We start from the raw sequence: 57,671 nt of genomic DNA, 5'->3' as shown, positions 1-57,671 counted from the left end.
AGCAGACAGCCTGATGATATCCCAGCTTTCAACAGAGAATCCCTTGCATTGCTGTCCAAATAAAATGAAGCTCCTCTGTTCAATGAACAGAGGAGCTTTTATTGCCTATTTACTTTCTCAATTTGCCAATCTCTTCGACAATTGCTTGCATTTCACTAGGGCTGAAGCGGTCCTTGGACATGACCATTTCATATATCTCCAGTAAATCCTCATAGGAGCTATCATTAAAGCTGTCTGCACGCATAGCTGAACTGTTGATCATTTGTAATTTTTCTTGGATGCCATTAATCATAATTTTAATATTCTCAGTGGATTTAACCGATAAATCTGCCACTTCATTCATCCCTTCCGCACTAGATAGAAATATCATTCCATGGAATTCGCTATCTGTCAAATTCAAGTTTCAAATGTCTTTCTCTGCTTATTTTGTTTTTCACTATTAATAATTCTGATAATGATTTTTGTTTCAGCTATAATCACAGCTGAAAGGCCGAGGAGGCCAATCAAGTTAGGGATTGCCATTAAAGCATTCATAATATCAGCAAAGCTCCAAACAAGATCAAGGGAGCTTACGCAGCCAATAAAAACAGCTAAAACAAAAACGATTCGATAGCTAATTACGGTCCTATCTCCAAATAAGTAGGAATAGCATTTCTCACCATAATAAGCCCAACCAATAATTGTGGAGGCAGCAAAGAAAATTAACCCGATTGAAACGATGTAGGAACCAACAGGACCTAATAATAAATCAAAGGAGACGGATGTCAGTTCTGCTCCTTCTAACCCACTATGATATTGGTCTGCCATTACAAGTGAAATTCCTGTTATTGAGCAAATAATAATTGTATCAATAAATACTTGCGTCATTGATACAAGTGCTTGTCGGGCAGGAAAATCCGTTTTAGCCGCTGCTGCCGCAATCGGAGCTGATCCTAAACCAGCTTCATTCGAAAAGACACCTCTAGCCACACCCCAACGGATTACTGTTCCGATTGCACCGCCAGCTACTGCCTGTCCAGTGAAGGCATCTGTGAAAATCAGTTTAATTGCATTTGGAACGAGTTCAGCATTTAAGATAAGAATTAAGATTCCACAAATTAAATAAAAGGCGGCCATAACCGGTACAAAATAGGAGGTGACTTTACCGATGCTTTTAATGCCTCCGACTAACACAAGAGCGGCAAAAATAGTCAGGACAATCCCGGTTACCCAGGTTGGGATGGAGAAAGTATCATGAATCGTGTTGGCTACTGAATTAGCTTGGACCATATTACCGATTCCAAAAGCTGCAATCGCACCGAAAATCGCAAAGGCGACGCCAAGCCATTTCATTCTCAGCCCTTTTTCTAAATAATACATAGGTCCACCTGACATTTCACCATTAGCATTTACGATTCTGTATTTAACCGCAAGTACTGCTTCTCCGTATTTCGTCGCCATACCAAAAAAGGCAGCAACCCACATCCAGAAGACGGCCCCTGGTCCACCGCTGACGACTGCTGTAGCCACTCCAACAATATTCCCAGTTCCGACTGTTGCTGCAAGAGCAGTCATTAAAGCCTGGAAATGGGAAATATCTCCGTCCGATTTTTTATCCTGGCTTTTAGTGAAGGCCAATTTTAATGAATAAGGCAATAATTTAATTTGTAAAAATCCAATTCGAAATGTTAAATAAATACCTGTACCAACAATTAAAATTAAGAGGGGTGGCCCCCAAAGAAAATTACTTATTGTTTCTAAAAGTACAGTCAAATCTTTTGAAAACTTATTCAAAAAGTCAATCAAGTAAATTCACCCTATCTGTATGTTGTTAATATTAAGAATATTCTTGAAACAATTTTGCGTCAAGATAAAAAATACTTAATTGACATTTTATGTTTAGAATTCCGCTATTATAGGTAAATCAATAAATATAAGAATAAGCAAGTAAAATTAATTCGGGAGGGATAAATAATGAGTAGAAGCAGTCAAAAGAGCAATAAGCTATGGTTAGGAATTTTAGGTGGAGCAGCAGCAGGTTTTGCAATCAGCCTATTGGATAAGAACACTCGCAAAACAGTAATGACAGGTGGCCAAAAAATGATAACGAATGTTAAATCGATGGCTAAAGATCCGAATTCTATAGTGGAAAATGTGAAGGAGATGTCTGGTAAAATTCGTACAAACATAGATCAAATTGGTCAGGATGTATCTTTTATATCTGAAAAGGTAGATGAAATGAAAGAAATGCCACCGCAAGTAGCAGGGGTTATTAAGGAAACAAAAGAAGTACTGGTAGACAAAAAATCTTCTGATGGTTCGGCTTCTACGACAGAGAACAGTAATACTTCCTCTGTATCTGATGATATAAGTACCACTTCTACGCGCAAATAAAGTCAAACAAGCTGAATAGAGGTGGTACTGGAATGGAAGGTAGGAAGAAGTATGTAAATAAAAGCGTATTTAAACATTTATACGATAAAATTCAAGGTGATGAAGTAACAGGCTTGGCAGCGCAATTAGCCTATTACTTCTTACTTTCAATTTTTCCGCTCTTAATATTTGTTATCACGTTATTGCCTTTTTTGCAGGTTTCCCAAGCGGATTTGATGGAGCTTTTGCATACGTATGCTCCTGCAGAATCGGCAAATTTATTAGAATCGAGTTTAAAGGATGTCATGGCTAACCAAAACGGCGGCTTGTTATCTTTTGGTATCTTGGCAACGATGTGGTCAGCATCCAACGGGACCAATGCCATTATAAAGGCTCTTAATCATGCATATGATGTTGAGGAAACCAGATCATTTATTAAAACAAGAGGATTAGCTTTGATTTTAACCATTGGATTAATCCTGGTTGTAGTGGTTTCTTTGCTATTGCCAGTGTTTGGGAAATATATTCTCAATATTGTATTTGATTTCCTAGGATACGAGCCTTCCTTTGTTTATGATTTACTGCGCTGGGTGATTTCTATTGCTGTCATTACCTTTGTATTTTTAATTTTGTATTGGATTGGGCCCAACCTTAAAATGAAATGTAGAGACGTTTTACCAGGGGCAATCTTCGCGAGTGTCGGATGGGCGCTATCATCGTGGGCATTTTCAGTTTACGTGAGTACATTTGGTAACTATTCTTCCACATATGGCAGTCTCGGAGGCTTGATTGTTTTAATGCTTTGGTTATATATATCAGGTCTTGTCATTATTGTAGGCGGAGAAATTAATGCAGTATTGTCCAGAAATAAGAGGCACTGGACGATTAAATAAGTAGAGCGTGGATTCAAATTATAATGGTTCAGAACTAATGTGCGGACGAACGGTGATTGATTATTAAATGAACAGCCACCGTAGTTTTAGGAAGATTTGATGTGTTTCAGATTAACTTCCCATGAATAAAGAAAATAGAGGCCGTCCGGAAAGTCATTAACAGACTTACAGGATAGCCTCTATTTGTATTCTATTTAGATTTTAATAAACGGAGACTGTTTAGGATGACTAATATGGTGCTGCCTTCATGGCCGATTACACCGAATGGTAGGTCGAGAGCCTGAAAAAAGTTTGATACAACTAAAATCATAATGACGGAAATTGAAAAGATAACATTTTGGCGAATGATTCGGTTCATTCGTTTGGATAATTGAATGGCTTCTGCTATTTTTGGTAAGTCGTTTTTCATGAGAACAATATCAGCTGTATCAAGAGCCACATCAGATCCTTCACCCATGGCAATTCCGACAGAAGCAGTAGCTAACGCAGGCGCATCATTAATGCCATCCCCAACCATGGCAACGGTAGTATATTTCTCTCTAAGTTTTTTAACTTCTTCTACCTTTTGTTCAGGTAAACATCCAGCAACAAACCCAGATAAATGGCTTTCTTTGGCGATTACCTTGGCAGTGTGCTCGTTATCTCCAGTCAGCATGCATGTATATACATCCAGTTCCTTCAATGCTTCGAGAGCATCGGCAGTCTCTTTACGAATGATATCTTTTAATGCAATTATTCCTGCAATACCTTTCTCATCTTTTACATAGGACAATGTTTTCCCTTCAGACATTAATTCAAGTGCCGCTCCATTTTTAAATGACATGGCGGCTTCTTCGCCTACAAAATCCTTCTTCCCAATCTTCCAATAGTGCCCATTTGCATGTCCTTGAACACCAAATCCGGATATTTCTTCAGATTCTACGCGCGGCATGGTCTGTGAATAAAGCTGTTCAACATGCTTAACAATGGATTGTCCCAGCGGATGATTCGAATTCTGTTCAATGGAAGCTACACTTAATAAAAATTCTTTTTGATCGATGTCATCGCGGATTAAAATATCCGTCACAACGGGTTTCCCCTGAGTTAGTGTCCCTGTTTTATCGAAAGCAATGGCCTTTACATTGCCTAGGTTTTCTAGATGGATACCGCCTTTGAATAAAATCCCACTTTTAGCGCCATTCGAAATCGCGGATAAAGTAGCCGGCATGATAGAAGCAACTAATGCACATGGAGAAGCTACCACTAACAAAACCATTGCCCGGTAGAAGGTCTCTGTCCAGGACCAACCCAGAACAAAATGTGGGAGAAACAACATAATTCCAACGACAACAAGAACAACTTTTACATACGTATCCTCAAATCTTTCAATAAATAATTGAGAAGGAGATTTTTCACTTTGCGCATTTTGAACAAGTGTGATAATTTTTTGGAATAAAGTTTCACTGTTAGGTTTTGTAACCTTAACTTTTATGGTTCCATGTCCATTAACCGTCCCTGCAAATACCTCGTCTTGAATATATTTGCTGACGGGAATCGATTCTCCGGTAATTGCAGCTTCATCAACAGCAGTCTCTCCAAATAAGATTTCTCCATCTGAGGGGATGCGTTCCCCAGGCTTAATTAAAATCAAATCTCCAACTTGCAGGGAAGAAACCGGTACTATTTCTTCAGTGTTATCGACTATTCTCAAAGCCTGTTCAGGCTGCAAATCCATTAATGAAGAAATTTCTTTGTGACTTTTATTCATCGTATACGTTTCAAGTGCACCGCTCAAAGAGAAAATAAAAATCAGGATTGCTCCCTCAGTCCAATATCCGATAATGGCTGACCCAATCGCTGCCAGAATCATCAAAAGCTCTACGTTCAGTTTTCTCTCTTCAATCGTCTGAGTGATGCCTTCTTTAGCCTTGGCATAACCCCCAATTACATATGCCAGTATATAGACGAAGGCAGATGAGGCATTCAAATCCTTTGTTGATAATAGCCAGCCGCATAAAATCAGAATTCCGCTTAAACCGGCAGCCAAGAGCTCCCAATTGGACGTAAGTTTAGAGGTGAATTCTTTCCATCTATTATATTGGCTAGGTGAATTTTTCAAGCTTGATTTATTCAGTGCTGTTTCCATGTGAATAACCTCCTTGTAATTGAGAATAGATCTCGTTGTTTTTCTTTTCTAATTGAGAATGATGTTCAAAATCATTAGGCTTATAAAATAGCGGATGCTGCCACAAATACTGTGACAGCAACATTTTTCTTTCTTATTTATAATAATTATTATCTACATATTAGTATAACATGAGTCGCTAAAGAAGTTAAGTGAATTTATTTGGAAAAGAAAAAATAGCAATTTTCTACCTTGCTTATTTGTGGATAGGGGAAATTTTAACTGAAGATGCGTGAAGGTGAATATGAGATAAAATTGAGTGGATGAATAAATACAGCAACAATTACAGTAATAAAGTCGAATGAAAAAACCTCTGCTTACACAGAGGTTTGAATCTGGTCATTAATTGGATTTCTTTTAAATCTGCTAAGAGCGATGAAAATCAGTAACAGGATAACACTGATTACAAGAAGGAAATTCCCATTAGGCAGATATTGAATGGCCAAGCCGCCAAAAAATGGCCCAGAGATGCTTCCAAGGCTAAAGACTATTCCACAAATAATATTGCCGGCAGGAAGCAGTTGTGTAGGCAATAGATCGGTCATATAACTGATTCCTAAAGAGAAGGTGGAGCCGACAAGCATACCTGCAATAAAGAAACAGATAAATAAACCTGTAACGGTTTGTTCAATTAAGGCAGCTGTTAAAAAGATGGCAAAACCGCTAAAAAGAACATATTGAAGAACGCGTTTCCTCCCTAAGGAATCACTTAAAATTCCTAATGGGATCTGGGTAATAATGCTGCCTGCTGCAAAAGCAGGCAAGATGATGGAGACTTGTTGAACATCCATATTAATTCGTAAAGCATAGATAGGGAAATTTCCATTTAGGGATGCTTCCAAAAATCCATAACCAAAAGGAGGCAAGAACGCAACCCATGCATACTTGGCAACTTTTTTGAAACGATGTAAGGTACCGAAAACATTGGTTGTTTCCAAATCTTCATCTGGAAATTCATTTTTTAATAAAAAGACGGTCAACCAAGCAATAAGACTGATTGCTGATGCAACGATAAAGGGTAATGCCCGATTAACTTCAATTAAATTAGTCAGTAATGGCCCAACTGCGAAACCTATGCCGAAGGATAAGCCATAAATGGATATATTTCTGCCTCTCTTGTTTACTGGCGTAAAAGCGGTTATCCAGGTTTGGGTTGTGAAATGTAAGGTATGATCTCCAATTCCGATAATCATACGGAGAATGAACCAAAACCAGAAAGAATCTAGGATCGGAAATAACAGAAACGCAATAATCACCGACAGTCCGCCGAAAAAAATCAGGGGTTTATAACCAAATTTTCGCAGAGGAATTTCCATGAAAGGTGAGATTAATAGTATTCCCAGATATAGTCCTGTAGCATTTAATCCGTTTAGACCGGAGCTTACTCCATCCTGTTCAAAAATAATGGCAATTAAGGGTAACAGCATTCCCTGTGAGAAACCTGACACAGCAACTAGAATAATAAGTGCAGAAAATCTAATTTTTTGATAGTTCATAATTATCTCTCCTATATCTATCTGAATCAATATTAGAGTTGTTCACAAACTTTAGCAAGGAGATTTTGAAGACTAATCTAAAGGTAATTCGGGAATAAATGAATATATTTTAGATTAGAAAGAAGGAATTCAAGGGATGGGACAAAAAATATTTTCTGCAATGCTAATGATTGGCCTACCGGTATCCATAGCCGGCTCCATTTTACATTGGCCAAGTCTGCTCATGTTTGCTGTTTATTGTTTAACGATTATTGCTCTGGCAAGTTTTATGGGAAGGGCGACAGAAAGCTTAGCAATCATATCCGGACCGAGGATTGGAGGATTGCTAAATGCAACATTTGGAAATGCTGTTGAGCTGATCATCTCCATTTTTTCTCTTAAAGCGGGACTAGTGGGAATTGTATTGGCTTCTTTAACAGGAAGTGTCATCGGTAACTTATTATTAGTTAGTGGGGCTTCATTTTTCTTGGGTGGAATTAAGTATAAAAGACAAAAATTTAATGTATTTGATGCCAGGCACAATGCAGGGCTATTAACATTCGGTGTATTAGTTGCATTTATCATTCCTGAAGTATTTGCCGGAGAGATGGAAAGAAGTAACCAAATGGTCATGAGTACAGGCATATCCATTATCCTGATCTGTTTATATTTGGCTGCTTTATTCTTTAAATTGGTCACCCATCGCGGTGTCTATCAACGTAAGGAAGACTTGTCTTTTGCAGAGGAAGAAACTGAAGAAGCAGAGTGGAGCAAAAAATGGTCGATTATGGTCCTAGCTTTGGCAACAGTGGCAGTAGCCTATGTATCTGAGAATTTGGTACATACATTCGAAGACGTAGGGAATCAATTGGGCTGGTCTGAATTATTTATCGGGGTTATCATTGTAGCAATTGTCGGAAATGCAGCTGAGCATGCATCTGCCATTATTTTCGCTTACAAAAATAAAATGGACATTGCTGTTGAAATTGCTGTTGGTTCTACTTTACAGGTGGCCATGTTTGTAGCACCGGTACTTGTTCTGGTATCTTTATTATTTGAAACGCAAATGCCACTTGTCTTTACATTGCCTGAACTTGTGGCGATGGTGCTATCTGTCTTTTTAATGATTGTAATAACGAACGATGGGGAAACAAACTGGTTTGAAGGACTCACCTTACTTGCTGCTTATTTAGTGATGGGGATAGGTTTCTTTCTGTTATAATAATAAATTAAAAAAGACTCTGATCTACTATGGATTCAGAGTCTTTTTTATGTTTTTCCAATTTGCTTCATCATAAGTCATGTCTAACTAAATTCTAATCCTTCCAAAAATAAATGTATCTTTTCAAAGGTAGATATTTCTGTTTTAAACAGTCATGTTAGTTAGCCCTATAGGTCACATCCTTTATCTTTATTGTCCTGATTTGTGACGAAATCTACATTAAGTTTTCCGTGTGAGGATGGTTTCGATAAGCATTCCTCCCTGCAGTTATTCCGGCTGTTGATTTCGCCTCCTTTACGATATGGTGGTTTTAGTATAGCACCTTCCTGTAGTTTTGTAAATATTCTGAATTTTACAAAACTGTGACAAAAAATACTGGTTTGTAATGTGCTAAATAAACAGTTAATATAGCTTAACAATCTGTTAATTCTAGTAACTGCAAGGTGTAATAAAACAATCCTGATTTTTGAATAGTTTTTTTGCTTAAGAGGGAAAATAACGGAACAATCATTCTTTTTTGTATGTAAGAAAGGAGCTTCAAGCATGAGAAGAAATTTTTTTATCATGATCGTTATAGCCATGCTCGTTATTATTCCAACCCAGCATAACTGGGCTGCCCCAAAAGAAGGAGCAGACCCTACGGTTGAGGAAGCTAAGTATAAAATTCCGGAGTCCGTTTTATCGATCAATAAAGAAAACACATATCCCAATTCCAGTCAGGACACGCCAATGCTTGAGCCAAGTGAGTTATCCAAACAATTGCTTAAGTCCAGCAACGTTAAAATAGAAAATCCTGAATTAGTTCACATGCTTAATGAAACCAATATCGGAACCAATCCGGTTGCCTTTTGGTATAGAGCCACTGTTTACTTAGGTAAGTGGGCTTTAAATTATGAATCGATGGAAACCTCTCCAAACTGGGAGTATCAAAAAATCAATACGAATTTTTATGATAACCGTGGCGGGGATACGAATTTCCAAATTCATTATGTCCAAGAGACACAAAAAGTGGTGCGCGGAGGATTGACAGCAAAAGTACCTTCCAGTCAGGATATTCAAAAAATGATGCTGGCGAGAGCATCAGAAAAATCTAAACTGCCACTGGCATTTGAGACCATCATAGGTAGCGGTACAAAAAAAGACAGAGTATACAATATACCGCCAATGAGACTTGGCTACCTCTATGGGTATGCGCCGGCAATAAACGAGAAGGGTAAAGTCACATATGGTGAGGTCTATTTAGTATTGAAAGGAAGCAAACGTGAGATTGTAGTAAGGAATGTAACCTCACAAGGGATTGGAGCCTGGATTCCTATTCAAGATCATGTTTCATTCCAGTTCAGAGCGGTCAACCGACCATATTGATTGCCGTTTAAGTCTGCAAGCTTCAGCCGGTTTTGGTTGAAGCTTCTTGCTTTTGGGTAAAATAGAAAATGGTCAGTTGCGAAATAGGCTACTATCGTTTAGGATAATATTTATGATGAAAGGAGCCGGATTAGTTTGACAACACCGATTTATAATAAAGATGAACAAGTAAAATACTTAAAAGACCGACTTGAGTTATTTATGGAGGTTTTAGACCGGATTGAGCCTGAAACAGCGGATATTGAAGATATTGACCGCCTAATTGAAATCGTGGATTCAATTGAGGAGAAGTTTCAAAGCTTTCAAAATCGACCGGAAACAGAACCTAATAAAGAGGTATAAATGAATAAGATTATATGGCAAATCCGTTATAAGCGGATTTGTCTTTTTTATATTATATCGTTAATGCAATCATTCGCTGTGCTGCATAAATTCCCTTACTCTGATTAAAACTATCTTTATCAAAAGTATATTCAGGAGGGAAAATAGTGAAAAAATGGCTTATCACCGGATTATCTGCCATCATGCTTTCGGGGACATTATTCCTGGGCGTTGCTGAGGCGATTTCAAACGTACAGTATGGTTGGGGCTTTAATAAGGGAAAGAATGAACAGCCTGCTGATGCAGGGCCTAAATATAATGCAATCGTTGAAAAATACGGTGCTGTTTATAAAGTAAACACGACAAAGAAAGAGATTTACTTAACGTTTGATAATGGCTATGAAAATGGATATACGGAGAAGGTACTGGATGTACTGAAAGAACATAAAGTTCCGGCTACCTTTTTTGTTACAGGTCATTATTTGAATACAGCTGAACCGTTAGTGAAAAGAATGGTGAAGGAAGGGCATATAGTTGGCAATCATTCATGGAGCCATCCCAATTTCACACAGGTATCGGATGATAAAATAGCTGATGAACTGGAACGGGTTAAGAAGAAGACAGAGGAATTAACAGGGCAAAAGGATATGTCCTATATCAGACCGCCACGAGGAATATTTAGTGAACGAACTTTACAGGTGGCAAATGATCTGGGCTATAAACATATTTTATGGTCGGTTGCTTTTCTTGATTGGGATGTGAATCGTCAGCAGGGGTGGAAGCATTCCTATGATCAAATTATGGCTCAAATTCATCCCGGTGCCATTTTGCTCTTACATTCTGTGTCTAAGGACAATGCAGAAGCACTTGGCCAGGTGATTACAGATTTAAAAAAGAGAGGGTATACCTTTAAAAGCTTGGATGATATGAATTGTGAAAAACCACAGAAGACACCACAAAAACAGAAAATAGACATAAAGATATAATGTGCCTAAACAAAAAAACCGCTTACAAATAATAAGCGGTTTTTAGTATTAATATTGAAAAAACAACGGGCATCATATTTATCTTGAGAAAATGGTAAGATAAGGGCATTCCTGTGTGGGGTTCCCTTTTTGATGGTTGGATTCCTGTCAATCGATTTGGGAGCCTTTCACTTTCATTTTCATTGACAGTATGGAATCGAAAAACATTTAAGATTGAGGAGTGTAAACAATACAGCCAATTTTACTGGAGTGGTCCTGAACAAGGACATCTACTGAATACTTGCGCAATATCCAAAGAATGATAAGGTCCCCTAATGATCCGATAGTCATAAACAATCCAATAAAAAACCAATAATCATTTCCGTTTAAAAATGCATAAATTAATGGCACGATTCCGAGGACAATCGGTAATAAAACACTGATCCGATAAGCTTTGATCCTGATTGGTATTTTGCAATGGGCATAAGGAGTAAGATACTTCCATAAAACACCCAGTTTAACCTCACTTATTTTGGCTTTCCCGAAAAATATGTAGCCTACTAGATGCAGTACTTCATGCATGAAAATTAGGAGGATGTATCCAACAGCCAGTTCAATTAAAAAGAATAGGTCAATCTCACCGATTTTCCAAATGAACCAATAGGGGATAAGCAATCCGACCATAAGAGTGAAAGTACTGATCAAAATTGGTTTATTTAAATCTTCCATTTCACGAGTTTCATCTATTATTTGATATGATTTCAAGGAATCAGCCAGCATCGGAAAACCTCCAGTTATAGATTACTATCAGTTTATCATATAAGAAGGATATATTTGGTGATTTTTAAGATACTAGTATAGATCAATCTCTATAAGCTATAATGGATGGTAGAATGATCAATGAATGGAGGAGGGAATTCATGCTTACAGAAGCAAGCTCTCTTTTAAAGAAGTATTTTGGTTATGATTCTTTTCGCAATGGACAAGCCAAAATTATTGAGCAGGTGCTACAAGGAATCGATACACTAGGAATTATGCCGACAGGCGGAGGTAAATCAATTTGTTATCAAATCCCGGCGATGATAATACCGGGCGTTACCCTCGTTATTTCTCCATTAATCTCTCTCATGAAGGACCAGGTAGATTCACTGGATCAGGCCGGAATACCCGCCACCTTTATCAATAGTTCCCTAACCGCGAGTGAAGTGAATGATCGTTTGTATGACATCCAGCAGGGGGCCTATAAGCTCTTATATTTGGCGCCTGAAAGACTGGAATCCCATGGCTTTATTGAGGATATCCGTAAATTGCCGGTTGGATTAATTGCTGTAGATGAAGCTCACTGTATATCACAATGGGGTCATGATTTCCGCCCAAGTTATTTACGCATCCAATCATTAGCCGAACAATTGAATTCCAATCCGGTTGTCCTTGCCCTGACAGCAACAGCAACTCCGCGAGTGCAGGCAGATATTCGCCGATCCTTGAATATTGAAGAGTCACATACGGTTATAACTGGCTTCGAACGGGAAAATTTAAGCTTCCAGGTCGTGAAAGGGCAAAATAAACAAAAATATATTGATGCGTATGTAGGAAAAAATAAACAGGAATCCGGGATTATTTATTGTGCCACACGAAAAACAGTGGACCATCTATATGAACGTCTCCAACAAAAAGGTATAACAGTTGGGAGATATCATGCGGGTTTATCAAGTACAGAACGTGAAACAGAGCAAAACAAATTTTTAAGTGATGAAATTACTGTCATGGTCGCAACGAATGCGTTTGGGATGGGGATAGATAAATCGAATGTACGATATGTGATTCATGCTCAAATGCCTAAAAATATGGAAAGTTATTATCAGGAGGCAGGCCGTGCCGGACGTGATGGCTTGCCGAGTGAATGTATATTGCTTCAATCTGAACAGGACGTTCAGGTCCAGCGCTTTTTGATTGATCAATCGTTTGGTGATGAAAACCATAAAAATCAAGAGTTGCAAAAGCTGTATCAAATGCGTGACTATTGCCATACACAAGGCTGCCTGCAAGCTTATATTCTGCACTATTTTGGTGAGCAGGAGGCAGATGATTGCGGGCGGTGCTCTAACTGTCTAGATGAACGAAGTGCGAAGGATGTGACAAAAGATGCCCAAATGGTCTTATCCTGTATAATCCGAACTGGCGAACGTTTTGGAAAAACAATGATTGCCCAAGTGTTAACGGGCTCATCCAATAAGAAATTGCTTGAACAAAACTTTCAATCCTTATCAACGTATGGGTTAATGAAAAATCAATCAACCAAAGAGGTCGCTGAACTGATTGATTTTCTAACATCTGAGCAATTAATTGGGATTACGGGTGGGCAATATCCGCTCTTATATGTCACAGCTGCCGGCAAAGAAGTGTTGCTCGGGAAACGTGCGGTAATGAGAAAAGAAGCTGTGCGGATCACCGCTATTTCAACAGATGATCCTTTATTCGAAGTGCTGCGTAATTTGCGAAAACAAATTGCAGGAGAGGAAAATGTGCCTCCATATTTGATATTCTCCGACCAAGCTTTGCGCGATATGTGCGTTAAACAACCGCAAACCACAGATGAGTTCCTTGAGGTGAAGGGAGTCGGAGCTCAAAAGACAGATAAGTATGGTGAGCGATTTGTGGAAGTGATCACAGCGTTTATAAAGGAAAATGATTATGAAGCACCAATTGTAGAACAAGAGGAAAAAATGCCTGCGGTGAAAAAATCCAAGGCAGGTACTGCCAACTCACATATGGATACGTATGAATTATATAAACAAGGGCTTACGCTGAAGGAGATTGCAAAAGAAAGAGATTTATCCTCCCAAACAGTAGAAAGGCATCTATTCCGATGTGCAGAAGAAGGATTGCCTCTGAATTGGGAGTATTTCTTCTCACCTGAGGAGGAAATCCAGGTTCTACAGGCGATTGAGGAAGTGGGGAATGATTTTTTAAAGTCAATTAAAGAGCATCTTCCTAATGAAATCAGCTACAGTGCGATTAAAGCGGTAATAACGAAGAAGAACATGGATACGGCTCCAATTTAATGGGCCGTTTTCCTATGTACCCATATAGCTGCAAAACCTGTTATAATAACTGGACTAGTCCATAAAGGAGTGATAATGATGTGGAAAGAAACCATTCATGTAGAAGCTCCCTATGATTTTGACCTGGTATTGGAAAGGATCGGTCTTGATCCTCTGTATGAAATAGATTACCGCAATCGCTTGATTCAGGTCCCTTTACTGATTCATGGTAAGCCCAATGTTTATACCGTCCAAGCGATCGGTACGGTAGATAAGCCGGCCTTTACAATTAGCGGCAAAAAGGAACAAGTATTGGCAACGGATCGTTTAAAGGAGATTTTTCAGTGGCATTTGCCACTTTCTGATATACATGCTCACTTTGGCGAGACGAAGCTCAATAATATTTTTACTCGCCATCGCGGTACCCCGCTTATTTTAGAATTCGACCTATATGGCTGTCTCGTGAAAAGTATTATCCATCAACAGCTGAATATGGCGTTTGCTCAAAAACTAACGAAGGATTTTGTCACAGCCTATGGGTATCAGAAGGACGGAGTATGGTTTTATCCATCTCCAGAGACAACCGCTGCTCTCACAGTAGATGAGTTAAAAGGAATGAAATTCAGCGGCAGAAAAGCAGAGTATGTCATTGGCCTTTCAGAAAAGATTGCAAGCGGTGAACTCAGGTTGGAAGAGTTGCGCACAAAGACAGATGAAGAAATTATAGAAGAATTAACAAGAATTCGAGGTGTAGGCAGATGGACGGCTGAAAACTTCCTGTTATTTGGTCTTGGCCGCCCGAATTTATTTCCAAAAGCAGACATCGGCATTCAGAATGCTATTAAGCTGCTATATAACCTAGAACGAAAGCCAACAATGGAAGAGATGGAGCAATTCAGTAAGGAGTGGCATCCTTATTTAAGCTACGCTTCACTTTACTTATGGAGAAGCATTGAAAAACGGAGGAATATTGATGAACCAACAGGCAACATTAGTCCGTGAAGGACAAGAGATTTTACTAACTATTAAACGCCTTGGCATAAATGGTGAGGGAGTCGGCTACTATAAACGTCAGGTTGTATTTGTACCGGGTGCTCTGCCGGATGAAATTGTAGAAGTAAAGATTACGAAGGTCCATCCGAAGTATTCGGAAGGTCTTGTCAAAAAGATTAAAAAGGCATCGCCACATCGAGTCGAAGCACCATGTCCGGTTTATGACGTATGTGGTGGATGCCAATTGCAGCATTTGGAATACAGCCAACAATTGAAGGAAAAACGTGATATCGTTATTCAATCATTGGAGCGCCATAGCCAATACGATGCCAGCAATGTAGATATCCGTCCAACAATTGGGATGGAGAATCCATGGAATTACCGTAATAAAAACCAATTCCAGGTTGGCACCAATGAGACTGGAGAGTTGATTGCCGGCCTTTATGCGGCAAATACTCATAACTTGATTGATATTCCAAATTGTATCGTTCAGCATGAAGCAACGAACAAGGTTACTCGTACAGTATTGGATATTTTGCAGGAATTTGGATTGCCATCCTATGATGAGAAAAAGAAAAGCGGGATTGTTAAAACGGTCGTAACCCGTGTCGGCTTCTCATCGGATCAGGTCCAAGTGGTGATCATCACCATTTCTGAAAAGCTTCCTAAGAAGCGCCAAATCATAGAAGAAATCAACAAACGTTTACCGGAAGTCGTTTCCATTGTTCAAAACGTGAATAAAGAACAGACTCCGCTTATATTCGGCGAAAAGACGATTCATCTGTGGGGAGAAGAAGCAATTGAAGAAGAACTTGGCGATTTATCCTATGAGCTATCAGCGCGTACCTTCTTCCAATTGAATCCAGTACAAACCGTGAAGCTCTATGATGAAGTGAAAAAAGCAGCTCGCCTTCACGGTCATGAACGAGTAGTAGATGCTTATTGCGGAGTAGGAACGATAGGATTGTGGCTTGCGGATTTTTGTAAAGAAGTTAGAGGCATGGATGTCATTCCGGAATCAATTGAAGATGCCATTCAGAATGCTAAAAAGCATCATATGGATAATGTCAGCTTCGAAGTAGGCAAAGCAGAAGTTCTCATGCCTAAATGGCTGCGCGAAGGCTGGAAGCCAGATGTCGTTGTCGTCGATCCGCCAAGAAGCGGCTTGGATCATAAATTAATGGATGCCATCCTGCGCACACGTCCAAGAAAAATCGTCTATGTATCCTGTAACCCATCCACACTGGCCAAGGATTTGGACTACCTAAGCAAAAAATACAGACCAAAATATATCCAACCAGTGGACATGTTCCCACAAACTTCTCATATTGAGTGCGTTGTGGAGATTATGTTGAAGGTGTAACCAATAAAAATACTCTTGGCTAACTAAATAAACATTTGTTAATCGACCCAGTTTTCGTATAAATAATCTTTTATGAAAACTGGGTCTTTTTTTATTGAATCCGATTAGCAGATAGGTTTGTCTATTTAATATAATTTTTTGAACATGTCCTGCTACCTAAACCATTTACAAATTCCCCTTTAGCAAAAGCGGGTTTGAAATTTGGACAGGAATGTGTTTGATGAAATCTTTTAATCTTATATCAAAATAATCCTCTATATCCCGTTTTAGTATCTCTTCTAGTAGAATGAATTCCATTACAATATAGTCTAGATCGAAAACATTATATAGATCTTGTTCTGCCCAGATTGATTTCACTCTGGCCTTATTGGAAAAGGGGATTAATGACAGGATAGCTCCATTCTCATAGTCAGCATATTCAATCGTGTAATAATGGAATTCCGGTGTAGGATTCTTCTTCGTAATCTCTTCTTTCCATCTATACAATGCTTTATAGAATTCGAGTATAGCTAGTTCTGTTTCAAAGTATAATTCGTTGTTGATTTTTATTGTAAATGTGGCATCCACGGCTAATATGGCAGGCACATCCCTTTTATGCTTTTTTGAGATCATTTCTTTATCTACTACAAAATTGTATTCAAACTTTATTTTGTTTGAAATACTGTCCATGTCTTCGTCACCCTATCTCTATTCTAATTTTGTCTCTTCCTAAAATGCTGGAGGCTATTTTAGTTAAGCTATATATAATAGAATTCGACAAAAAAATGATAAATCTTTCTTTTAGGTTCCATATTTAATCCAGTATTCTTTCTCGGTTTTCTAAATGAACGCTTAGATAACGAAGCAGAGACCTGGAATTGTCCAAGAATTAATCAAGTTATATAAAGAATATTGTTTTGTTAATCGAGGAAAGTAAATATAAGTTAATTAGTTGATTCATCCAAGTCTAAAAAGGAATTATAGTATCGATATTACTTTTGTAATGAGGTAGTATACTTGAAGACTCCGAAAAATACATTTGCCAGATCGATCCTTGTTTCGTGAATTATACGAATTCGGGTCTTTTTTTTTTATCATCCATCCCCCCTGGTGGTTATATACATTTATTGTGCACGAAAGAAGGCATCTATTGATGTCTTTTTGATGTTTATATAAACGTCAAACCAATCAAAAATAAACTTTATTCCGCTTCTTTTGGTATGCTCATAATGATTGGTGGTTTGGAAAATATTTTATTTTCTGTAACCTTTTTTATATTTATACGTGGTATTAGTGAGAGGGGGTAATGAGGCTGATTCAATAGATAGTCTCTATAGCACTTATTTTTCTGATATATATCGTTTCCTTTTCTCTCTTTGTCATAATCATCATACAGCGGAGGACCTTGTTCAAGAGACCTTCTTTCGTGCCTATTTATTGAGAATTATCAAAGTGGAAGTGTAAAGGCATGGCTTTTTACGGTAGCATATCATGCATATATTGATCATCATAGAAAGCATAAAAGAGTAACAATTCAGGATGAAGGCTATTTTTCTAGATTTTTAGATAAGAACAGAGCGATTGATGAAACGATTGTGATTCATGAGGAAATAGAAGAGCTATTACGTGAAGTGAATGCATTACCTGAAAAACATAAGATGGCAGTACTGCTTTGTGACTTTAATAGTCTATCATATGAGGAAGCTGCTGAAGTAATGAAGGTTAGTAAGGCATATGTAAAAGTTCTTTTATTTCGCGGGAGAAAAGCAATAAGGAAAAGAAGGAGTAAAGAATATGAGTGATGAATTTAAAAAGCGCCTGGAATCATATGAAAAAGGTGAACTTTCTGCAGAAGAGGCAAAAGAGATTGAGAAAGAACTGGAGAGCATGGAGAGATATTTGGAAGAAACTGATGAAGAAAATAGGGGAAAGTTAACTGATTCTGATATTGGCATAAAAAAACAACAACGAATTATGAAATTTGCAAAATGGAAGGCAAGATTTCAAACAGCACTTATGGCTATAGGTTTATTTCTTCTATTTTCATTCTTTTCTTCCATCCTAACTCTGATGTATTACTCGTTCGGAGCTCCTGACCGAGTAGAGAAATTACGTAATATCGTTGATTACAGTCTGACTGTAATGAATCCTTATGGTCATATGGATGGTACAAGTACGAGCACTTCTGCCTATTTTGGAATGACAGCCTCAAAAGATATAAATAAAGTTATTGGAGATGATACGATCAAGGTAGGTGAAATGGAAACTGATTTTTTCTTCTCAAGGATGTCATATCCTGAAGTTACCTATTTCAGCCCTATATCTAATAACAGTCCTGCTTTTATTTATCCGGGCTCAAGCCCACGAGGTTTTTCAGGGTGGGAACGATTAAAAAAGGTTCCAGAAGGGACGGTTGTTTCAGCCTATGTTTCATTTACTGATTTACTAGAGACAGAAGAGGTATTTTCATTATTCGAGGCTAAGGATATGAGATTAATATGGCTTGCAGTAGATACTGGTTTTGAAAAGAAAGAGGAAGCTATATTTAAACCAATTGGTTTTCCTAGTGAACCAATTTGGCATGAAGATGACATGATCGTAGATTTTCAACAAGAGGAAAAAGGTTTTTTTGGAACAGAAATAGTTTCTGAAGGGTCTTCTTCACCGGAATACGAGGTAGGCGAAGGAAAACCACTGCATAAGCAATTCCGAAAAACACTGCAATTCCTGGAAGAATATGAAGAAAAAGCAGAAAATTTTTATATAGGAGATTTAAATCTTTCAAAACGTATTCAATACATGGAAAAACATGGTTATAAGCATTATGGGGCTGTTATTACAGGACCAACTAAAGAAGTATTAAAATTACAGGATGAAGGAAAAGTAAGTGAATTAGAAGTAGACGAAATAGAATTTTGGAATTGGGAAAGTGAACTCTGATAATTGTTTGAGTAAAACTTTTGTTATGTGATATTCAGGTAGTTAAATAGAGATAGCTTAATGAACTAATTGGGTGCTCTTATTCTTTTCTGGACTGTCATAAAAGAGCACGGATTAACCGGATTTACTAAACCGATGTTGGTAGACTGAGTTTAGAAAGGAGAGTGCTTACATGGAGGGACTTCAAAGGATGCTCGACAGTATCGAGTATATAGAAGGTAATTTGGAACAGTATCTTTGTATGGAAGATATTGCTGAAATTGCTTGTATGTCAAAATTTCATTTCCAGCGGATGTTCAGTATGCTGACGGGATATACCGTGAGTGAATATATTCGGAATCGCCGTCTCACAGTTGCTGCGCAGGAACTGGTATATTCCAAGTCGAAGGTAATCGATGTTGCACTGAAATATGGCTATGAAACTCCGGAATCCTTTACAAAAGCATTCCGGAAAATTCATGGAATCAATCCGTCATCTGCAAAGAAAAATACTCAATCCTTGAAGGCTTATCCGAGGCTCTCTTTTCAAATTCAGTTAAAGGGTGATGTGGGAATGGATTATAAGATTGTCGTAAAGGAAGCATTTAAGGTTGTTGGGAAAAGCATACGCACGAGTACTAGTGGGGGAGAGAACAATCGGAAAATAGCCTCTTTCTGGGATGAATCTAATCAGAATGGATTCGCCGCTGTACTTGCTAAAAATAGTGGATCTCTTGGATTAATTGGAGTTTGTATGGACTTTGATAAACTACAAGAAAATCTAACTTACTTGATCGGGGCAGAGAAACATATAGAACATGTCCCAAATGATTGGGAAGAACGACAGATTCCGGCTGCTACCTGGGCTGTTTTTCCTGTTCATGGCGCTATGCCTGATGCCATGCCAAAGGTGTGGAATCGAATTTTCTCTGAATGGTTTCCGGCAACAGGCTATGAGCATTCGGGTGGACCTGAGATGGAGGTTTACTTAAGTGATGGAGATCCATCTTCTAAGGATTATTATTCAGAAATATGGATACCAATTAAAAAATAAATAGAAGGATAAGCTTATAAATTAATCGAGCGGATTCATTAAAGAAGCAATGTAGTGGGCTACATTGCTTCTTTCTATTTGAGAGATGGAGAGACTTGAATTTAATAGGGGTTCTTGCCCTAGTGTTTTCTTTTTGACCTTCATATAAGAAAGATATTTGTAAGTAATTAACAATTATCTTGTATTGCAAGGTAGTGTGGTTTAAACTGGTAATATACCTTGCAATGCAAGATAAAAAGAGTGGTGGATTATAGATGTCGCAAACCCAGATGATGAAGGGTATATTGGATGGTTGCCTTTTGGCTATTATCAAAGGAAAAGAATGTTATGGATATGAGATGGCAGAACGTTTAAGTGAGTATGGATTTGAGACAATCAGCGAAGGTACCATTTATCCATTATTGCTCCGAATGCAACGGGAAGGACTTATTACGTCTGTTCGCCGGGATTCAATTGCTGGACCAAAGAGAAAATATTATTCATTAACAGATGAAGGACAGGTAGCTTTAGAAAATTTTCTGGTTAGATGGGGTTACCTTGAGAACAGCGTAAACGCGGTCATTAAGAAAGAAATTGAAGGATGAGGTGATGCAAAAGTGGAGCAACTTCAACTGTCTGATAAAAGTCAGAAGTTTATTGATGATTTAAAGATATACTTGTTTTCAAGTGGAAAAAATGATCAGGAGATTAATGATATTACGAAAGAACTTGAGGAGCATTTATATGAAGCCGAGCTAAATGGTAAATCTATTGATCAGATTATTGGATCTTCTCCTAAAGAGTATATGCAGAGTATCTCCAATGAAATGAGGACGGATTATAAAGCATGGGTAAAATATATACCCCTGATTATAGCTGGAGCAATGTCATTTTCGATTTTCGGAGATCTTTTGAAAGGTACATTAAGCTATAGTGTATTAAAAATCATTGGAACGGCTGTGTATTGTGTGCTCTTTTTTATCGGAGTAATGATTGCATTTCGCTATACAGCCAGGAATCAAGTGTCTAAAATTCGAGAGTTTTTAATATTATTAGCCCCTATTTTCATTAGTATGGTCGTCTTTATGGGTTTGCTTGTCGCTGATTCAATCTATCCTACACCAACCATTAACTTTGGTGTTTTAGGGAGTACAGTCATCGGCTTACTTTTTCTTTGCTTTATCGTTACATTCTCCATTTGGGCAAAAACCGCAATCCTGCCCGTTTTTTTAATTTCATTTCACTTACCGACCATCGTATTAGCTCGAACAACTTTAAATGAAGAATTGCAGTTAATTATGGGTTTAGCTATAACATATATATTGATCGGAATTTATTTATTTTATGAAGTGAGAAAAACAAAATCATAACAAAAGTTTTTTGGGGGTTATCCGGAACGTTAGTTTTACTGACTTTCTGGAGGACCCTTTCCTATCTTATTCAATTGATTTCCTATAACAAGCCGGTTAACTAGGAATGCAGGTTAGATTAAGAAGGATTTATATGTTTTAATCGAATTATTTAACCAAATTTTAAATTTGGAGGATTATATGACTGCCTTTGCGTTTTTGTTTATTCTAAAAATTGTTTTAAGAGTAAAATAATATAAAATAAAAGGGAAACTGAGGAGGTTATTGAAGTGAAAGAATGCCCATTTTGTAATCCTGAAACAATAGAACTGCAAGAAGTTGTTGTAAAAAATGAACATTGTATGTTTCTACAAATGCCACAAGAAGTATTAGTCGGGTCAGGATTAATAGTTCCAATAAAACACCGTGAAACAGTGTTTGACTTAACAGAAGATGAATGGTTTGCAACCTATTCATTACTGCAAGAAGTGAAAGATCTCCTGGATGAAACATATCGACCTGATGGGTACAATATTGGTTGGAACTGCAATGCAATTGGAGGTCAACATATCATGCATTCTCACCTACATATTATTCCTCGATTTAGTGATGAACCCTATGCTGGCAAAGGACTTAGACACTGGCTGAAAAGTTTAGAAAATAAGAGATAATGGTAACTAATTCGAGCCTTACTTATCTAAAAAGTATAGGAGAGTTTTTATGAAGATTTACTGGTTATTAGTGTTTTTAATTTTTATCATTTGGTACAGAGTATCTCTACCATACGCCGAACCAAGTTGGTGGTCTATCTTTTCCTCGAGCCGTTCAACGCATACACCTATGATGGAGCAAGTTTCTTTAATTAAAGCAATTTTTATAGCACTTATATTTTTTGCTTTGGCATCTCCAGTGCGTCAAATAATCCAAAAACGTAAGTAGCCATGTTTATAATTCATATAGTAAGTGGAATTCTCACTTAAATTTTCAGGGCGTTGATCTTAGGAGGATTAATGCCTTTTCGTGTTGAATTTCTTATGGAGATAAAGAAGCAGGAATGTTAAACAATAGACAGAAACTAAACGGTGGCAAATTTATATTGAGGGGTATTTGTGAAATGTCAAAATACGAAAAAGAAGAAATTCTAACTGGAGGAAATGTCTCAACCGTATATCGTTTAGGAGATACCGTTCGAAGAGATTTAAAGCCAGACAGTACGAAAATTCACAAGCTATTAATACATTTAGAAAATAAAGGATTCACTTATGCACCTAAATTTTTTGGTATTGATGAAAAAGGTAGAGAGATTTTGTCATATATAGAAGGTGAAGCTGGTAATTATCCTTTAAAGGGATATATGTGGTCTGATGAAGTTTTAAAAGAAATAGCTCAGATGCTTAGTCTCTACCACGATTCAGTGAGTGATTTTTTAATTGAAGAAGATTGGAAGTCGATAGATAATACTCCGCAACCATTCGAGGTGCTTTGTCATAATGATTTCGCTATATATAACATTATCTTTAATCGTAAACGACCGGTAGGGATAATCGATTTTGATGTTGCTGGTCCTGGACCGAGACTCTGGGACATTGCCTATACCCTTTATACTTGTATTCCTTTAAGTAGAACTTATCAATCTGAAACAGGTGAAGAAGTTATTTATAATTTCTTAGACCACGCTATGAAAATAAAACACAGAGTAAAATTGTTTTTTGAATCCTATGGAAAGGAAGTGGAAGAAGACTTTTTAGAGATGGTATTGTTGCGATTACAAGGGCTATGTAAAACAATTGAAAGAAAAGCTAAAGAAGGCGATAGTAATTTTCAAAAAATGATAGATGAAGGACACCTTGAACATTATCAAAACGATATTAAATTCATTCGTGAACACGGAAAAGAGTGGATTTAAGGGGGAAAGGTTGGAATTGACAGGGGAAAGAGCAGAAGGCCAAGTTGACCAAGAAGGATTAATGCCTTTTCATGTTAAATTTCTTATGGTAGTAAAGGGACAAGTTAGCGAAGAAAGACTTGTTACAAATTTACAGAATGTTACAATCGAAGTGGGATAATTTACAAAAAAATAATAGGGAAAAGGAAGTGATTGGTATGTCCATCGGAATTCTTGCCCTTGTAACTATGACAATATGGATTATACAAATTAATGAGTTAAATAAACCTGAAGAAAAACAAGACAATAGAAAAACAATAATCTTAACTTCCTGTGGGTGTTTGTTAACAACAGTTTTGACCGTCCATCTTTTTCAAAATTTCATCGCCTAAGGTAGTAGTTCTTTAATAGTGTTATAGCAATTATATGGAGGTGTTATTGTTGAATGAGGACAAAGATAAGCGTAACAAAAATAAGATAGACACCGAGGATGGTTGGAATAGAACCGTTTATGGAAGTCCAACAATAGGGGGAATAGTCGTAGTCGGTGCCATTGTTCTATACCTATTATTTAAATAATATTTATTAAAGATGTCTAAGTTGAACAAGGATGACCAAAAGTTGGTCCTTTTAATTTTCCTTGTTACCATTGTTCGAAAATAGCCCTATCAACTGAAGCTGCTTTATTATTCTATAAATAAAGAGCTGCAAAGTTTGCAGCCCCTTAGAGTGGTTAGGTTATAAGAATTGTATGGTTGGCAATCAATACTATTTATCTTAGGCTGCTGGAGAGCTCTGTGAAGATAACTCCAAGTCCATAAGCTCCAGCATCAGGATAACCCAGGCTTCTTTCTCCAACCGTACCAGCACGTCCCATGCGGGCGACGATTGTTTCTGTATATTTAGCGCCTTTAACTGCAGCAGCTGCCCCATTTTCAAAGGCAGTTTTAAAGTCTATTCCAGCTTTTGCGCACTCAGACCAAGAGTCAGCACATGGAACTAAAGCATCAATCAGAGTTTTGTCACCGACGACTGCACCTCTACCAAATGAACGTTCACCAGTTACTTGTATTCCTTCAACAGCTGCCTGTAGTAGGTTTGCAAACTCCTCGATCGTTAATTCATTTTTATCGCCTGCGGCTTTGCCGGCTGCACGGAATGCAGAACCCCAAATTGGACCGGACGCTCCACCGCAATATTCCATAATGACCATTGAGCATGCATCAAGGAATGCTCCAATAGTTAATGGTTCTTGGTTTAAGATAGAACTCCATTCTCGCTTCAATTGCTTGAATCCTTTAGCAACGCTCATACCAAAGTCTCCGTCACCGGCATGAGAGTCAAGCTCGCAGAATGGTATCTCATTTCGGATAATGACTTCGCTCATTTTATCAATGAGATAGATGATGTTCTCTAAGGAAAGGACATCATCGTGGATTACAGCGTATTCCTCACTTGTCTCAGTATTGAATGAAACGCTTCTTTCTTCAATCTCATCAATAGGATCGGTATACTGAACACCCTCAACAGGTGCATCCACTTTAAATGCCGCAGCAGAACATTCGCTTGATAATAATGATTTCAGCTCATCATCAAGCTTCATAATTGTCAAGGATACTCCAGCCATATCAATACTTGTCATATAATTGCCGACAAAGGTTCTATAAACATGAATATTTCTGTTACTCATTTCTCTCATAACCGAATTGTTAAATAAATAGAGTTCTTGAAGTGGAGTACTTCCGAAGCCATTTACAAGAATAGCAATATCAGATGTTTCATCCCCATCTTGTCCAAAATCCTTTAGAAGATCATCTATCATTTGTTTAGCCAACTCATTTGCAGAAATCAATTTTTCTCTTCTGATTCCTGGTTCTCCATGAATGCCGACACCGTATTCGATTTCATCTTCTTCTAATTTGAATGTCGGAGTTCCTTTAGCTGGAACGGTACAGGATGTAAGAGCTGCCCCGATGCTTTTTACATTTTCTGCGGCTTTTTCTGCAATTGCTTTTACCTGCATAAGGTCTCTGCCTTCTTCGGCAGCTGCACCGGCAATTTTATGAACAAGTACAGTTCCTGCAACACCGCGGCGTCCTACAGAATACAGACTGTCTTCAACGGCTATATCGTCAGCTACTCGAACATATTCAACCTGGATACCATCCTCGATTGCTAAAGCGGCACCATTTTTAAAGTTCATGATGTCACCGCTGTAATTTTTAATAATCATCAGGACCCCTTTTTGACCGGCAGCTGCTTTGATTCCCTGATACACTTGTATTTGTGATGGCGAAGCAAACACATCCCCGCATACTGCAGCATCAAGCATACCTTTTCCGACAAAGCCCGCATGTGCAGGTTCATGCCCACTGCCTCCCCCGCTAATTAAGCTCACTTTGTTTTCATTTATTACTCGTTTCTTAATAATTTTATATTTCTTCAGAAACTCGAGTTCCGGATGTGCCATGATTAATCCATTAGCCATCTCCATTACGAGGTTCTCAGGTTTATTTATAATCTTCTTCATTTGTATTGCCTCCTGTTTCTATTAAAAATTGGTAGTCTTGCTAAATTTATTCATACTGTTAACAGTATAATGTAAGCGTTTTAAAGTAAACGGACAAATAACCGTATTTGTCAAAATAGCCGTAATTATATCATTTTTGTATAATTAAATTACAATTTTAATAGGGAAGGTAACCCATGACCTCATCGATTATCACACAAAAAATAATTGCAAAATCATTAAAAGATTTAATGGTAACTGAACCTTTTCATAAAATTTCAGTAAGCGACATTATGGTAAACTGTAAGATGCGAAGGCAAACATTTTACTACCATTTTCAAGATAAATATGAATTGCTTGGCTGGATTTATAAAGAAGAAACGAAGGAAAATATTACAGACTTTATTGGATATGAAAAGTGGGAGAACATCTTTCATTTGTTATTGGAATACTTCAGTCAGAATCGACGATTCTATCAAAATGCATTTAAAGTAGAAGAGCAAAATTCCTTTAACGAATACTTATATGAACACACAAAGAATTTGTATCTTGAGATTATTACTAACCGTTTGGACGGAAGCGGATTAAAGGTTTCTAATGAAAGGAAAGAATTAATGGCTTCTTTTTATAGCTATGGGTTTGTAGGGATAATCAAAGAGTGGATTGAGAAAGATTGCACTCTCGAATCTTCCACGATGTCATCCTTGATGAAATATATGATAAATGATCAATTACTGCCATTTCTGCAGGAGTGAGCAGCGAGAGGGAATAAGAATGAAAAAAATAATTAATGATGTTCAGCATGTTGTAAGAGACATGTTGGCTGGATTTTGTTTTGAACATAAAGAAAGGGTTTCTTATGAGCCCAAGCATGATATTGTTTATCGGAAAGATTTAAAAGATATAAGAGAGGAGGTAGTCATTATTAGCGGAGGCGGCAGCGGACACGAACCGGCTCATTATGGATATGTAGGGAAAGGAATGCTCTCCATTTCTGTTAATGGAGAAATTTTCACGCCGCCAACAACTGAGCAAATAGTAGCCGCCATTCGGATGATTGATAAAAATAAGCGTGTCTTGCTCATAGTCAAAAATTTTAAAGCAGATTTAGAGAGTTTTTTGATGGCTGAATCCATCGCCCAAAAAGAAGGCTGGACTGTTGATCATGTCATTGTAAGTGATGATGTCTCCATTGAAGACGACAATTCCTTCAATAAGCGGAAACGTGGTGTGGCTGGTACTGTGTTTGTCCATAAAATACTTGGAGCTGCTGCACGTGAGGGATATTCTCTAAACGAACTAACGGAAATTGGCCAGTCTGTCATCAATCATTTACATACATTGGGAGTTGCACTTTCACCGGTAACCCATCCTGAGACAGATAGAAGGTCATTTATACTACAGGATAATGAAGTATTTTACGGAATTGGGATTCATGGTGAAGTGGGATACCGGAAAGAAGAATTTCATTCCTCTGAAATTTTAGCCATAGAGCTTATGAATAAACTTAAAAGTCTTTATCGATGGAAAAAAGGAGATCGATTTGCCATTTTGGTGAATGGGTTAGGGGCTACACCGCTGATGGAACAGTATATCTTTACCAATGACATCCGACGTTTATGCGAGCTGGAAGGCTTGGATATTAGATTTGTGAAGGTTGGAAACCATTTAACTTCCTTAGATATGAAAGGTATTTCATTAAGCTTACTCAAAATAACGGATTCTGTTTGGGAAAAATGGTTAAAAGCAGAGGTGGAAGTAGCTAACTGGTAGTTAAGATTTGATTAGTGCACAGTCAAATACCATATATAGCAGAAATAGAGTAAAGCCCTGTTTATGCTCGGGTATCATAACGAGCATAAACAGGGCTTTTCTTTTTCATTAAGTAATTTAGTAGCACCATATGAAATAAAATATATTCATAACTATTGCTTAATGTATCTCTAAATCTTTTACTGTTTCTCCTTCAACTAACACTGGCTGATAATAGGTTTCGTTTGGTAAATCTCGTTTTCCTTGCAATTTCTTAATGAGCCAATCAGCTGCATCACGTCCCATTTGTTCCTGTGGGTGGGTTAATGTTGTCAGTGCAATAGTAGCATTTTTGGCAATATAGGAATTGTCCTGCCCGATTATTGATAACTTCTCTGGAATGGAAATATTAAGCTGTTTACACACATTTACTACTTCTAAACCGACTTCATCGTTATAGCAAACAATCGCGGTTAATAGGTGAATATTTTCCTCTAAAAATTTCTTCAAGTTAGCTGATAAATTGGGCTTTGTTTCTGTATCGAATGTAAGCACATGCTCAGGTCGAAATCCTAATTTGGCTTCTCCAAGCGCTTTTATATATCCCTTCATTCGATATTTTCCCTGTAGGTCATCTGATTTTGATATTAGCCCGATATGTGTATGTCCCTTCGAAATTAATTCCTTTGTTGCGAGATAACTGGACTGGACGTCATCAAGACAAAGAAAGGGAACACTTAATTCTTCATAATAAGCATTAATCATAATGAATGGAACCTCTTGTTCTTTAAATGACAGGTAATAAGAGATGTTTGGATTATATAGATTGCTTTTCGTAGGCTCTATGATCAAACCATCCACTCCAAATGACAGCATCATTTCCAAAGCTTTCTTTTCCTGTTCGACATCATTATTTGTACTGGCTAATAATAACGAATAATTCTCTTCATTTAATCTGCCTTCAATCCCTCGAATAATGGAGGGGAAAATATAATCAGAAATGTAGGTTGTAATGACTCCGATTGTTTTAGTGTTAGATTGACCGCCAGATTTTGCTTGATATTGGTTACTGACATAAGTGCCAGACCCTTTTTCACTTCTTAAAAATCCTTCGTTTGATAGTTCTAAAATAGCTTTACGAACAGTTTGTCGGCTCACTTCGTATTTTTCTTGGAGGGAAGCTTCAGTAGGGATTTGGTCACCAACTTTATAATCTCCCGAAAGAATCTTGCTTTTTATATCATCAATGATGACCTGATATTTTGGTTTCATTTATAGCTCACTTCCTTCATTGGTGCTCTTGCACTAATTGATTGATTCGAAATAGTTGTATGTACATATTTTACTTTGAATTAGTAAGAAATAAAATAAGCAATCTAATTCTATTTTATAAGTAACATCTTTCATTAGTTCTTTTAATAGTATACCCAATAAATGGTTTTGTGGGTCTTTGTTTGATTTGTACTAAAATCGAGAATGTTAAATTTGTGTGTACTAATTACACATTAGTTGACATTTGTACGTACAAATAAATATAATCAAGTTAACAAATAGAAAGCGTAATCATTCCGGATATTGAAACCGCTATCAGATGGGGGTTTATATGAGAAAGAACAAAGCAAACATACAAGAGGCAATTGCTAGGGGAGAGACTTCTCTTGGAATTGAATTTGGTTCTACACGTATCAAGGCAGTGTTAATTGATCATAATTTTGAAACGGTTGCATCTGGAAGCTATGAGTGGGAAAACCGCTTGGAGGATGGTTTTTGGACATACAGCCTAGTCGATATTATTACTGGACTACAAGCAGCGTATCGTGAGATGAAGCAAGAAGTTGAAAGAAACTATGGGATAACGATTCGGAAGATTGGTTCTATTGGAATCTCAGCCATGATGCACGGATATATGGCCTTTGATCATACAGGAGAATTACTTGTTCCGTTTCGTACTTGGCGTAACTCAACAACGAGTGCGGCAGCTAAAGAATTGACTGATACATTTAAATTCAATATCCCAGAACGATGGAGCGTTGCTCATCTTTATCAAGCTATCTTAAATGAAGAGAAACATTTGCCGCGTATTGATTATGTTACGACTTTAGCAGGTTATATCCACTGGTTACTGACTGGTAATAAAGCGATCGGTATTGGAGATGCTTCAGGTATGTTTCCAATCGATGAATCAACAAAGAATTATAATGAATCAATGGTTAAGCAATTTGATGAACTAATTTCCACGAAGGGTTGTCCTTTGAGCCTAGAGGAGATTCTTCCTAAAGTTTATCTTTCAGGAGAACAAGCTGGTGAATTGACTGAAGTTGGGGCAAAAATTCTTGATCAATCACAGAATTTACAACCAGGTATTCCGCTTTGTCCGCCGGAAGGTGATGCGGGTACAGGAATGGTTGCTACAAATAGTGTGAGAAAGCGTACTGGTAATATTTCAGTAGGAACATCAGTCTTTGCCATGATTGTACTGGAAAAAGAACTCTCAAAAGTGTATCCGGAAATTGATTTAGTAACAACACCTGATGGCAGTCCTGTAGCGATGGTTCATGCTAATAACTGCTCCAGTGATTTAAATGCCTGGCTGAAATTATTCCGTGAGTTCTCTGAAGCAATGGGCCAAAAGATAGAAACGGATCAATTATATGAAGTGATGCTGAATAAAGCTTTGGAGGCTGAACCGGATGCTGGCGGATTGCTAAGCTATGGCTATTTATCCGGTGAGAATATTACAGGATTAGATGAGGGGCGACCGCTATTCGTACGACCTCCTGGTAGTCAGTTTAATTTAGCAAACTTTATGCGAGCTCATCTTTTTACTGCATTTGGCGCATTAAAAATTGGAATGGACATTATGACTAAAGAAGAAAGTGTTGAAATTGACGGCATTTTGGCTCACGGCGGATTATTCAAAACACCTATTGTAGGTCAAAAAATCGTCGCAGCTGCCATTGATGCACCAGTATCCGTTATGGCAACAGCCGGAGAGGGCGGTGCGTGGGGGATGGCTATTCTGGCTTCTTACATGATGAACAAAAATGAGAAGGAATACTTGGAAGAATTCCTTGACCAAAAAGTCTTTTTCGAGGTTGATAGTCAAGAAATATATCCGGATCAGTTTGATGTTAAAGGTTTTGAGAAATTTATAGAGCGATATAAAAAAGGTCTTGTAATTGAGCAGGCAGCTGTCGATCATTTGATTTTATGAGTCCAAGTTTGGAGGGGTTCAAGTGTTAGAAAAGTTAAAAGAGGAAGTATTTGAAGCAAATTTAGAATTGCCCAAGCATGGACTCGTCAAATATACATGGGGAAATGTAAGTGCAATTGACCGTGATAGTGGCTTATTTGTTATCAAACCGAGCGGTGTTGATTATAAGACGATGAAGCCAAGTGATATGGTGGTTGTTGATTTGGATGGTCAGGTGGTTGAAGGGGAATTGAATCCTTCATCAGATACAGCAACTCATGCAGTACTTTACAAGCATTATTCAGAGATTGGCGGCATTGTGCATACGCACTCAACCTGGGCGACTATATGGGCTCAAGCAGGTTTAGATGTTCCGGCGATGGGAACTACTCATGCCGATACATTCTATGGTTCCATTCCATGTGCAAGGTTTTTAACTCAAGAGGAAGTTGACCGTGGGTACGAAGTGGAAACTGGAAAGGTCATTATCGAAACATTTGAACAACGTGGATTAGATATATTGGCAGTTCCCGGTATTTTACTTCATGGACACGGACCATTTACTTGGGGCAAAGATGCAAAATCAGCGGTTATGAACAGTGTGGTATTAGAAGAGGTCTCAAAAATGAATTTATTTACACGAGAACTAAATCATTTTGCTGAAGAATTGCCACAACGTATTTTAGATAAGCACTATCTACGTAAACATGGAAAAAATGCCTACTATGGGCAAAAATAATACAAACTATCAAACTACGAAAAGAGGATTATTATGTCTAAAGTAAAAGAGTTTTGGTTTGTCGTAGGTTCACAGCATCTATATGGGGAAGAAGCACTGGCGGAAGTCAAAGCACACGCACAAACGATGACGGATGCCTTAAATGAAAGCGGTATATTACCTTACCCGCTTGTATTGCAGGATTTAGCTGTAAGTGCAGATAAAATTACAAGCATTATGAAAGAAGTGAACTATCGTGATGAGGTTGCGGGCGTAATTACTTGGATGCATACCTTCTCACCAGCAAAAATGTGGATTCGCGGAACAAAATTATTACAAAAGCCATTGCTACATTTAGCAACGCAGTTTAACGAAAGTATTCCATGGGAAACCATTGATATGGACTTCATGAATCTGAATCAATCAGCTCATGGTGATCGTGAATATGGATTTATCAATGCGCGTTTGAAAAAGCAAAATAAAGTTGTAGTAGGTTACTGGAAACGTGCTGAAGTCCAAAAGCAAATAGCAGAATGGATGGATGTAGCGGTTGCTTATAACGAAAGCTTCAATATAAAAGTTGCTCGTTTTGGTGATAACATGCGTAATGTTGGAGTAACCGAAGGGGATAAGGTAGAGGCTCAAATTCAATTTGGATGGACTGTTGACTACTTTGGTATAGGCGATCTTGTTCAATATGTGAATGACGTTAAGGACGAAGAAGTGAACGATTTAATTGCTGAGTATGCGGAACTATATGAATTTGATTATGGCATATACAGCAAAGAAGATTGGGAAAAGAGCGTGAAGGTGCAAGCAAGCTATGAAATTGCCATTAAGCGTTTCCTTGATGATGGTGGTTACAATGCATTCACAACTAACTTTGAAGACTTATATGGCATGAAACAGCTTCCTGGCCTTGCAGTGCAACGTTTGATGGCCCAAGGATATGGATTTGCTGGTGAAGGGGATTGGAAGACTGCAGCCCTAGATCGCTTACTTAAAGTGATGAGCCATAACCAATCGACTGGATTTATGGAGGATTACACTTATGAACTAGCTGTTGGGCAAGAAGCTGCTCTTCAATCACATATGCTTGAAGTAGATCCAACATTAGCTTGCAACAAGCCAAAAATTGTCGTATCTCCATTAGGTATCGGTGATCGTGAAGATCCGGCTCGTTTAGTTTTCGATGGTAAGGCAGGAGATGGTGTTGTTGTTTCAATGGCTGACTTTGGTACACATTACAAGCTTTTGATTAATGAAGTTTCTGCTTTTGAGCCAACTGTTAAAGCACCTAATCTTCCAGTAGCACGTGTACTATGGGAAGTAAAGCCAAACTTCCAGGATGGGGTTAAAGCGTGGATTGAGAATGGCGGCGGTCACCATACAGTTGTTTCATTGAATCTGACAACAGATCAAATTATCACGTATGCAAAGCTTGTTGACTTAGATTATGTAGTTATTAGGTAATGGCTTTATCCTCCGAGGGGGCTTATGCTTTCTTGGAGGATAATAGATTATCCCAGAAGGTAGAATAAGATGCTTTTATTTGTAAGCGTGTTCTTTGTTTATATATATGAAAGCGTTTAAGATGAAGAAATAAAACTAAATGTTTTTGGATTCATTATATTTGATTCAAAAGTACCCTAATGCGTTATTCATTAAATTAAACAGAGCATCTCTATTATTAAATAGGCAACACCTACTATCATGTAAGACAAGCTATGAACGTAAATATTCTATTAAAAACTTACTGGTATTATAGCAATTTTGCAGGACTTGAAAACGCTTTTATATATGTTAAGGCTATTAATAGTCTTAGTGGTAGGATTTCTAGCAATATATTTTTGCACCTAGTGGAGGGAACATTCATGGTTAATGAAAAGAAAATATCAAGTCGCTTTATTTATTTCTTTGGAGCTTTTGCCGGCATTCTTTTTGGTTATGATATAGGTGTTATGACGGGAGCATTACCTTTTTTAGAAAGTGATTGGAGCCTCGAAGGAAGAGCTACCGCTATTGGTTGGATTACCTCTTCGGTAATGTTTGGAGCTATTTTTGGAGGTGTCGTAGCTGGTCAGCTGTCTGACCGTTTAGGACGACGCAAAATGATTTTAATATCTGCTGTCATTTTTGTTGTGGGATCCATATTGTCAGGCATAGCCCCCCATGATGGAATACTATTTTTGATTGTATCACGGATGTTTCTAGGACTAGCTGTTGGGGCTGCCTCTGCGTTGGTTCCAGCCTATATGTCGGAAATGGCGCCTGCAAAATTGCGCGGTCGTCTGTCAGGAATAAATCAAACCATGATCGTTTCTGGGATGTTGCTCTCATACATTGTTGATTATCTATTGAAAGACCTGCCAGAAACTATGGCATGGCGGATGATGCTTGGTTTGGCTGCAGTACCTGCTATCATCTTATTTTTTGGAATGTTAAAGTTACCTGAATCACCAAGATTTTTAATTAAGAATAATAAATTTGATGAAGCTCGTAAGGTATTGGGCTATATTCGTTCAAATAAAAAAGATATTGATGCTGAAATAAAACAAATTCAAGAAGCTGCAAAAGAAGAAAAAACGGTAAGTCAGAAAACGTCTTGGGGAACTCTCTTAAGTGGTAAATACCGTTACTTGGTCTTTGCGGGTGTAGGTGTAGCAGCTTTTCAACAATTCCAGGGTGCAAATGCCATCTTCTATTACATTCCTTTGATTGTGGAAAATGCTACGGGTCATGCAGCCAGTTCCGCGTTGATGTGGCCAATCATTCAGGGGATTATCCTCGTAATAGGTTCATTAGTATTCCTGGTCATTGCTGATAAATTTAAGCGCCGTACTTTATTAACAGTTGGCGGAACCATTATGGGACTCTCCTTTATTTTTCCTGCCATCTTAAACATACTAATTCCTAATGTGAATCCGATGATGATGGTTGTTTTTCTAAGTATCTATGTTGCGTTTTATTCATTCACATGGGCTCCTTTAACTTGGGTCATAGTTGGAGAAATATTCCCGCTAGCCATTCGCGGACGTGCGTCAGGATTAGCTTCATCATTTAACTGGATTGGTTCTTTCTTGGTCGGATTGCTTTTCCCAATCATGATTGCTTTTATGCCTCAAGAAGCTGTTTTTGCCATCTTCGGCGGTATTTGTTTACTGGGAGTCCTATTTATACGGACATGCGTTCCTGAAACTCGCGGTCGCAGTTTAGAGGATATAGAAAAAATTGGAGAAAGTAAACAAGCTAAGGCGAAAAGTGCATAGTAAGTAACATAATTAATTGCTAATCGAATTACAGCAAAGCTATACAGTAAGCTGTCCCTGATTTCTATACTGGAATCAGGGACTTTTTTATTCATTCATTTATCTGAAGTGCCTGTTTTACTTAAGAGGAATTCCAGTTTCATTGCTCCATCTCGATTTTTTCGCTATTATTTTACTATAACTCATTGAATACAGGTGAAGAAATGAAACCGAATGATGGAGTAAAAGAAGATAATTATAAAGTGTTCGCATTGCTAAGCAATTATTTAAATAAGGCGCCCGATTTTGTTGATGGGGAAGAGATAAAAGAGATTGTTCAGTTTGGAGTATCTTATGAGCATGCGTTTGCGGTCATTTTAGCGTCTGCTTTTGGATTGGATATTGTGGATAAGATGGATGATAAGAATCTATTCAACAATTACTTTAATGGAATGTTTTTTAAACTGGATGAAAAGGAATTTTACGAAAACACTTATTATAAGAATATCAAGATCCCAACGTTGAAGATTGGTAATAGTGAACTGAAATATGAAAAGTATAAACCGTTTGAGGGCTTTGTATGCAATGATATTGTCAAAACAAAAGAAGGCAGGCAAATCCCGCAAATTGGTTTTTTTGAAACAGAATTTGAGTATCCAGCTATTTTGGAAAACGGAAGAATATGGATGACAGTAACGCCTAATGAAATTGAAACCATGAAAGAACCGATTGAACAGGCGTTTGGAAATGTACTTACATATGGGTTGGGACTTGGCTATTATACCTATATGATTTCTGAAAAAGAAAATGTTGATAGCATCACGGTAGTCGAAATGAATGAAGACGTTATTAACTTGTTCCAAACGTATATATTGCCGCAATTCAAAAACCATCAAAAGATTAAGATCATTAAAGCTAATGCCTTTGAATATGCTCAAAAATCTATGGCAAAGGGTCAATTTGATTTTGTTTTTACGGATTTATGGCATGATGTTTCAGATGGGATTGATATGTATTTAAAAATGAAATTATTTGAAAAAAGATGTCCAAATACGATATTTACCTATTGGATTGAAAAATCAATTAAATGTTATTTATAAAACATGCATGAGAAATCCTCTTTCAAAGTTTGAAGGGGGATTTTTATAGTTAGTAAAGGTATGTTTTCCTGACGAGTATATAAATAAGTCGTTGGTCAGGGGCGATAATCGTTCAGTGAGAAATAGGTCAAAAATACCACATTGTTTATTTTAGCTTTATGCTTATAAAGATGGTACTTTTGTATTAAGTGAGTAGGAAATTGTATAACCAAAAGAAAACAAGAGGTAGTTGAACTTATGAATGAGAAGGTCATAAATAATAGTGATAAATGTTATGTATTGGCTGAAGAGAAGGCTGAAAAGTATTTTGAATCCTTGCGTGCGCAGGTGATTGAAAAGAGCTATATCGATGCATTAACGAAAGATATTCAATCGTGGAAGCAGAATCATATTCGTCATCGATCCTTAGCTTCCCTTTTTGCTCATAAAAATAAAAAAACAACAAATAAGGAGTATCATCAGTATATAAGCTGGTTGAATAAGAGAGGGAAACTGGAGCAGTATCTTCATCGAAGTATTTCATATATCTATCTGAGAGATTTGGGCAAAGCCTTGGACGAGCCTGAAACACAAACTAAAATCAAACAAGTCGTGGATACGCTCATTTCTCAATTAGTTACAGATAAATTTGAAGAATCTAGTGAGTTTGATTTGTTTAGTACACACGGTTTGTACAGATGGGGTCAAAAGGAGAATATCGAGTCAACAATCATCTGGCTATTCGACAAGCTAAGAATCGTTTCATCCTCTATACCGAATGGGATGGATGCCGAAAATGCCCAACGTAAATTAATCAAAATCATAGGTGGAGTTATGATGCACGTTAGGGAAGAGATGGGCTCTGATATTTCCCCGGAAGAACGAGCACAGAAGCTTGATGAAGCCATTCGGTTAGGATATTCCTATGGTCTGACCTATCCTTTTATAGATGATTTACTAGATGCAAATGTTTTATCCGATGAGGAGAAAAAGCAGTTTTCAACTATCATTAGAATGACGCTTATAAATGGGACAGTCCCAGAAATAGACGAGTGGTCAGGAGAAAATGAAAATCTTATTCGGTTTATTCATTCAGAACTGAAGGAAGCATTTGAGTATATTAAAGGATGCCAAAGCCCAGAAAATGCTAGAATATTTTTCGACCAGGCGTATGTGTTTTTTCATTCACAGGAAGTGGACCGAGTTAAAGAGTTAACAAATGAACATTACTCCAATGAAGATTTGTTTATTCCAATCATATTAAAATCATCTTCTTCACGATTGATTGTTCGTTCTGTTATTAGTGCACCGGAGGATGAAGGGTTTAACAAACGTACGTTTTACTATGGAATATACAATCAATTGGCAGATGACTTTGCGGATTTATTTGAGGATATGGATGCAGGAGCGGTCACTCCATATACGTATTATCTAACCTATCATGATAAGCGTCCTGACCTTATTAACCCATTCGAATTATATTGGACGGTTATTTTCAACTTAATTCATCATGTATATGATTCTGATCCTCATGCTTGTGAGGTCATACTGGATCGAGCAATCAATGGCTTAAAAAGAAATAAAGAACGATTAGGTACTAAGAAATATGATGAATTGATGAAGTTGTTAACAGCAAATATACCAGCATTCAACAGCCTCATCCAAACGATGGTTCAGAAAGCGGATGATGTGGATTTCTTTGATAAATTGCTCCGAGATCATATCCTTTCCAATATGAGAAAGGATCGTCAAGAGGAGAGCGAATTTGCTAACACAATAAAGAGCATTCGTCAGGAGATTAATCAATATCTGCCTATTAATCAACTAGAATCTACACTTTTGACGAATGATCCAATCATTGATGCGGCAAATTACAGTCTTGAAGGTGATGGAAAGAGGTTAAGGCCAATCGTGACTTGGATGATGGGAGTCAGGGAGTATGGGCTGGATTCTACAGCGATTGTACCGCTTCTTAAATCCCTGGAATATATGCATACGGCATCTCTTATTCTCGATGATCTGCCATCTCAGGATAATGCGCCTTTTCGAAGAGGGCGTGCTACCTTGCATAAGGTCCATAATACGGGTATAGCAGAAATAACTTCGGTATATCTTATTCAGAATGCTATGAAGGAACAAGCATCACTGAAACAATTTGATGCCGCGTCTGTTCTACAGTTAATTCGATACTCATCCCAGGTAGCCATGGATATGTGCAGAGGTCAGGCGATGGACTTAGAATCGAAAGGGAAAGTGCTGACTTTAGAGGAATTAAACACGCTTTCCTTTTACAAAACAGGAATCGCATTTGAGGCATCACTCATTATGCCTGCCATTCTTGCTCAAGTAGAGGAATCCGAGATAGAGAAGTTAAAAAAATTCGCTCATCATGCCGGAATCGCATTTCAAATTAAAGATGACTTGCTTGATCTGGAGGGGGATGACCTTTTACTTGGAAAACCTGTCGGTCAGGACAAAGAGAATAATAATTCTACATTTGTATCAGTTCTTGGCAGGGAGGGTGCTCGTAAAGTAATGTGGGACCATTACTGCTATGCTATGGAAGCTATTGTACAAATTTCACCGAAGAGTTCATTTTTAAAGCACTTATTGAATTATATGGTGAACAGAGAGCGCTAAAGTGATTGTCTGTTCGCTGCCTGATAGCAGAGAACATTCAGAACATAAAGATGCCCCCGGTTTTAAAACCAGGGGCATCTTTTTTCCTTATTTAACGCCTCTCATGTATTTTTGGATGGTTGGTGAGATGAAGTAAATAATAATTGAACATAGAATTGCGAATCCACCAATTAATCCAAAATACAGGAGTTCCGTTTCCGTACTATAAAGTTTTACAAGCTGTGCATTTATAGCCTGTGCAACTGCGCTTGCGAGGAACCATAGGCTCATCGTTTGAGCGGAGAATGCAGCAGGTGCCAATTTAGTTGTAGCAGATAAACCAACAGGAGATAGACAAAGCTCTCCAAGTGTGACGATTAGGTAGCTCAATATGAGCCAATAAGGACTAACAAGTGAGTCACCGCCACTTAAGTATCCTGGTACAAGCATCACAATGAATGATAGACCTGCTAATAGCAAGCCAATTGAAAATTTTCTGGAAGTTGAAGGCTGTCTATCCCCAAGCTTCATCCATAACCAAGCTGCAACTGGTGCAAAGATGATCACGAAGAGGGCAGGCATTGCCTGTAGCACACCAGGTGCGATTTTAAAGCCTAACAATGTTAAATTAGTCCGTTCTAAAGCATAAATATTCAGTAAATTAGAGCCTTGTTCATAAATAGCCCAGAAGATAACTGCTGACAGGAATAATGGAATATAGGCAAGTAATCTTGATTGTTCTTCTGCAGTTGTTTTAGAGCTTTTGTACATCCAAACAAAGTAAACGACTGGTATAATAACTGCCAAAATAGTTACGAGTAAAACAAATCGATCAATGGTTAGCCAACCGATTGTAATCAGAGCATAGAAAAGGACAATTAATAGAGCAATTGTTACCCCAAAATAAAGAGCAAATTTCTTTTTGCCTTCAGGGCTTAATGGATTAGGTGGCTGTGTTCCAATGGTGCCCAGATTTTTCTTTTTCGTAATAACAAATACGATTAATCCAAGAAACATACCTACAGCAGCAGCTGAAAAACCTGCATGGTAGCTATCGTAATGCCCGCGTAATCCTTCTACAACAAATGGAGCTATAAAAGCACCTAAATTAATCCCCATATAGAAGATACTGAATCCTGAGTCCCGGCGATTGTCGGCCTTTGTATATAAGTCACCAACAACACTGGAAATGTTCGGCTTTAGCAATCCGGTACCAATGATAATTAAGAACATACTGGCAAAAAAGGCTTCAGCCCCGAGCGGTAATGCCAGAACAACATGACCAAGCATAATAAAAACTCCACCGTAGAATACGGTTCTGCTTGTCCCAAGTAAACGGTCTGCAACCCATCCACCGATAATACCTGATAGATAGACTAAAGATCCATAGATTGCAGCAATTGACATGGCTGTGGTTTGATCAAACCCCAGTCCGCCCTTGCTAACTTCAGCGTATAAGTAGAGGACCAGGATGGCCCGCATTCCATAATACGAAAAACGTTCCCAAAACTCTGTGAAAAATAATGTGAAAAGTCCTTTAGGGTGTCCGAAAAAACCTGTGTTCGGAATGCCTGGAACACCCGACTGTTTGTTTAATTTAACCAAAAATTCTCTCTCCTTTAGCATGATGTAGTACAATATACCATTTTATTTTAGATTAACTAAAAAATCAAAATTGAGAGACTATAATTTTGTTTATTTAATAGAAATATGTCGAAAAATGTTAGATTATGTGTGATAAATAAAGAAGAATAAATAATGTTTAATAGAAAATGCCCCAAAGTTATTGATAACTTTGGGGCATTTTTATTTAGGCTTCTATTTGATTTTTTAGTTTTGCATATTCTTCATCAGAGAATACTCGTGATTTCGTAATGAAATGACAATCTTCTATACTATCAAGTGAAAAGGCTGCTCCTCTTCCATCAGTAGCATCTAGGATCAATTGAGTATGTTTCCAGTACTCATATTGCATCTTATGGATATAAAACGGTGCTCCTCCAATGGAACCGAGGTATACATCAGAATCCCCCGTTTTAAAATCATCTTCCTTATAACACATGGGAGCAGATCCATCACAGCAGCCTCCGGATTGGTAAAACATAATAGAGCCGTGAGTTCTTTTTAATGAATCTATTAATTGAAGTGCCTCTTCGGTTGCTACGACACGTTCTACCATTTTAGAGTCACTCCTTTTAGAAGAAACCTTGAGCATTTTTATCATAGCTTACTAACAAACATTTTGTTTGTTGGTAATGATCTAACATCATAGCATGGTTTTCACGGCCGATACCGGATAATTTGTAACCGCCGAAAGCAGCACCTGCTGGATATTGATGATATGTGTTTGTCCATACACGACCAGCTTGTATCGCACGGCCGGCACGGTAAGCAAGATCTCCACTGCGGGACCATACACCGGCACCTAATCCGTACAAGGTATCATTTGCAATTTCCATTGCTTCGTCAAAATCTTTGAAAGTCGTTACACTAAGAACTGGACCAAAGATTTCTTCCTGGAATATACGCATTTTGTTATGACCTTTGAAAACAGTCGGTTTAATATAGTTACCATTTTTAAGGTCTTCACCAAGGTCATTTTCTTCTCCGCCAATTAAACATTCAGCACCTTCTTCTTTGCCGAGTTTAATGTAGGATAAGATTTTTTCTTTTTGTTCATTTGAAGCCTGTGCGCCCATCATAACTTCTGTGTCAAGTGGGTTGCCAATCTTAATAGCTTTCACACGCTCTAATGCACGTTCCATAAATTTATCATAGATTGATTCCTGGATTAATGCACGGGAAGGGCATGTGCAAATTTCACCGGAGTTTAGAGCAAACATCACTAAGCCTTCGATTGCTTTATTTAAAAATTCATCATCTTTGTCTATTACATCTTCAAAGAATACGTTAGGTGATTTACCGCCAAGCTCCAATGTGACAGGAATAATGTTTTCAGTAGCATATTGCATTATTTGGCGTCCCACTGCTGTAGAGCCAGTAAAGGCAATCTTCGCAATACGTGGATTTGTTGCAAGTGGTTTCCCTACTTCAATACCAAAACCATTTACGATGTTCAGAACACCCGCTGGGAGTATATCCTGAATTAACTCAACAAGAACCATAATGGATGCAGGAGTTTGTTCAGCTGGTTTTAATACGATGCAGTTACCTGCTGCTAATGCCGGGGCAATCTTCCAGACAGCCATTAGAATTGGGAAATTCCAAGGAATGATTTGACCAACAACACCAAGTGGTTCTTGGAAGTGGTAAGCTACTGTATCATTATCTAATTGAGTAGTTCTTCCTTCTTGTGTACGAATGGCACTTGCGAAATAACGGAAGTGATCAATTGCCAAAGGAACATCAGCATTCAATGTTTCACGTACTGCTTTCCCGTTATCCCAAGTCTCAGCTACTGCGAGCATTTCCAGGTTTTCTTCTAAACGATCTGCAATTTTATTTAAAATACGTGCACGTTCAGCAGTAGAAGTTTTCCCCCAAGCTTCTTTTGCTGCATGTGCCGCATCTAATGCTAATTCAATATCTTCAGCAGAAGAACGAGCAGCCTTTGTAAAAACTTCTCCAGTTACCGGAGATTTATTTTCAAAGTATTGACCTTTAACAGGTGCAACCCATTTTCCGCCAATAAAGTTATCGTATTTCTCTTTGAAATGCACAACTGCGCCTTCTGTATTTGGATTTGCATAAATCATGTTGATATCTCCCCTATGTTCGTATTGAAAACTCTTAAATGTAAAGTTTTGATGCCATTTTGGAATAAAAATACACCAGTAAAGCGTTTTCTATACTATTATTTGTCTAATTTAATAAAATTTCAAATAATATGACTGTGAATATAGGAGAAATATGATGTATAAGTGTAGTATAGAAATAGGAAAAAAATGTGTCTTCCATTACTCGTTACTAGATAGATAAATTTTGCAGGTTATCTATTACATCTAAAGAGAATTATTCACCCATGAATGGAACAAGAGATTGGAGACAGGCTGTTTAATTTTACTAACAGCAACCAACAGATACGGGCGCTCTTATTCTGCCGAAATGCAGCGCTGCAAAAAAAAATGATCTATATTTAATTCAGTCGGCAAGAGAAAAATAAGGTGGTAATAGCATGGATATTGCGGTGATAGGATCCAATATGGTCGATCTAATTTCCTATATTGATAGAATGCCAGAAGAGGGAGAAACACTTGAAGCACCTAGCTTTTCAATGGGGTGTGGAGGAAAAGGGGCCAACCAGGCAGTGGCAGCTGCAAAACTGGGCTCCAAGGTCATGATGGTTACGAAGGTAGGCGATGACATTTTTGCAGATAACACCATTCAAAATCTTAAACGCTATGGAATTGATACAGAATTTACGAATAAGGTCCCCGGAAGCAGCAGCGGGGTCGCACCAATCTTTGTAGATTCGGATTCCAAAAATCGTATTTTAATCATTAAAGGGGCCAATCAGTACCTTTTACCTGAGGATGTCGATAAAGCGGCCGAAAAGCTCAAGACATGTTCTTTAATTATTCTTCAGTTAGAAATCGCGCTCGAAACCGTTTATCGGGCGATAGAATTTGGGAACGAGCATGGGATTCCTGTTATTCTGAATCCTGCTCCTGCTACCAAAAATTTGGATTTCAATTATGTATGCAAATGTGACTTTTTTGTTCCCAATGAAAGTGAACTGGATATCTTGACTGGCATGCCTGTTTCAACGATTGAGCAAATTAAAGCTGCTGCAGTCAGCCTGATAGATAAAGGAGTTAAAAATGTTATCGTGACGATGGGAAGCCGAGGCGTGATGTGGATAACCGATAGAGGAACGCAAATCGTTGATTCATTCAAGGTTGATGCTGTAGACACAACGGGGGCCGGAGACGCATTCATCGGCTGTTTCGCCTATAATTATATTCAGAATGGGGATATTGTCCAATCGATAAAAATGGCTAATGCCTTTGCAGCATTAAGTGTCACAAAACGTGGTACACAGAATTCTTATCCAAGTATGGATGAAGTTAAGTTGTTTTTAAGCAAAAGAATTGAAGCGTAAGCAGGATTTTAATTAAAACTTGGTTTTTAGTGAATTAAAGGATGGCTCTTAGTGATGGAGTCATCCTTTAATATTTAAGTTATTTTACACAAATATATGACTAAGATATTTTTAGGGGTTATTAAGATTACCTTTCTATTGTTCAAGTGTTTGTCATAAAAACAAATATAATTCAGATTAATCAGTTAATAAATTTGTTATCAATCGATATAATGATATAATAAAAGTGTTCTGTATTATGCGTTTCTAACAAAATTTTAGGAGATGACCAATATGAAAGCACTCAGATGGTACAATGCTAAAGATTTAAGGTTAGACAATTTAGAGGAACCTACTGCCAAAAAGGGAGAAGCAAAAATTAAAGTTGAATGGTGCGGTATTTGTGGAAGTGACTTACACGAATATACAGCCGGTCCAATTTTTATCCCAACCGAAGAGCCACACCCATTGAGTAAGGAGAAAGCTCCGATTGTAATGGGACATGAATTTTCTGGACAAGTTGTAGAGGTTGGCGAAGGCGTAACCAGAGTCCAAGTTGGTGACCGTGTTACAGTTGAGCCCGTCTACTCCTGTGGAAAATGCGAAGCTTGTAAACAAGGAAAATATAATCTATGTGAGCTAATGGGCTTTTATGGTTTAGCAGGAGGCGGTGGAGGATTCTCTGAATACGCTTCTATACCGGAACATATGTTACATAAGCTGCCTGAAAATGTTTCATTTGAACAAGGGGCACTCGTAGAACCTTCAGCTGTTGCTGTACACGCTGTTAAACAAAGTAAACTTAAAGTTGGCGATAAAGCAGCGGTATTTGGAACAGGACCAATTGGTTTATTAGTTATTGAAGCGTTAAAAGCAGCTGGTGCGGCTGAAATTTATGCAGTAGAATTATCAGAACAACGCAGGCAAAAAGCAGAAGAACTTGGTGCTATTGCTATCGATCCGAATCAGGGTGATGTCGTTGAACAATTAACTAAATTGACAAATGGCGGTGTTGACGTTTCATATGAAGTAACAGGAGTACCGATTGTTTTAAAACAAGCTATTCATTCAACTAAATTTAATGGTGAAACGATGATTGTTAGTATTTTTGAAAAAGAAGCGTCTATTCATCCAAACGATATTGTTATGAAAGAACGTACAATCAACGGTATTATTGGATACCGTGATATATTTCCTGCTGTTATCAATTTAATGGCTCAGGGCTACTTCCCAGCTGACAAACTCGTTACCAAACGAATTAAGTTGGATGATGTGATTGAAGAAGGCTTTGAAGGTTTATTAAACGAACGAAATCATATTAAAATATTAGTAAAAGCTGAATAATCATTGTACAAATGCAAATATGATAATCATATATAGAAACTAAAATGGCCTTCTCTTCAAATGGAATGGCCATTTTAGTGTTTATGGATTTATTAGTAAGAAAGCAACACGTGGTGTATTGGATTTTGAGGTGTATTATACATTTCTGAGTATACAATTCTGCTAAAACACGTAATTTAGTCGTATTTGTGGAAGTTAGTTGGAGATGTATATATTTTAATAATCTGAATATATAAAATCGTTCAATATGTATTTACTTTGCTAACTATTATAATTATAATAAGTATGTGAAACATTGAGCAAGTTAATATACATACGGAGGATTGATTGGAATGAAAGCAGCTGTAGTGAGTGCAAAGAATCCTGGTAAAGTAGAATTAGTTGAAAAGGAGCTTCCTAAGTTAAAACCCGGTCAAGCTTTAGTTGATGTAGAATATTGCGGAGTATGTCATACAGACTTGCACGTAGCAAAAGGTGATTTCGGTGCAGTTCCGGGAAGAATTCCTGGACATGAAGGAATCGGCATTGTGAAAGAAATTGCAGACGACGTTACAAGTTTAAAAGTAGGAGATCGTGTCAGCATTGCCTGGTTCTTTAAGGGATGCGGAACTTGCGAATACTGTGTGACGGGAAATGAAACCTTCTGCCGCAGCGTACAAAACGCCGGCTTCACGGTTGATGGAGCAATGGCTGAGCAATGTATCGTAGAAGCGGACTATGCAGTTAAAGTACCTGAAGGTCTTGATCCAGCTCAAGCGAGCAGTATTACATGTGCAGGGGTAACTTGCTACAAAGCAATTAAAGTTTCTGATATTAAACCTGGTCAATGGATTGCTATCTATGGCTGTGGTGGATTAGGTAACCTTGCGATCCAATATGCGAAAAATGTATTCAATGCAAAAGTAATTGCAGTGGATATTAATGATGATAAATTGGCATTGTCCAAAGAAGTAGGAGCAGATCTTGTATGTAACCCATTAACAGATGGAGATGCAGGTGAGTGGATTCAGGAGAAAGTTGGAGGAGCTCATGCTGCAGTTGTTACAGCTGTTTCCAAAGTTGCCTTTAACCAGGCTGTTAACTCTGTTCGTGCCACTGCTAAAGTTGTTGCAGTAGGATTACCTCCTGAAACAATGGATTTGGCTATCGTGAAAACCGTATTGGATGGTATTCAAATCGTTGGTTCCTTAGTTGGTACACGTAAGGATTTAGAAGAGGCTTTCCAATTTGGAGCAGAGGGCAAAGTAGTGCCAATCGTTGAAACAAGATGCTTGCATGAAGTAAATGATATTTTTGAAGAAATGGAAGCAGGTAAAATCCAGGGCCGTATGGTCATCGATATGCACAAACACGAATAATTCCAATCAATAACCTTAAGTAATAAGCCTCAAGCAGAATACTATAGAAAAAAAATGCACTCCAATTGTTAAGTGTAATCTAACAACTGGAGTGCATTATTATTTTTGCTTTTGCTCTATTATCATAATCTCTTCTTTTTATGATAGTTATATAAAATGAACAATAAGACAAACCATAATGGTGTAAGCAGCATTGCTAAGCGTGTTTCCGCAGCAATGAGCATTACAATCAGTATGAAAGCAAACATACCTAGGATTACATAATTTATAGCTGGTGTTAATGGAGCTTTGAATGTAGATTTAGCTCTTAAATCAGGTCTTGTTTTTACATATTTGATATGCGAGATTAAAATAATGCTCCATACCCAAATGAAACAGATGGCGCTGATTGTTGTGACGATTGTAAAGGCCTGCTCTGGTATCAGCTTGCTAAGCAGTGCACCGACAGAAACTACAATAGTAGAAGTTAATAATGCATTGCTCGGTACATGGTGTTTATTTAATTTGCCAAGTTTTTTTGGTGCTTCATTATGATTGCTTAAGTTGTACATTATCCGGCTGGTTGAGAATAAACCGCTGTTTGCAGCAGAGGCTGCCGATGTTAATACAACAAAGTTGATAATACCTGCCGCCATTGGAATCCCGATTAAGGCGAAGACACCTACAAATGGGCTGCTTGTCGCACTTAATTGATCCCAAGGATTGATGCATAAAATAACAAATAAGGCACCTACATAAAACAGTAAAATCCGTACCGGTATTTTGTTGATAGCAGATGGAATGTTTTTTCGTGGATTAGCTGTTTCAGCAGCAGATACACCAATAAGTTCAACTCCGACGAAGGAGAAGACACCCATTTGCAGTGATAGTAAGAACCCTGATATTCCATTCGGGAACATGCCGCCATGATTCCAAAGGTTAGAAACAGAAACAGTTCCGCTATCTGTTTCAAATCCAATCACAAGCAGTACGATTCCTACGACAATTAGTGCAACAATAGTGACGACTTTAATAATCGCAAACCAGAATTCCAACTCACCAAACAGTTTGACGGTTAATAGATTTAATCCTAATAGAATTACTAAACAGATGATGGCAGGCACCCATTGCGGGATATCAAACCAGTATTGTGTATATAAACCAACAGCGATAATATCAGCCATGGCTGTCATAATCCAGCAGAACCAATACGTCCAGCCAGTCACAAATCCAGCCCATGGACCCAAATATTCAGCTGCGAAATCGATAAATGATGTATGATTTGTATTGGATAAAAGTAATTCACCCAGTGCTCTCATAACAAAAAATAGAGCTACTCCGATAATCAGATAAGAAAATAAGATGGATGGACCGGCTAAATGAATGGATTTTCCGGAGCCTAAAAATAAGCCGGTTCCAATTGTGCCCCCAATTGCTATTAATTGTACATGACGATTTTTTAAATCCCTTTTTAACTCTTGCTTAGCCAAGTTGCATGCCCCCGTTTAATCTTAGATGTCTAAAACAGGCACCTAGTAAAATAGATATTTATCATTTTTCTCGCTTTATTTAGATACTATGTCTCACCTCACTATTGATATTTGACAATAAAAAAAGAGATTGGTTGTCTCCAATCTCTAAAAGGGCAAGAATAACAAAAATCGTTACCATTCTGTCCTTTTGCCTGAGATTGTGAATCCTTCGGCGCTGTATAAATACAGTCTCTCCAGAAGCTGCTCCCGCCATAGTTTTATCCACAGCGATCAAAGCGTGCTATATTAAATTATCAATTATTAGATTATGTTAACTTATTAACATAATTCTGAAAAAATATTATGAAAAAAATGCTATCACTAAATTATTATGTTGTCAAACTAAGTACATGTAATTAAATGATTTGTTGAAGCATATGGAAGAGACCAAGATTTACTTGAAATATATATAATCCATATGCTTTTGAACAATCAATTAATGATACTAAACAAGCTTCAGTTCTGATAAACCATACTATAAGTATTAAATAGTAAAGAAAGGTACTAGGTATCTCTCTTTTTTTGTTTTTTCCTTTAGAAATATAAGCATGGCAATGAGGTTAAGGGGAAGGCCAGAATCGAGAGCTCTCTTTTTCATGTTTATCTTAGCAGTAGCACAATTCATTCTGAAAAAAAGACCAAATCCATAAGGGATTTGGTCTTTAATCTACATTATTAAAAGGCAAATTCAAATTTAGAGTTCATCCGCTATCCCCAGCAGGATAATACCGAAGATAACAACTGCGATGATCATGTATTGTTTTTTAGTCAGCTTCTCTTTTAGGAAGATTCGTGACAGGATAATTGAAAAGATACTGTAAGAAGCAATCAATGGTGCTGCGATAATTGCATAGCCTGATGCCATGGCAAATACGTAGAAAAATTGACCAATCGTTTCCAAAATAGCTGCTATCCCTTTATCGCGCTCTTTAAATACATGGAAGGATTCCTTCTTAATAAAGCGAAGATAGATAAAACATACGGCAGCGCATAGGAAAAAGGTATATTCATACGCAAGCAAAGCTGAATTTTCGCTGATTAAATTCAATTCATCCAGATAGATGGCATCCGCAAATGTAGCAAGTCCATCAATAATGCAATATAAAATTGGGAAGATAATAGCCAAGAAACCAATTTGGTATTTTTTATCGATATGCTCAGAATTCAGTCGACGAGCTTCATCTTCTGCTCTTTTTTCCAGAACGGCTATCCCCACAATCCCAAGAGTGATGATGATAATCCCAAGTACTTCAATGATACTTAGCTCATGAGTGAAAAAGATGAAGAGCAGAATGCTTGTTACGACACCTGAGGAATTCTGTATTGGTGAGGCGATAGACAATTCAATATAGCGCAAACCAATATACCCAAATGCCATGGAAAGGATGTATAAAGAAGATACTGGTAAATAATGAATCATCTCCATTGGATTGAACTGTATATCTTTTATAATCATATAGGCTGTTGCATGAATTCCCATGACAAGACCAACCATGATGATAATTTTAATATGGCTGTACTTGTCATTGCTGTCTGATCCCTTTTTATAAAATAGGTCAGCACCACCCCATGCTAAAGCTGTTAGTAGTGAAAAAATAAACCACATAACGATTCTCCTTGTTGAAGTTTAATAAGCTTTCTGAACCCCGTATAACAAGACATACAAAATCGTTTACTCAAGTGAGAAGACGTTACTGCTGCTATTGCAAAACGGAGAGCAGAGCTGTGAATAAAAATGAATTTTAATAGAGTCACAGAGTCAAGAATATAATTTCATTGTAAACTGTGTCAAGGGATTTAAAGGATGAAACTATAATAGAAGTGTGCATTTAATATAACAATAGTAATGAAAGGGCTATCTTTTTGTTTTTCTTAATTTTTCAAATATAATAAAGGGAGAATTAACAATTATAGAAGAGGATGGAAAGTTCGCTAACCAGGGGAGATGGCTATGTTAGATTTAGTCCCAATTATGCTTGAAAAGGTAGGCATTATTGTCATTGTAGCCTTTTTAATTTCTAAAATGAATTCCTTTCGCCAAATCATTCACCCAGACCATAATCTAAATGAGCAGTTGAAATTATTTCTATTATTCGGCATGTTTGGGGTTATTAGTAATTATACTGGAATAGAAGTTTATCATTCTATGGTTGAAGAGAATAGATGGCTTTCAGCTATTGGAGAAGATAGTGCCATTGCTAATACAAGAGTGATGGGTGTTGTGATAGGCGGATTATTGGGAGGTCCCGTTGTTGGAGGAGGAGCTGGTCTGATAGCCGGTATACACCGTTATACATTGGGAGGGTTTACAGCCTTTTCCTGCGCCCTTTCTACCATCCTGGCCGGAATATTGGCAGGGTATATAGGCAACAGAAGAAAAAGGAGCGGGGGTCAGATAACTCCTTTGTTTGCTGCAGGAATTGGGATGTCCCTCGAAGCTTTGCAAATGGTGATTATCCTTGCGACTGCCAAACCTCTTGAGCATGCATGGAGCCTCGTGCAGTTTATCGGTTTACCAATGATCACCATGAATGGATTCGGAACACTATTATTTATGCTGATCGTTCAGTCTATAAAACGTGATGGGGAGATAGCGCGTGCGAATCAAACCAATCAGGCATTTTTAATTGCGGACCAGACTCTTCCGCATTTTCGACAGGGCTTAAACACCCAATCATGCAAAGAAATATCAAAAATTATGCTTAATTTAACCGATGCAGATGCTGTCTCTATCACGGATGAACATTTGGTTCTTGCACATTTGGGGGCAGCCTCCGATCATCATAAACCTGGCGTGAAGCCGAGTACTGGGCTGACTAAAAAAGTACTTGAATCAGGATATGTTTCAATAGCCAAATCGAAGGAGGAAATCGAGTGCAGGCATAAGGACTGTCCGCTCGTAGCTGCCATCGTCCTCCCTTTAAAAGTGAAGGGGGAAATCTCTGGAACTTTAAAATTGTATTATACAAAGCCGGATAAATTAGACAGAGTTCAGCAGCAGTTAGCAGAGGGGCTGGCTAATTTATTTTCAACTCAGCTTGAGCTGGCAGAAGCGGAACGGCAGGCGAGGCTTTTAAAGGATGCTGAGATTAAAGCCCTGCAGGCTCAGATTCATCCACACTTCTTATTTAATAGTTTAAATACGATATCTGCCTTATGCCGGACTGATCCTGATAAAGCTCGTAAACTACTATTGGAATTAAGTTTATTTTTTCGAGGCAATTTACAGGGAGCCAGACAGTTGCTGATCCCGTTAGAAAAAGAGCTGGAAAATGTAAAAGCCTATTTATCTTTAGAGCAAACACGTTTTCCTCATAAATATGAAGTTAATTTTGATATAGAGAATGGATTAGAAAATGTATTGATTCCCCCATTTTTATTGCAGCCTTTGGTAGAGAATGCGATTCATTATGCATTTCCACAAAGAAAACAGTTTGGGAAAATTAATATACAAGTGTGCTCAAATGGCAATTATATGAGAATGATTGTTGCGGATAATGGACAGGGGATTGTGGAAGAAAGATTGAAAAGTCTGAGCAAGCAGGTTGTACCGTCAGCCGGTGGAAACGGTACAGCCATTTTTAATATTAGTGAACGCTTAAAAGGTATTTATAATAACCAAGCCCATTTTAAGGTTGATAGCAAAGTGGGTGAGGGCACCACTGTTAATATCTTAATCCCGCTGGAAAGTAAAGGAGGTGACGAGCAGGATGCTGCGAGCCTATGTAGTGGATGATGAACCATTAGCCAGGGACGAATTAAAATATTTACTAGCAAGAAGCAGAGAAGTGGAGGTCTTGGGTGAAAGTGATTGTATAGAAGATGCATTACATGATATTCCACTGTTAAAGCCGGATATTGTCTTCTTAGATATTGAATTAGCGGGAGAGAACGGATTACATTTAGCCGCTAAACTAGAAGGACTGAACCCGGTTCCAGCTATCGTTTTTGCGACTGCCTATGACGAGTATGCTCTTCAGGCTTTTGACGTAAATGCGGTAGATTATCTTTTGAAACCCTTCAGTGAAGAACGTATTCATAAGATGCTGGACAAAGTTAAAAAGCTTCATTTACACACAAAGGAGCCTGGAAAAGTAGATACCAGTAATCTTCAATGTAAGGGAAAAATAGCTGTTATGACAGAAGAAAAAATTATATTGCTTACATGCAATGATATCGTATTCCTAGAATCATACGAAGGAAAGTGTAAAATCCGGGCTGTTAATCATCTTTATAAAGTAAGTGAGGCACTGATTGGATTGGAAAAAAAATTGCCCCGGACACAGTTCTTTCGGGTACATCGGAGCTATCTTGTGAATATCGATCATATCGTGGAGATATTACCATGGTTTAATTCAACCTATAACTTACGTATGTCGGATGGTTCCGAGGTTCCAGTCAGTCGAACCTATGTAAAGGAACTGAAACAATTACTAGGATTATAGGATTGATTTGCTATTCATTAGTTGTAAGTTGTAATTCATCCCATTTATTTTGCGGTTCATTTTGAAAATGAGGTGTAAGTGTTTTCATTTGATACTATGATAGTATAATACGTATGCAAAAAAAGGGGGAACACTAAAATGAATGCGATTACAATTGTTATCGGCTCGATTTGTATCCTTTTAATAGCCTATCGTTTGTATGGGACATTTATGGCGGCAAAGGTGTTGAAATTATCTAATGATAAACCAACACCAGCTGAAAAGCTTGAGGATGGTCAGGACTATGTGCCAACAAATAAATGGGTGGTATTTGGACACCATTTTGCAGCCATTGCTGCTGCAGGCCCATTGGTTGGTCCGATTTTGGCAGCTCAGTTTGGTTATTTACCCGGACTGATTTGGCTATTGGTTGGGGCAGTAATTGGAGGAGCAGTTCATGATACAGTTGTGCTCTTTGCCTCTATGCGCCGCGATGGTAAATCATTATCCGAGGTAGCAAAAGAAGAACTTGGGCCTGTAGCGGGATTCTGTACTGGATTGGCCATGCTATTCATTATCACAATTACGATGGCAGGTTTGTCATTGGTTGTACTTGGAGCACTTGAAAGAAACCCATGGGGTACATTTGCGGTAGGGATTACAATTCCGATTGCGATGTTAGTGGGAATCTATCATAAAAAGACAGGGAATTTAAAAGTCCCGACGACCGTTGGATTTATCTTAATTATGCTAGCAATTTTCTTTGGTCCACAAATTCAGGGAACATGGTTAGGCGATTTCTTAACGCTTGAAAAGAGCACTCTTGCTATTATTTTACCAGTCTATGCCTTTTTCGCTGCTGCACTTCCTGTTTGGTTATTGCTTGCACCACGTGATTATTTAAGTACATTCATGAAAATAGGAGTTTTCGCAGCACTTATTATTGGTGTATTTATCGTTAACCCTTCAGTTGAGTTTCCTGCTATTATTCCAGATTTCATTAACGGTGGAGGACCAATTGTGGCCGGCCCAGTATGGCCGTTTATTTCAATCACAATTGCCTGTGGTGCCATTTCAGGTTTCCATGCTTTTGTTGGTTCAGGTACGACTCCGAAAATGGTCAGCCGTTGGAGCGATATTAAAGGCATAGCCTTTGGTGCGATGTTAGTAGAATGTTTAGTGGCTATTATGGCATTGATTGCTGCAGTTGCTCTTCAGCCTGGTGATTATTTTGCGATAAACTCATCACCTGAGGTCTATTCAACATTAGGAATGGAAACAGTCCATTTAGATAGATTGGAAGAAGCAGTAGATATGGACCTTGAAGGAAGAACAGGTGGAGCCGTAACACTTGCTGTTGGTATGACGGAAATCTTCACCAGTGTACCATTCTTCCAACACTTAGCTTCCTATTTCTATCAATTCGTAATTCTGTTTGAGGCGGTATTTATTTTAACAGCGATTGATTCAGGAACCAGGGTTGCCAGATATCTCATCCAGGACTTCTTCGGAGACTTTATTAAACCTTTGAAACGAACAGATTCTCTTGGGGCTAACATTTTTGCCAGTGCATTAGCCTGCTTTATTTGGGGATATCTATTATTCTCTGGAGATATCAGTTCCGTCTGGGCACTGTTTGGAGTATCCAACCAGTTGATGGCGTCAATCGGATTGATTGTCGGAGCTACAGTTGTTTTGAAAATTGCAGAGAAACGCTGGTATATGCTGACATGCTTAGTCCCATTGGCGTATCTATATGTTACGGTTAATGTAGGTGGATTCTGGATGATTAAGAATGTCTATTTGAATCCGGATGCAGGTGGATATAATGTATTGAACGGTGTTCTATCCATTATCATGCTTGCGTTAGGTGTAGTGATTATGGTGGCTTCCATCATGAAATGGATTAATCTATCCAAAATACCACAAGCAGAATTGGTTAAACAGTCAGAGGAAGAACTGATGAAAACGATGTGAAAAATTAGCAGGTAAAGGGTCCGAATAAATGGTCTCTTTACCTGTTTTTTTATGTTTAAAAGCGAATTATTGAAGCTTAACGGAGAGGGATTTTAGGAAAGGAATGCCCGATAATGTAAGAATCAGTTTTTCCTTTTTTCGTACATTTTTATGAATATAAAATAATACTTGATCGGATGTAATTTGATAATAATGATTCAGAGTTTTAGGTTTACCAGGCAATGCTACAAGTTCTTGAACACCGGGTCCGCAGCAGGCTTTAACATCCAACGTTTTAATGGTTACTTGATCTCCTTTTGATGAAATCCACTTTTTTGATTCTTCGTCCATTTCAATAATCATTTTTGGTGCCTCCTTCAAGTGAGGTATATTCTTAACTATAATGGATGGGATTTTAGTTTCCTATAAAAATGCATTATAATAGAGTGATATAAGCTTTTTATAGATTGTTGAAGAGAATACAACAGAATGGGATTGGTGGAGCCAATTTTTATATACACATATGCATGCAGTTCAGAGGAAGAACCTTTATGCAAAATGGAATTCAGGGCGTTGTTTGATATGAATCCTGATGATTTTGTTTTTAAAAGTACAAGAAAAGTCGATCCAAGCCGAAGTCCCTTTATTAGGGAAAGAATAGAAGTACTGACCGAAGGGGATAGTTTGGAGGCCCTTTATCACAAGGCAGACAAACTTTCCTTCCCGGATCAGACATTCAAAACAATCTTTGTGAAAACGAATGATCTAGAGGATAAAGTTAGCTTTAGTCAACGAAGAAAGATTGAACGGGAAATCGGATTAAAAATCCAGGGTGAAGCTGATTTGGAGAAGCCGGATATCGTTCTTGGCATCATTACTTGCGGCGGTAAATGGTATGTAGGTATTTATGAAAAAAATGAAGCGATCTGGTTGCATCATCAGAAGAAACCACGAGAGTATTCGACAGCTCTCAGTACTAGAATGGCAAGAGCAGTTGCTAATATCGCGGTTCCCAACCCTGTTGGTGTGAAAGCGATTGACCCATGCTGTGGAATTGGGAATGTATTGGTAGAAGCCTTGTCGATGGGGATTACGATATGTGGACGTGATATCAAGCCATTGCCAGCTATTGGCGCCAGAGAAAATGTAGCTCATTTTGGATATAGCTGTGATATTGCAATAGGGGCAATTGAGGAAGTTACCGACTATTACGATGCAGCTATTATTGATTTACCCTATAATTTATGCCATACAGCGAGCCCGGAGGAACAATTATCCATTTTAACGCATGCCAATCGCATTGCAGACAGAATTGTTGTTGTTACCGGGGAACGAATTGATGACATGATTAAGGAAGCTGGCTTAACTATACAGGATCGATGTCAAGCGAAGAAGATTGGGTTTACAAGAGAGATTTTGTTATGTAATTAGATTAATAAATAAAAAAGAGGGTGGCACCGATTTTGCCACCCTCTTATTCTATATACTTTTAAACATCTACACGCTTAATGAAGAAAGAGACTACCAGTCCGATTATGGAGGCAATTAACGCAAATAGAAAGGCGTTTTGCACACCGGCTGTCAAAGCTTCAGAGGCAGCAAGCGGATTATTGGGGTCAGCCGTAGCCAAATAGCTTGCCTGGCCAGCGGACATGATGCTGACAGCAATAGCCGTACCGATCGCTCCGGCAATTTGTTGAAGTGTATTCATGACCGCAGCTCCATCAGGGTAATACTGTCTTGGCAACTGGTTTAAGCCATTTGTTTGCGAAGGCATCATAAGCATGGCAACCCCAATAAACATACATGTGTGTAAGATGATAACTGTTAGTTGTGAAGTTTCAGTTGATATATTAGTAAATAAGTAAGTAAATATGGTTGTTAATATAAAACCTGGGATAACCAAATATTTTGGCCCGAAGGTATCAAATAATTTCCCCGTAATTGGTGACATAATTCCATTCACAATACCGCCAGGCAATAAGACAAGGCCGGCTGCAAAAGCTGACAATAACATTCCGCCCTTTAAGTACATAGGCAATAGGATTGATGAGGATAAGATGATCATCATACCCAAGAATACCATTAAAAGTCCAATAGAGAACATAGGGAACTTAAATACGCGTAAATTCAGCATTGGCTGTTCCATTTTAAACTGGCGGAATGAGAATAGGATTAGGCTGAGTACCCCAACAATGATCGGTAAAAGAACTGCTGGGTCGCTCCATGAGCCAGCACCCTCCCCGGCACTGCTGAAACCAAAGACGATTCCTCCAAAACCAATGGATGAAAGAATAATAGAAAGAATATCTATCTTGGGTTTTGTGATGGTTGATACATTTTGCATATAGATGAGACCATATACGAATGTAAAAATTAGCAAAGGTAAGCATAGCCAGAAAATTGATTGCCAACCCAGACTGTCTACGATTAATCCTGATAGGGTTGGACCAACAGCAGGTGCAAACATAATGACAAGCCCCATCATCCCCATAATTGTTCCGCGTCTATGAGGTGGGAAAATAACCAAAATAACATTTGTCATTAATGGAAGTAAGAGACCTGTTCCTATAGCCTGGATGACACGGGCTAGAAGGAGTATTTCAAAATTAGGTGCCAAAGCTCCTACTAATGTTCCTGCAATAGAAAAAATGAGGGAGGCACTGAATAGTTGTCTGGTAGTAAACCATTGAAGAAGCAATGCTGTTACAGGCACAAGAATACCAAGTACTAGTAAGTAGCCGGTTGTTAACCATTGAACGACATGTGGTTCAATGCGAAAGTCCTCCATAATATTGGTGAATGCCATATTTAAGGCAGTTTCACTAAAGAGTCCGATAAAAGCACCAATCATAATAGCAATCACAATTGGAAGTGGCTTAATCTGCTTATTTTCTAAGTTTGTAGCATGATTATTACTCAAATAATATTCCCCTTTCATTATGTATAATTACTAGACCAGTCTATATAATATGCTGATTAAGGATATACATCTTTGCTTATTTCTTTATTATATCGGGCAGACATTTAGAGATGTTTAGTAAAGGCTGTCCATTTAAATTGGTTAGCGACCGGGTGATGGCTCCTTCTATCATTGAATTAACCAATAGACTTAAACGGTGCGCTTTTTCTGGTTCAAAGCCATCTTGAAGCATTTTATTATAATAAAGTGTTTCCCAGCCTTCAAATGCTGCCTTGCACGCTTTGCGTAAAGGTTCGCTCATTAAGGAAGTTTCCGCTGCCAATAATCCAATTGGTAAACCTTCAAAAAGGTCATTTTCATTGAAATGTTGAGCGATTTTTTTAATATGATATTGGAATGCCTCTAAGGCATGATCATACTGATTCATGGCCAGCTTAATATCATTTTCAATTTGAACGGCCATTTTATTGACTGCTTCTACGGCCAGTTGTTCTTTACCATCAGGGAAGTGATAATATAAAGACCCTTTAGGGGCACCGCTTTCTTTCAGAATTTGATTTAAGCCTGTTGCATGATATCCCTGTATGTTGAAAAGGCGAGTAGCAGCCTCTAAAATTTTTTGACGCGAGTCCATTTTTGCACTCACATGAAATCCCTCTTTTCAAGTATAATGA

52 protein-coding genes and 1 riboswitch (1 of these 53 cut by a window edge) are annotated in these 57,671 nt (G+C 38.0%); of the genes, 36 read left to right on the top strand and 16 right to left on the bottom strand.

Annotation, left to right across the window (positions count from 1 at the left end):
- A protein-coding gene (locus tag FHY47_RS16055; protein ID WP_066108283.1) for a type 1 glutamine amidotransferase domain-containing protein crosses the window boundary here: on the top strand, window positions 1-63 show its final stretch. 456 nt of this gene lie to the left of the window's left edge; the window shows 63 of its 519 coding nt (coding positions 457-519); its start codon lies off the left edge, out of view; the stop codon is at window positions 61-63.
- Window positions 64-109: 46 nt separating this feature from the next.
- Here the strand turns inward: FHY47_RS16055 and FHY47_RS16050 are convergent, their stop codons facing one another.
- Both FHY47_RS16050 and FHY47_RS16045 read right to left on the bottom strand, forming a co-directional pair.
- Window positions 110-343: a DUF1128 domain-containing protein gene (locus tag FHY47_RS16050; protein WP_066108582.1), complete on the bottom strand. Its 234-nt coding sequence runs from the start codon at window positions 341-343 to the stop codon at window positions 110-112.
- 53 nt (window positions 344-396) lie between these two features.
- Window positions 397-1,752, bottom strand: a complete 1,356-nt coding sequence (locus FHY47_RS16045; protein ID WP_066108579.1) for an alanine/glycine:cation symporter family protein — start codon at window positions 1,750-1,752, stop codon at window positions 397-399.
- Between the two features lie 201 nt (window positions 1,753-1,953).
- Between FHY47_RS16045 and FHY47_RS16040 the strand changes: the two genes are divergently transcribed.
- Both FHY47_RS16040 and FHY47_RS16035 read left to right on the top strand, forming a co-directional pair.
- Entirely contained in the window at window positions 1,954-2,373 is a 420-nt protein-coding gene (locus FHY47_RS16040; protein WP_140462155.1) for a YtxH domain-containing protein, read from the top strand.
- Window positions 2,374-2,405: 32 nt separating this feature from the next.
- Window positions 2,406-3,245 (top strand): YihY/virulence factor BrkB family protein, encoded by an 840-nt coding sequence (locus tag FHY47_RS16035; RefSeq protein WP_066108277.1) that lies wholly within the window; start codon window positions 2,406-2,408, stop codon window positions 3,243-3,245.
- A gap of 190 nt (window positions 3,246-3,435) precedes the next feature.
- Here FHY47_RS16035 and FHY47_RS16030 read toward each other — a convergent pair whose 3' ends face one another.
- Both FHY47_RS16030 and FHY47_RS16025 read right to left on the bottom strand, forming a co-directional pair.
- Entirely contained in the window at window positions 3,436-5,370 is a 1,935-nt protein-coding gene (locus tag FHY47_RS16030; protein WP_066108274.1) for a heavy metal translocating P-type ATPase, read from the bottom strand.
- 356 nt (window positions 5,371-5,726) lie between these two features.
- On the bottom strand, window positions 5,727-6,905 hold the full coding sequence (locus FHY47_RS16025) for an MFS transporter (protein WP_066108271.1): 1,179 nt from the start codon (window positions 6,903-6,905) through the stop codon (window positions 5,727-5,729).
- Window positions 6,906-7,041: 136 nt separating this feature from the next.
- Here FHY47_RS16025 and cax point away from each other — a divergent pair, with 136 nt between their 5' ends.
- The 4 genes from cax (at window position 7,042) to pdaA (ending at window position 10,778) form a co-directional block, all read left to right on the top strand.
- Window positions 7,042-8,106 (top strand): calcium/proton exchanger, encoded by a 1,065-nt coding sequence (gene cax / locus FHY47_RS16020; protein WP_066108268.1) that lies wholly within the window; start codon window positions 7,042-7,044, stop codon window positions 8,104-8,106.
- Window positions 8,107-8,649: 543 nt separating this feature from the next.
- Window positions 8,650-9,471, top strand: a complete 822-nt coding sequence (locus FHY47_RS16015) for a YfkD famly protein (RefSeq protein ID WP_066108261.1) — start codon at window positions 8,650-8,652, stop codon at window positions 9,469-9,471.
- Window positions 9,472-9,606: 135 nt separating this feature from the next.
- Window positions 9,607-9,813 carry an SE1561 family protein gene (locus tag FHY47_RS16010; protein WP_066108258.1) on the top strand — a complete coding sequence of 69 codons (207 nt, stop codon included), beginning with the start codon at window positions 9,607-9,609 and terminating at the stop codon, window positions 9,811-9,813.
- 182 nt (window positions 9,814-9,995) lie between these two features.
- Window positions 9,996-10,778, top strand: coding sequence for a delta-lactam-biosynthetic de-N-acetylase (pdaA, locus tag FHY47_RS16005; RefSeq protein ID WP_148631125.1), 783 nt, complete (start codon window positions 9,996-9,998; stop codon window positions 10,776-10,778).
- 207 nt (window positions 10,779-10,985) lie between these two features.
- On the opposite strand, the gene FHY47_RS16000 is transcribed toward pdaA, so the two are convergent.
- Window positions 10,986-11,537, bottom strand: a complete 552-nt coding sequence (locus FHY47_RS16000; RefSeq protein WP_066108256.1) for a DUF3267 domain-containing protein — start codon at window positions 11,535-11,537, stop codon at window positions 10,986-10,988.
- Window positions 11,538-11,677: 140 nt separating this feature from the next.
- Between FHY47_RS16000 and recQ the strand changes: the two genes are divergently transcribed.
- The 3 genes from recQ (at window position 11,678) to rlmD (ending at window position 16,157) form a co-directional block, all read left to right on the top strand.
- The gene (gene recQ / locus FHY47_RS15995) at window positions 11,678-13,822 is read left to right on the top strand and encodes a DNA helicase RecQ (RefSeq protein ID WP_148631103.1); all 2,145 of its coding nucleotides are present in this window, start codon (window positions 11,678-11,680) and stop codon (window positions 13,820-13,822) included.
- Window positions 13,823-13,900: 78 nt separating this feature from the next.
- On the top strand, window positions 13,901-14,803 hold the full coding sequence (locus tag FHY47_RS15990) for a DNA-3-methyladenine glycosylase family protein (protein ID WP_148631101.1): 903 nt from the start codon (window positions 13,901-13,903) through the stop codon (window positions 14,801-14,803).
- On the top strand, window positions 14,775-16,157 hold the full coding sequence (rlmD, locus tag FHY47_RS15985) for a 23S rRNA (uracil(1939)-C(5))-methyltransferase RlmD (RefSeq protein WP_139892728.1): 1,383 nt from the start codon (window positions 14,775-14,777) through the stop codon (window positions 16,155-16,157). The genes FHY47_RS15990 and rlmD overlap by 29 nt, the downstream gene beginning before the upstream one ends.
- Window positions 16,158-16,322: 165 nt before the next feature.
- Here the strand turns inward: rlmD and FHY47_RS15980 are convergent, their stop codons facing one another.
- Window positions 16,323-16,826, bottom strand: coding sequence for a DUF7878 domain-containing protein (locus tag FHY47_RS15980; protein WP_066108243.1), 504 nt, complete (start codon window positions 16,824-16,826; stop codon window positions 16,323-16,325).
- 594 nt (window positions 16,827-17,420) lie between these two features.
- Between FHY47_RS15980 and FHY47_RS19530 the strand changes: the two genes are divergently transcribed.
- The 11 genes from FHY47_RS19530 (at window position 17,421) to FHY47_RS19015 (ending at window position 23,901) form a co-directional block, all read left to right on the top strand.
- A complete protein-coding gene (locus FHY47_RS19530) occupies window positions 17,421-17,600 on the top strand; it encodes a sigma factor (RefSeq protein ID WP_373925502.1) in 180 nt (59 codons plus the stop codon).
- A complete protein-coding gene (locus FHY47_RS19345; protein ID WP_225983701.1) occupies window positions 17,573-17,938 on the top strand; it encodes an RNA polymerase sigma factor in 366 nt (121 codons plus the stop codon). Before FHY47_RS19530 ends, FHY47_RS19345 begins: the two co-directional genes overlap by 28 nt.
- On the top strand, window positions 17,931-19,076 hold the full coding sequence (locus tag FHY47_RS15970; RefSeq protein ID WP_148631099.1) for an anti-sigma factor: 1,146 nt from the start codon (window positions 17,931-17,933) through the stop codon (window positions 19,074-19,076). The genes FHY47_RS19345 and FHY47_RS15970 overlap by 8 nt, the downstream gene beginning before the upstream one ends.
- Before the next feature lie 172 nt (window positions 19,077-19,248).
- On the top strand, window positions 19,249-20,109 hold the full coding sequence (locus FHY47_RS15965; RefSeq protein WP_148631097.1) for an AraC family transcriptional regulator: 861 nt from the start codon (window positions 19,249-19,251) through the stop codon (window positions 20,107-20,109).
- A 254-nt stretch (window positions 20,110-20,363) separates the two neighbouring features.
- The gene (locus tag FHY47_RS15960) at window positions 20,364-20,693 is read left to right on the top strand and encodes a PadR family transcriptional regulator (RefSeq protein WP_066108236.1); all 330 of its coding nucleotides are present in this window, start codon (window positions 20,364-20,366) and stop codon (window positions 20,691-20,693) included.
- 12 nt (window positions 20,694-20,705) lie between these two features.
- Entirely contained in the window at window positions 20,706-21,458 is a 753-nt protein-coding gene (locus FHY47_RS15955; protein WP_066108233.1) for a DUF1129 family protein, read from the top strand.
- 269 nt (window positions 21,459-21,727) lie between these two features.
- A complete protein-coding gene (locus FHY47_RS15950) occupies window positions 21,728-22,108 on the top strand; it encodes an HIT family protein (protein ID WP_066108231.1) in 381 nt (126 codons plus the stop codon).
- 443 nt (window positions 22,109-22,551) lie between these two features.
- A complete protein-coding gene (locus FHY47_RS15940) occupies window positions 22,552-23,343 on the top strand; it encodes an aminoglycoside phosphotransferase family protein (protein ID WP_148631095.1) in 792 nt (263 codons plus the stop codon).
- A 10-nt stretch (window positions 23,344-23,353) separates the two neighbouring features.
- The gene (locus FHY47_RS19025; protein ID WP_180350019.1) at window positions 23,354-23,503 is read left to right on the top strand and encodes a hypothetical protein; all 150 of its coding nucleotides are present in this window, start codon (window positions 23,354-23,356) and stop codon (window positions 23,501-23,503) included.
- On the top strand, window positions 23,481-23,714 hold the full coding sequence (locus FHY47_RS19020) for a hypothetical protein (RefSeq protein WP_187393503.1): 234 nt from the start codon (window positions 23,481-23,483) through the stop codon (window positions 23,712-23,714). The genes FHY47_RS19025 and FHY47_RS19020 overlap by 23 nt, the downstream gene beginning before the upstream one ends.
- A 49-nt stretch (window positions 23,715-23,763) precedes the next feature.
- A complete protein-coding gene (locus FHY47_RS19015; protein ID WP_180350018.1) occupies window positions 23,764-23,901 on the top strand; it encodes a hypothetical protein in 138 nt (45 codons plus the stop codon).
- 193 nt (window positions 23,902-24,094) lie between these two features.
- Here the strand turns inward: FHY47_RS19015 and dhaK are convergent, their stop codons facing one another.
- The gene (gene dhaK, locus FHY47_RS15935; RefSeq protein ID WP_066108223.1) at window positions 24,095-25,852 is read right to left on the bottom strand and encodes a dihydroxyacetone kinase subunit DhaK; all 1,758 of its coding nucleotides are present in this window, start codon (window positions 25,850-25,852) and stop codon (window positions 24,095-24,097) included.
- 176 nt (window positions 25,853-26,028) lie between these two features.
- On the opposite strand from dhaK, the gene dhaS reads away from it, so the two are divergent.
- Both dhaS and dhaQ read left to right on the top strand, forming a co-directional pair.
- Entirely contained in the window at window positions 26,029-26,586 is a 558-nt protein-coding gene (gene dhaS, locus FHY47_RS15930; protein WP_066108222.1) for a dihydroxyacetone kinase transcriptional activator DhaS, read from the top strand.
- A gap of 19 nt (window positions 26,587-26,605) precedes the next feature.
- Entirely contained in the window at window positions 26,606-27,604 is a 999-nt protein-coding gene (gene dhaQ / locus FHY47_RS15925; protein ID WP_139892721.1) for a DhaKLM operon coactivator DhaQ, read from the top strand.
- Window positions 27,605-27,763: 159 nt separating this feature from the next.
- Here the strand turns inward: dhaQ and FHY47_RS15920 are convergent, their stop codons facing one another.
- Window positions 27,764-28,855 carry a GntR family transcriptional regulator gene (locus FHY47_RS15920; RefSeq protein ID WP_148631093.1) on the bottom strand — a complete coding sequence of 364 codons (1,092 nt, stop codon included), beginning with the start codon at window positions 28,853-28,855 and terminating at the stop codon, window positions 27,764-27,766.
- A 331-nt stretch (window positions 28,856-29,186) separates the two neighbouring features.
- Between FHY47_RS15920 and FHY47_RS15915 the strand changes: the two genes are divergently transcribed.
- The 6 genes from FHY47_RS15915 to FHY47_RS15890 all read left to right on the top strand — a co-directional run bounded on the left by FHY47_RS15915 (window position 29,187) and on the right by FHY47_RS15890 (window position 38,461).
- The gene (locus FHY47_RS15915; protein WP_066108213.1) at window positions 29,187-30,797 is read left to right on the top strand and encodes a xylulokinase; all 1,611 of its coding nucleotides are present in this window, start codon (window positions 29,187-29,189) and stop codon (window positions 30,795-30,797) included.
- Between the two features lie 22 nt (window positions 30,798-30,819).
- Entirely contained in the window at window positions 30,820-31,515 is a 696-nt protein-coding gene (locus FHY47_RS15910) for an L-ribulose-5-phosphate 4-epimerase (protein ID WP_066108210.1), read from the top strand.
- Window positions 31,516-31,548: 33 nt separating this feature from the next.
- A complete protein-coding gene (gene araA, locus FHY47_RS15905) occupies window positions 31,549-32,967 on the top strand; it encodes an L-arabinose isomerase (protein WP_066108207.1) in 1,419 nt (472 codons plus the stop codon).
- A gap of 401 nt (window positions 32,968-33,368) precedes the next feature.
- On the top strand, window positions 33,369-34,763 hold the full coding sequence (locus FHY47_RS15900) for a sugar porter family MFS transporter (protein WP_066108204.1): 1,395 nt from the start codon (window positions 33,369-33,371) through the stop codon (window positions 34,761-34,763).
- Window positions 34,764-34,966: 203 nt separating this feature from the next.
- Complete coding sequence (locus FHY47_RS15895; protein WP_066108201.1) at window positions 34,967-35,842, top strand: spermine/spermidine synthase domain-containing protein; 876 nt, start codon at window positions 34,967-34,969, stop codon at window positions 35,840-35,842.
- 237 nt (window positions 35,843-36,079) lie between these two features.
- Window positions 36,080-38,461: a polyprenyl synthetase family protein gene (locus FHY47_RS15890; protein ID WP_148631091.1), complete on the top strand. Its 2,382-nt coding sequence runs from the start codon at window positions 36,080-36,082 to the stop codon at window positions 38,459-38,461.
- A gap of 87 nt (window positions 38,462-38,548) precedes the next feature.
- Here the strand turns inward: FHY47_RS15890 and FHY47_RS15885 are convergent, their stop codons facing one another.
- The 3 genes from FHY47_RS15885 to exaC form a co-directional block, all read right to left on the bottom strand.
- Entirely contained in the window at window positions 38,549-40,045 is a 1,497-nt protein-coding gene (locus tag FHY47_RS15885) for a peptide MFS transporter (RefSeq protein WP_175354309.1), read from the bottom strand.
- 205 nt (window positions 40,046-40,250) lie between these two features.
- Entirely contained in the window at window positions 40,251-40,619 is a 369-nt protein-coding gene (locus tag FHY47_RS15880; protein ID WP_066108193.1) for a DUF779 domain-containing protein, read from the bottom strand.
- Window positions 40,620-40,635: 16 nt separating this feature from the next.
- The gene (exaC, locus tag FHY47_RS15875; protein WP_066108192.1) at window positions 40,636-42,156 is read right to left on the bottom strand and encodes an acetaldehyde dehydrogenase ExaC; all 1,521 of its coding nucleotides are present in this window, start codon (window positions 42,154-42,156) and stop codon (window positions 40,636-40,638) included.
- 419 nt (window positions 42,157-42,575) lie between these two features.
- On the opposite strand from exaC, the gene rbsK reads away from it, so the two are divergent.
- From rbsK to adhP, 3 genes are all read left to right on the top strand, one after another.
- Window positions 42,576-43,502 carry a ribokinase gene (rbsK, locus tag FHY47_RS15870; protein WP_139892716.1) on the top strand — a complete coding sequence of 309 codons (927 nt, stop codon included), beginning with the start codon at window positions 42,576-42,578 and terminating at the stop codon, window positions 43,500-43,502.
- Between the two features lie 273 nt (window positions 43,503-43,775).
- Window positions 43,776-44,825 carry a 2,3-butanediol dehydrogenase gene (locus tag FHY47_RS15865; RefSeq protein WP_066108186.1) on the top strand — a complete coding sequence of 350 codons (1,050 nt, stop codon included), beginning with the start codon at window positions 43,776-43,778 and terminating at the stop codon, window positions 44,823-44,825.
- Window positions 44,826-45,157: 332 nt separating this feature from the next.
- The gene (gene adhP, locus FHY47_RS15860; protein ID WP_066108183.1) at window positions 45,158-46,183 is read left to right on the top strand and encodes an alcohol dehydrogenase AdhP; all 1,026 of its coding nucleotides are present in this window, start codon (window positions 45,158-45,160) and stop codon (window positions 46,181-46,183) included.
- A gap of 122 nt (window positions 46,184-46,305) precedes the next feature.
- On the opposite strand, the gene FHY47_RS15855 is transcribed toward adhP, so the two are convergent.
- On the bottom strand, window positions 46,306-47,652 hold the full coding sequence (locus FHY47_RS15855) for an amino acid permease (RefSeq protein WP_148631089.1): 1,347 nt from the start codon (window positions 47,650-47,652) through the stop codon (window positions 46,306-46,308).
- A 172-nt stretch (window positions 47,653-47,824) separates the two neighbouring features.
- Window positions 47,825-47,902: riboswitch (glycine riboswitch) on the bottom strand.
- 486 nt (window positions 47,903-48,388) lie between these two features.
- Entirely contained in the window at window positions 48,389-49,300 is a 912-nt protein-coding gene (locus tag FHY47_RS15850; protein ID WP_066108178.1) for a DMT family transporter, read from the bottom strand.
- Window positions 49,301-49,645: 345 nt separating this feature from the next.
- Here FHY47_RS15850 and FHY47_RS15845 point away from each other — a divergent pair, with 345 nt between their 5' ends.
- The 3 genes from FHY47_RS15845 (at window position 49,646) to FHY47_RS15835 (ending at window position 54,095) form a co-directional block, all read left to right on the top strand.
- Complete coding sequence (locus FHY47_RS15845; protein ID WP_139892712.1) at window positions 49,646-51,430, top strand: sensor histidine kinase; 1,785 nt, start codon at window positions 49,646-49,648, stop codon at window positions 51,428-51,430.
- Window positions 51,405-52,139, top strand: a complete 735-nt coding sequence (locus tag FHY47_RS15840) for a LytR/AlgR family response regulator transcription factor (protein WP_139892711.1) — start codon at window positions 51,405-51,407, stop codon at window positions 52,137-52,139. The genes FHY47_RS15845 and FHY47_RS15840 overlap by 26 nt, the downstream gene beginning before the upstream one ends.
- Before the next feature lie 138 nt (window positions 52,140-52,277).
- Window positions 52,278-54,095 (top strand): carbon starvation CstA family protein, encoded by a 1,818-nt coding sequence (locus FHY47_RS15835; protein WP_139892710.1) that lies wholly within the window; start codon window positions 52,278-52,280, stop codon window positions 54,093-54,095.
- Window positions 54,096-54,161: 66 nt separating this feature from the next.
- Here the strand turns inward: FHY47_RS15835 and FHY47_RS15830 are convergent, their stop codons facing one another.
- On the bottom strand, window positions 54,162-54,437 hold the full coding sequence (locus tag FHY47_RS15830) for a CC/Se motif family (seleno)protein (protein WP_140462166.1): 276 nt from the start codon (window positions 54,435-54,437) through the stop codon (window positions 54,162-54,164).
- 195 nt (window positions 54,438-54,632) lie between these two features.
- Between FHY47_RS15830 and FHY47_RS15825 the strand changes: the two genes are divergently transcribed.
- Window positions 54,633-55,505, top strand: coding sequence for a TRM11 family SAM-dependent methyltransferase (locus FHY47_RS15825; protein WP_395940476.1), 873 nt, complete (start codon window positions 54,633-54,635; stop codon window positions 55,503-55,505).
- A 58-nt stretch (window positions 55,506-55,563) separates the two neighbouring features.
- Here the strand turns inward: FHY47_RS15825 and FHY47_RS15820 are convergent, their stop codons facing one another.
- Together FHY47_RS15820 and FHY47_RS15815 are read right to left on the bottom strand one after the other, a co-directional pair.
- Window positions 55,564-56,997 (bottom strand): DHA2 family efflux MFS transporter permease subunit, encoded by a 1,434-nt coding sequence (locus tag FHY47_RS15820; RefSeq protein ID WP_257469177.1) that lies wholly within the window; start codon window positions 56,995-56,997, stop codon window positions 55,564-55,566.
- Window positions 56,998-57,073: 76 nt separating this feature from the next.
- Window positions 57,074-57,631, bottom strand: coding sequence for a TetR/AcrR family transcriptional regulator (locus FHY47_RS15815; protein ID WP_148631123.1), 558 nt, complete (start codon window positions 57,629-57,631; stop codon window positions 57,074-57,076).
- Between the last annotated feature and the right edge of the window lie 40 nt (window positions 57,632-57,671).

Source organism: Bacillus sp. E214 (assembly GCF_008087365.1).
In the GTDB taxonomy this organism is placed as follows: Bacteria; Bacillota; Bacilli; order Bacillales; family Pradoshiaceae; genus Pradoshia.
This window is presented reverse-complemented; position numbering and strand designations above follow the sequence as displayed.

Coding starts and splice junctions, on each gene's coding strand:
- FHY47_RS16050 (WP_066108582.1), bottom strand. CDS start 343: ATGAATGAAGTGGCAGATTTATCGGTTAAATCCACTGAGAATATTAAA.
- FHY47_RS16040 (WP_140462155.1), top strand. CDS start 1,954: ATGAGTAGAAGCAGTCAAAAGAGCAATAAGCTATGGTTAGGAATTTTA.
- FHY47_RS16035 (WP_066108277.1), top strand. CDS start 2,406: ATGGAAGGTAGGAAGAAGTATGTAAATAAAAGCGTATTTAAACATTTA.
- FHY47_RS16030 (WP_066108274.1), bottom strand. CDS start 5,370: ATGGAAACAGCACTGAATAAATCAAGCTTGAAAAATTCACCTAGCCAA.
- FHY47_RS16025 (WP_066108271.1), bottom strand. CDS start 6,905: ATGAACTATCAAAAAATTAGATTTTCTGCACTTATTATTCTAGTTGCT.
- cax (WP_066108268.1), top strand. CDS start 7,042: ATGGGACAAAAAATATTTTCTGCAATGCTAATGATTGGCCTACCGGTA.
- FHY47_RS16015 (WP_066108261.1), top strand. CDS start 8,650: ATGAGAAGAAATTTTTTTATCATGATCGTTATAGCCATGCTCGTTATT.
- pdaA (WP_148631125.1), top strand. CDS start 9,996: ATGCTTTCGGGGACATTATTCCTGGGCGTTGCTGAGGCGATTTCAAAC.
- FHY47_RS16000 (WP_066108256.1), bottom strand. CDS start 11,537: ATGCTGGCTGATTCCTTGAAATCATATCAAATAATAGATGAAACTCGT.
- recQ (WP_148631103.1), top strand. CDS start 11,678: ATGCTTACAGAAGCAAGCTCTCTTTTAAAGAAGTATTTTGGTTATGAT.
- FHY47_RS15990 (WP_148631101.1), top strand. CDS start 13,901: ATGTGGAAAGAAACCATTCATGTAGAAGCTCCCTATGATTTTGACCTG.
- rlmD (WP_139892728.1), top strand. CDS start 14,775: ATGAACCAACAGGCAACATTAGTCCGTGAAGGACAAGAGATTTTACTA.
- FHY47_RS15980 (WP_066108243.1), bottom strand. CDS start 16,826: ATGGACAGTATTTCAAACAAAATAAAGTTTGAATACAATTTTGTAGTA.
- FHY47_RS15970 (WP_148631099.1), top strand. CDS start 17,931: ATGAGTGATGAATTTAAAAAGCGCCTGGAATCATATGAAAAAGGTGAA.
- FHY47_RS15965 (WP_148631097.1), top strand. CDS start 19,249: ATGGAGGGACTTCAAAGGATGCTCGACAGTATCGAGTATATAGAAGGT.
- FHY47_RS15960 (WP_066108236.1), top strand. CDS start 20,364: ATGTCGCAAACCCAGATGATGAAGGGTATATTGGATGGTTGCCTTTTG.
- FHY47_RS15940 (WP_148631095.1), top strand. CDS start 22,552: ATGTCAAAATACGAAAAAGAAGAAATTCTAACTGGAGGAAATGTCTCA.
- FHY47_RS19020 (WP_187393503.1), top strand. CDS start 23,481: ATGTTACAATCGAAGTGGGATAATTTACAAAAAAATAATAGGGAAAAG.
- dhaK (WP_066108223.1), bottom strand. CDS start 25,852: ATGAAGAAGATTATAAATAAACCTGAGAACCTCGTAATGGAGATGGCT.
- dhaS (WP_066108222.1), top strand. CDS start 26,029: ATGACCTCATCGATTATCACACAAAAAATAATTGCAAAATCATTAAAA.
- dhaQ (WP_139892721.1), top strand. CDS start 26,606: ATGAAAAAAATAATTAATGATGTTCAGCATGTTGTAAGAGACATGTTG.
- FHY47_RS15920 (WP_148631093.1), bottom strand. CDS start 28,855: ATGAAACCAAAATATCAGGTCATCATTGATGATATAAAAAGCAAGATT.
- FHY47_RS15915 (WP_066108213.1), top strand. CDS start 29,187: ATGAGAAAGAACAAAGCAAACATACAAGAGGCAATTGCTAGGGGAGAG.
- araA (WP_066108207.1), top strand. CDS start 31,549: ATGTCTAAAGTAAAAGAGTTTTGGTTTGTCGTAGGTTCACAGCATCTA.
- FHY47_RS15900 (WP_066108204.1), top strand. CDS start 33,369: ATGGTTAATGAAAAGAAAATATCAAGTCGCTTTATTTATTTCTTTGGA.
- FHY47_RS15895 (WP_066108201.1), top strand. CDS start 34,967: ATGAAACCGAATGATGGAGTAAAAGAAGATAATTATAAAGTGTTCGCA.
- FHY47_RS15890 (WP_148631091.1), top strand. CDS start 36,080: ATGAATGAGAAGGTCATAAATAATAGTGATAAATGTTATGTATTGGCT.
- FHY47_RS15880 (WP_066108193.1), bottom strand. CDS start 40,619: ATGGTAGAACGTGTCGTAGCAACCGAAGAGGCACTTCAATTAATAGAT.
- exaC (WP_066108192.1), bottom strand. CDS start 42,156: ATGATTTATGCAAATCCAAATACAGAAGGCGCAGTTGTGCATTTCAAA.
- rbsK (WP_139892716.1), top strand. CDS start 42,576: ATGGATATTGCGGTGATAGGATCCAATATGGTCGATCTAATTTCCTAT.
- FHY47_RS15865 (WP_066108186.1), top strand. CDS start 43,776: ATGAAAGCACTCAGATGGTACAATGCTAAAGATTTAAGGTTAGACAAT.
- adhP (WP_066108183.1), top strand. CDS start 45,158: ATGAAAGCAGCTGTAGTGAGTGCAAAGAATCCTGGTAAAGTAGAATTA.
- FHY47_RS15850 (WP_066108178.1), bottom strand. CDS start 49,300: ATGTGGTTTATTTTTTCACTACTAACAGCTTTAGCATGGGGTGGTGCT.
- FHY47_RS15845 (WP_139892712.1), top strand. CDS start 49,646: ATGTTAGATTTAGTCCCAATTATGCTTGAAAAGGTAGGCATTATTGTC.
- FHY47_RS15840 (WP_139892711.1), top strand. CDS start 51,405: ATGCTGCGAGCCTATGTAGTGGATGATGAACCATTAGCCAGGGACGAA.
- FHY47_RS15835 (WP_139892710.1), top strand. CDS start 52,278: ATGAATGCGATTACAATTGTTATCGGCTCGATTTGTATCCTTTTAATA.
- FHY47_RS15830 (WP_140462166.1), bottom strand. CDS start 54,437: ATGATTATTGAAATGGACGAAGAATCAAAAAAGTGGATTTCATCAAAA.
- FHY47_RS15825 (WP_395940476.1), top strand. CDS start 54,633: ATGGAATTCAGGGCGTTGTTTGATATGAATCCTGATGATTTTGTTTTT.
- FHY47_RS15815 (WP_148631123.1), bottom strand. CDS start 57,631: ATGGACTCGCGTCAAAAAATTTTAGAGGCTGCTACTCGCCTTTTCAAC.